We start from the raw sequence: 57,671 nt of genomic DNA on the forward strand, positions 1-57,671 counted from the left end.
TGTTACAACGAGAGATCGCTATGAAAATGTAGAAGAGCTATTAGGAAAAGATATATATGCATTTATGCAACATATTCTTTTTAAAGTAGCGGAAGAACGGAATCTTATTTTTTATTATGATGAAGAATTATTATTTGGATTTGGTATTCATTTAAAAACGTTATTAAATCGTTTGAAGTATAAGTTAAATACGAGAAATCCTCTTTTGGCAGAAGTGAAAAAGAATTATCCGTATGCTTTTGAAATTGCGATTCTCGTTGGAGATATCATTGGTGAATATACGGGTGAATCGATCCCTGAAAGTGAAATTGGTTATATTGCAATTCACTTAGGCGGAGCGATGAGCCGTTTGCAGGAGCAGAATCAAAAGAAAAGATGTTTATTAGTTTGTGCGACTGGTCAAGGAAGTGCACAACTATTAAAATATAAAATTTTATCACAGTTTCGAGATAAATTAGAGATTGTAGGTATTACAGGCTATTATCAATTGAAAGTAGAAGATCTTTATAAAGAAAAAATAGATTGTATTATTAGTACGATTCATATACCAAGTGGCTTGCCTGTTCCAGTTATAAAAGTGAATTCAATATTTGATGATAAAGAGATTAAATCGATTGGTCAGCGGTTGTTTACGCATGTGAATAATAGTGTGCAGCAATATATTAAGGAAGATTTAATCTTTTTAAATCATAGTGCTTCTACGAAAGAGGATGTTATTCAGTTTTTATGTGAGAAAGCTGCTGAGAAACGCTATGTACCAGAAAACTTTTATGCTTCTGTTATGGAAAGAGAAAATACGTCTCCGACAGCGGTTGGGAATTCAGTTGCAATCCCGCATCCGATGCAGTTATTAAGTGAGGAAACTTTTTTGATGTTTTGCACACTTGAAAAGGCTGTTGATTGGGGAGACAAAAAAGTACAAGTAATTATTTTATTTAGTGTAAAGCGCAATAATAATGAAGATTTGCAAAGGCTTTATGATTTTTTATATGATATTATGTCTAGTCAAAGTGCGATAGAGAAACTTACTCAGACCGAGGTAATTGAAGATTTTCAAGAGATTTTATTATCATTTTGAAAAAGTATATAAAAACTTCCGTTACATAACGGAAGTTTTTTATGTTTAATTGTATGCGTTTTCATAATAAGATAAAAATATAGAAAACATATAGCTTGGGGGAATTTAAAATGGCTGATATGCAAACTCCATTTGCATTAATTTTACATGGTGGCAATGCGAGAAGTGCGGCGCTTGAAGCAATCGCTTTTGCAAGACAAGGAGATTTCGAGAATGCGGGTGAAAAGATGAAACTTGCTAGTGAGGAAATTTCAGCAGCTCATCGTATTCAAACGGATCTAATTCAAGAAGAGGCAAGAGGAAATCATGCAGAAATCAGTTTACTGTTAGTGCACGCACAAGACCATTTAATGAATGCAATTACAGTGAAAGAACTAGCTGAAGAATTTATTACTCTTCATAAACGAGTGGAAGAGAAAGTGACAGTATAAGATGTATATTTTATTATGTTGTGCAGCAGGTATGTCAACGAGTATGGTCGTAAGAAAAATGCAAGAAGAGGCAAAGAAACAGGGGAAGAATTATAAAATTAAGGCGGTTGATTCAGAACTTGTGAAACTTGAAATAAAAGAAGCCGATGTCGTTTTAATCGGTCCACAAGTGAAATATTTATTTCCAGCTGTAGAGTTTCTTGCAAATTCATACAACATACCAGTTGCAATTATAGACCAACGAGATTATGGCATGTGTGATGGTTTGAAAGTGCTTAGGCAAGCAGAACAATTAGTTTTAGCATAATTATATCTTTTTAAATATAAACATTATAATGTTATAAAGTTTATTTCATTCTTTTATAGTAGAGAGAAAGAGGAGGGCTATTGATGAATGGGTTTATGAGTTTTATGGAACAAAAGATTATGCCAACAACGCAAAAGATTGCAGGACAACGACATTTATTAGCAATTCGAAACGGGGTTATTTCTACATTACCGTTAACGATCGTCGGGTCATTTTTCGTAATCTTTTTAAATTTACCAATTGATGCATATATGGAATGGATTGCACCGTTTCGCCATATTTTAGATATTCCATTCCGATTTACAGTAGGACTAATGGCATTATACGCAGCGTTTGGTGTAGGGGCTTCGCTCGCGAACTTTTATCAGCTCAATCAATTAAGTGCAGGGCTACTATCTGTACTCGCCTTTTTACTAGCATCAGTTGAACCAATTCAAATTACGAAAGCTGTACCAGGTGTTATTGATGCAGGTCGATATATTTCAGTAGGAACATTAAGTGCAACGTCTTTATTTGGTGCAATTGTTACAGCATTAATTGCAGTAGAAATTTATCACTTTATGATTAAGCATAATATCTCAATTAAATTACCAGACAGTGTACCACCAGCAGTTTCAAATTCGTTTGCAGCATTAATTCCAACATTAGTAGTTATTCTTTTATTCTGGGGCATTCGCTACGGTTTGAAATTTGATGTAAATACAACAATTACATACTTAATCGCACCATTAAAATCAGTACTAGTAGGAAATAACTTATTCGGTGGTTTATTAACAGTATTCTTAATCGTGTTCTTCTGGTCATTTGGTATACATGGACCAGCGATTTTAGGACCAATCATTCGTCCGATGTGGGATTCAGCAATTCTTGAAAATATGGAAGTGTTCACGGCTACAGGAAATGCACATCAATTACCAAACTTATTTACAGAGCAATTCATTCAATGGTTCGTATGGATTGGCGGATCAGGCTCAACGTTAGCTTTAGTAATTATGTTTATGTTCTCTAAATCTAAGTTCCTAAAAGAGTTAGGTAGATTATCATTCGTACCAGGTTTATTCAATATTAACGAGCCAATTATTTTCGGGGCTCCGATTGTAATGAACCCAATCTTAATTATTCCGTTCGTTATTACACCGTTAGTGACAACGACAGTATCATATTTCGCAGTTGTTTCAGGTATGATTCCACTCATGATGGCGAAACTGCCATTTACGATGTTAGCACCAATTGCAGCGGTGATTAGTACGGACTGGACAATTATGGCTGGTGTACTTGTACTTGTTAACTTTGTTATCTCATTCGTTATTTACTATCCATTCTTCAAGATGTATGAGAAACAACAATTAGCAGGAGAGGAGAAAACAGAATGCTCGGAGCAATTATCATCTTAATTACATTCGTGGTCGGACAGTGTATTGCCCATTATTCGAAATGGGTACAAAGTAAATCTTTATTAGTGTTACTACTAGTATCAGTTTTATTTATCGGTTGTTCAATGGGTGCATATGTAATGTTAGGTCTACACTCACCGTACGTAATTATTGTACCGACAATTTTATGTGCAACATGTTTATCTGCAAAATATAGATTTACGAGCATGGCATTAATACAACGTGTGAAGGAGATGCAAAAGCATGGAGCGTAAATTAGGAATTTCACTTTATCCAGAACATTCAACGAAAGAAAAAGATATGGCTTATATTTCCGCAGCGGCACGACACGGTTTTTCAAGAATATTTACTTGTTTGTTATCTGTGAATCGTCCGAAAGAAGAAATTGTAGCTGAATTTAAAGAGATTATTAATCACGCAAAAGATAACAATATGGAAGTTATTCTAGATGTAGCTCCAGCTGTGTTTGATCAGCTTGATATTAGTTATAGCGATCTATCATTTTTCGCAGAGTTAGGCGCAGACGGTATTCGTTTAGATGTAGGTTTTGACGGATTAACGGAAGCGAAAATGACGAATAATCCGTACGGTTTAAAAATTGAGTTAAATGTAAGTAACGATATTGCGTACTTAGAAAATATTCTTTCGCATCAAGCGAATAAATCAGCTTTAATTGGTTGTCATAATTTTTATCCGCAAAAATTCACTGGTCTTCCGTACGATTATTTCATTCGCTGTAGTGAACGCTTTAAAAAGCATGGTATTCGCAGTGCAGCATTTATTACATCACATGCCGCAAACATCGGTCCATGGGATATTAACGACGGATTATGTACGTTAGAAGAGCATCGTAATTTACCAATTGAAGTGCAAGCGAAGCATTTATGGGCGACAGGGCTAATTGATGATGTCATTATCGGAAATGCTTATGCGAGTGAGGAAGAGTTAGAGAAACTAGGAAACTTAAATCGATACATGTTACAGCTGAAAGTACAATTTGTAGACGAAGCGACTGAAGTAGAGAAGAGAGCCTCGCTGCAAGAATTACATGTAAGACGCGGCGACATAACAGAGTATATGGTACGTTCTACAGAAGTACGTAAAAAATATAAAGACTATGATTTCCCGGTGCGCGAAAGCGTACTACAGGAAAGAGGGCAAGTTGTAATTGGTAACAATTCATTTGGTAAGTATAAAGGTGAACTGCAAATCATTCTAAAAGAAATGCCGATAGATGAACGGAAAAATATTGTCGGTACAATTGCGGAAGAGGAGTTATTCTTACTAGATTACGTAGGGGCTTGGACACAGTTTACTTGTGTGGAATAGAGAAGATAGGGGGCGTTCCAAATTTTGGACCGCCTTTTTAATATTAAAGTACTTTTAACGTCAAAATTTGTCGGTAAATCGATATCTCTTGTCGAATCGTTGATATATTATAAGTTACGATAGATATATTCGAAAAATCGTTGATATATTGTAGGTTACGATAGATATATTTGAAAAATCGTTGATATAATTTCATTTTTTTCAGTAGTTTAATAGAGTAAAAAAAGAGCCAGCCTCAACGATGAGACTGACTCTTTTTTATAACTAGTTTAATACTTTAACTGTAACTGTTTTACGTCCCCAGCTACTTGATGTGCCTTTATCTGGCATTAAAACGTCGATTTTATTTCCTTTAATAGCTCCACCAGTATCACCAGCGATTGCTACTCCGTAACCTTCAACCCATACTTTTGAACCTAATGGAATGACACTTGGATCAACTGCAATTAGTTTCATGTTTGGATTAGCTGTTAAGTTGTGACCCATAGCTGATTTTACTTGGTCGCCTGCTTTATAACCATTTTCAAGTGGATCTGCTGTGTAAGCTGTTGCTACAACACGTAACTCACGAGAAGATGATGGTGCACTTGTTTCAGTTTCTTTTGCAGCAGGTTGTTGTGTAGCTGGTTTTTGAGCTTTAGCTGCTTCTTTAGCTTTAGCCGCTTCACGAGCTTCAGCTGCTTCTTGAGCCTTAGCCGCTTGAGCTTCAGCATCTGCTTGAGCTTTAGCCGCTTCACGAGCTTTAGCTGCTTCTTGAGCTTTAGCCGCTTCACGAGCTTTAGCTGCTTCTTGAGCCTTAGCCGCTGCTTGAGCTTCAGCATCTGCTTGAGCTTTAGCTGCTTCACGAGCTTTCGCCGCTTCTTGAGCTTTAGCTTCTGCTTGAGCTTCAGCATCTGCCTGAGCTTTAGCTGCTTCTTGAGCCTTAGCTGCTTCACGAGCTTTCGCCGCTTCTTGAGCTTTAACTTCTGCTTGAGCTTCAGCTGCTTCGCGAGCTTTAGTTGCTTCCACTGCTTTAGCTTTTGCTTGAGTTTCAGCTACTTCCTGAGCTTTAACTGCTTCACGAACTTTAGCTGTATCTTGAACTGTAGTTGTTTTTTCAGCTTTAACTACTGGTTGAACTTTAACTGGTGCTTTACCTGTTAAGTAAGGAACATGAACATAAGCTGTTTTTCCGTTATATTCAAATTGAATCCAATCATTTTGTACTTGGTGTGTTGTTTCGATTACATCATCTTTTTTCAACTTACCAAGAATCTCTGAATCTGTGTTTGCACTAGCACGTACGTTTAATACGTTTGCTGTTACGTAGTAAGTGTCTTTTGTATAGTCAGCGCTTATGAAAGCTTCTTTACCGCTATTCAATTGAACTTTTGACCAACCATTTTCTGTATGTAAAACATTTACTTTATATCCATCTAATAATTTTCCTACAACTTTTGATTCAGTAGTTGGGTTTTCTCGTACGTTTAGTACGTCAGTCGTTACGATAGTTTCTGCTTTAGCAGATGTTGTGAAAATCCCAAGACCAAAAACCGCTGCTGTTGCTATACCCATAAATTTTTTCATAATAGCCTCCATTGCATTTGTTTTCGTTGACCTCATTATAGCAACCATTATTTTCTTATTTGCGAAAAACATAAAATTACAAAGCTTTCGTAACGGGGCATTAATATTCTGTAACAATTCCATAAATATCCTGATAGCGCTTCCTTGTTGTTTTTTGGCGTATTAGGGCATATAAAACACAAAATGAGTAGTATTTCAATTACTATAACGTTAATAATATTACGGTAATTTTTCTTAAGTGTATCTATAGTGTTACAAAAGTAGTGTGTTTTACTGTTTAAATGAAAAAATAGTTATAGAATAATAATCTTTTTAGACGTGAAAAGATATAAATGAGGTGAAATTTAATGAAATATCGATATAATTGTTACAAAATCAGTCGAAGCATGGAAAAAATTACGCCTTGATTTTCGTCTGTTACATAGTATTTTTGCAATAATAGGATTAGATAATAGCCTTAGTAGCTATAAATAATGAAGAGTATTAGAATGATTGTTGTAACGTGAAACATATATAATAGAAGAAACTCAATTTAATAGGTAAATAAAAAACGCAGGAGTGTAAACTCCTACGTTTTTGTTTATTCATATCGTAAACATTCAATTGGATCAAGTTTTGCAGCTTTGTTAGCTGGTAGTAGTCCGAATGCAATACCGATTAGCATTGAAATACCTACTGCAAGAAGTCCAAGTTCTTTTGAGACAACGAGTGGCCATCCAGCAAAGATTGAGACGATCCAAGCGAAGAAAATACCGAGCATGAATCCGATGAAACCACCAAGTCCTGTTAAAATACAAGATTCGATTAAGAATTGTGTTAATACTTTACCACGTGTTGCACCAAGTGCTTTACGAATACCAATCTCACGTGTACGTTCTGTTACAGATACGAGCATGATGTTCATTACACCGATACCACCAACAAGTAAGGAAATAGCAGCAATACCACCGAATACCATTTTCATCATACCGATTGATTCGTCTAGTTGCTTCGTAAATTCACCCATGTCTTGCGCTTCAAATTTATGCTCAAATTTAGGGGCCTTCATGTCGTTTAAAACGGAAACGGCTTCTTTTTCTACATTTTTACGTTCCGATGGAGAAACGAGTGTTAATTTTACAGTGTCATACTCAGTTACTCCAGAAATGACAGGGGCGTTTTCAAGTGATGTATAACCTTCTGACATAGCCATTCCAAACTCATTTTTCGTTTCGTACACACCGACTACTTTATATGGTTTTCCTTTTATATCTGTGTATAAATTTGATTCCCAACCATTAAATAATTTATTAAAAGCTTCTTCATTTAATATAACAGCAGGAATTGCTTGGTTTAATTCGCTGTCGTTTAATTCACGACCGTGAACTAATTTTATTTTTGAATCTGTCATAAAGGCGCCTGTTCCACCTTTTAAATCAAGAGAGACATCTTTTGAACCAGCAGATGCTTTTACTTTCATACTTACATCTGGATAAACATCTTTAACTCCAGGAACAGATTGAAGACGTTTCAGCATATCAGATGTAATTTTAGCGTTATCTGGTCCATAATCAGGGTTTTTGTAGTAAATCGTTACTTCATTATCTTTTCCTTGGCCTAACTCTTTTTTAAACTTTGCGTTTGTACCATCACCCATTGAAATGATAGTAATAATGGCGCTAATACCGATAATAATACCTAGCATCGTTAAGATAGAACGCATTTTATGAGCAAAGATAGAGGAAAGGGCCATGCGTATATTTTCACTCGTGTTCAAAATTAACCTCTCCAATCTTGGACGATATTTCCGTCACGAATTACAATTTGACGTGCTGCAGCTTCCCCGATTTCACGGTCATGGGTAATCATAATGATTGTTGAGCCTTGTTTGTTTAATTCGTAAAAGAGGTCCATAATTTGTGTACTTGTTTTCGTATCAAGTGCTCCCGTCGGTTCATCGGCTAAAATGAATTTCGGGTTATTTACGATTGCACGTGCAACAGCGACACGCTGCTTTTGTCCACCTGACAATTCGTTCGGCAGGTGAGTAGCGCGATCAGCTAAGCCTACTTTTGTTAAAGCAGCTAATGAACGCTCACGTCTTTCTTTTTTATCAACTCCAGCGTAAATAAGAGGTAGCTCTACATTTTGAAGTGCTGTAAGTCTCGGTAATAACATGAAATTTTGGAATACGAATCCGATTTCTTTATTACGTACGTGTGCAAGTTCTGTTTCAGACATGTTTGAAATGTTTTGGCCAGCTAGCTCGTACGTGCCTGTCGTTGGTTTATCTAGGCAACCGATAATGTTCATTAATGTTGATTTACCAGAACCAGAAGGTCCCATAATTGAAGTGAATTCTCCTTGATTTAGTGTTACGTCAATTCCGTGTAATATTTGAACGGACTCTGCACCATTTTGGAAGGATTTCGTGATGCCTTTTAAGTTAATCATTCAACGACAACCTCCATACCATCTTTTAAGTCTTTTTCAGGTTTAGAGATAATTTTTTCTCCTTTTTTCACTCCAGATACTTTTGCTTCGCTATCTGTCTCGAATTCAACAGTAACCGCTTGTTCTTTCGCTTTACCGTCTTTTACAACGAAGACAACATTTTTGTCACCTTTTTTCACGATGCTGCTTTTCGGAACAATTGTACCAGTTGCTTCGCCAGATTTACTTGTTACGTAAACGTGGAATCCGTTTTGTAGTTCGTCACTATTATCTAATGTGACAGTGAATTGATAGTTGGAAACAGTTTTATTTTCGTCCATACTCTTTAATGGTGTAGAACCGATTTCTGTTACTTTTCCTGTCCAAGTCTTACCAGCGACAGTTTTTGATGAAACAGTTACTTCTTGCCCAACCTTCATACTAGCAAGCTCATATTCAGAAAGTTGACCTTTTACTTTAAATTGACCAGCGTGACGAAGAGTAATTCCACTCATACCTGTTTTTTCGTCAGCAGTTTTTACGATATCATCAATTACGCCATCAGCAGGACTTGTTACAGAAAGAGTGTTTACTTTCTCTTTTGCTGCTTTAATCATTTCATCAGCTTTTTCAACTTCAAACTTTTTCATTTCAATTTGTGATTCTAATTGCCCAACTTCAGCTTCTGATGCTTTTAATGCTTCAGCAGGAAGGCCTGCATTTTTGTCTTTTTGTAATTTTTGTTTCGCTGCATCAATTTGTTTTTGGAACAACGTTACTTCTTTTTGTGCGATTTTCTTTTGCATTTCTGCTTCTGTTACACCTTGTTTAGCAGTAGGATCATTGTATTTAAACAGAAGTTGACCTTTTTTCACTTCATCGCCTTTTTTAACAGCTAATTCATATGTTCCTTTTGTTGGATCGAATGAAATAGTTTCAATTCCGTTTGGAATAATTTCGCCACCAAATTTTTGTGCGTTTTGGATTTGTTTTTCCGTAACTTTATAACCGCTATATGCCATTGCTACTTCTGAACTGCCTCCAGCAAATGCAAAGTATGATCCAGCTGCAATTCCGATTGCTACTACACTAGTAATTAACACTTTATTTTTCTTCTTCATCTATTTATCACCTTTTCGTTCGTTTTAGTATCTACATTAAGTATAAAAGAGGAGAAGAATCTGACAAATCGTTTTAGCTTACAATAACCTTACAGTTTTGTAAGGTATGAATATGTAAATGTAAGGTAGAGCTTGTCCCAGTGTAAGCAAATGAATTGACTCGTTGTTTCTTTCTTACAATAATATTGTATGAAGGAGAGGAGGAAGGAAGATGGAAGCTTATTTTAGTGCACATCCATTAAAACCGTTTATTCCCTACTCAAGGCAACATGCCATTATATTATTTATTATGTTGGTGGGAATCGTTTTTTTATATCAATACCAAGATGTATTACGTCAAAATGAGTGGAATATAACGGTTCGATATGCGATTGCATTTCTATTTATAGGGAGTGAAATTGGACTGCATATGTGGGAGTGGAAAGCAGGGATTTTTGAGCTAGCTACTTCATTACCGTTTGAGTTATGTACAATTAGTTTGTTGTTAGCGTCGATTATGATTGTAACGAAAAGTTATCGAATATATGAGGTTGTATTTTTTACGGGAATTATTGGTGCATCACAAGCCATTTTAACGCCAAATTTGCAATATGCTTTTCCGCATTTTCGTTTCATTGAATATTTCATCGCACATGTATTGCTCATTTGGGCACCGCTCTTTATGACTTGGGTAGAAGGGTATCGTCCTACATTACAATCTATTAAACGTACGATGATATTTTTAAACATATTGATTCCGATTGTTTCGTTTGTAAATTACAAAACAGGTGGTAATTATATGTTTTTAGCCCATAAGCCAGAAACAGCTTCATTACTTGATATGTTAGGACCACATCCTTACTATATTATTTCATTAGAAATAGCTGCGCTTATTGGATGTTTTATTTTGTATATGCCATTTGTGAAAAGAGAAGGGCATGCGCATAAAGAATCACTAGGATCATAACCTAGTGATTTTTTTATATAAACATTTACAATTCAGAAAATTAAGAATAAAATTAGGGGGTAAATTATATAGAGAGAGAAGGGAAAACGTGGTCAAAAAAGTTTTTCTGAATGGGATGGAAGTGACGGTTCAATTTATTATTTCGATTTTGGGTATTATTTGTTTAGGGGCACTGCCGAAATTATTTTATGGATTTGAGCTGCATGCATCAAGGTACATACAGAGTTTAAAAGAAGTGTTTGTGAACTTAATGGATATTTCCAATTTGCAATATGTGAAAGGTAAATTTTTATTTCCGCAGCTGTTCGTCCATTATAAAGAAACAATTATTATATTTTTAGCTGCTTTTTTCATTTCATTATTTGTAGCATTTTGTATTGTTTATGTAATTATGAGTAGTTCACCGCGTATACAACATCGAATTAAATCATTTCTTATCTTCCTAGAATCCATTCCAGATATCCTTCTTATTTTAGTATCACAAATTTTAGTTGTATGGTTTTTTAAACAAACAGGTTTTTTACCTTTTCAAATTGCTTCAATTGGAGGCGAGTCGATTAGGGGGTTGCCAATATTGTGTTTGAGCATCCCGACTACGATTATGTTTGTAAAAATGGTCGTGCTTCGTTTTGAAAATGAACTAGAAAAAGATTATGTACTATTTGCTAAGGCGAAAGGGCTGGGGCGCTTTCATATTTTAAATCGTCATATTTTACGAAATGTGTTGCTTAGTACACTTTTCTTTGCGAAAACGAATATCTTTTTTATGTTATCTAATTTATATATTATAGAATGGATTTTTAATACGGGTGGTATTTTTATGTTTTTGAAATCGTATTTCGGTATTAGAGTTGAGGTTTTCATCGTTAGTGTGCTTCTTATATATATTCCGATTTTTATTTTATTTAAATTGTTTCATTATCTCATTCCGGCTGCGATGAAGGAGAGATTATAATATGTGGACGTATATAAAACGTGATAAAAGATTTTGGATAAGCATTGGGTTTCTTCTCCTATTAGTTCTTTTGAGCATCGGAAATACGTTATGGAATGATGGACATATTAGACAAGTTACATTGCAATATGATGCGGATGAAAATCCACAAGTGCCACCGTTTCCACCTTCATTACAATTTTTACTCGGGACAGACCGGAAAGGGTATGACCTGTTACATTTAGTCATTGAGGGCGCGAAGTGGACGATTGGTATATCTATTTTAATTGCGGCACTTAGAATGGTAATAGGTGTGTTTTTCGGTGTCGTACTCGGAACGTATATAAAAAGAGGATTTTCAAAAATTGAGGCTTTCTTTGATAGTTTTACAGTTATTCCGACAGTTATGATTGCGTATTTTTTTCTTCAATCTGCAAATGCATTTGGAAGCGGAGAGGAGACAACAACCTTTTTTGAAAGGGCTTCGTTTCAAGTGGTATTACTTGTACTGCTTGTAATGCCAGTTATTGCACTGTATGTGGCGAAGGAAGTTCGTAAATTGCGAACGGAAGAATTTGTTGATGCCGCGCGCATATTAGGTGGATCGAGAAGGCATATTGTTATAAAGCATATTTTCCCGCATCTCTATATGACGTTTATACTTGTATTTTTTCAGCAGTTTACGCAAACTCTTACTATTTTACTGCACTTAGGATTACTGGAAATATTCTTTGGCGGAACAGTTCAGTTTTTAGGACCGATAGAAGAAATAGACTCTTACACACATGAATGGTCAGGTTTAATTGGAGTCTATTTTAGATCATTAACAGTGAATCCATGGATCCCTCTCGTCCCAATTACATTTTTCGGGCTTACTATTTTTTCAGGAAATATGATTGTGAAAAGTATAGAAGAGGCGATGATGAAAGTAAGGTTAGGGGGAGAGATGAAGAAGGACGTTGTAGAAGAGGAACAATCTGCTGTGCAGTCAAAAGAAGAGTTATTTACTTTTAAACATACGATGTGAAGAGCCTGGGAAACTAGGTTCTTTTATTTTGTTATATTACAATATCGTAAGAGAGATGTAATAAAAATCGATAGGGGAGAAATGCAATTTCGTATACACTTCATGTATAGAGAAATGCGAGAGCGGGTGAAGGTATACGATGGATTTTTTAGAAGTATCAAAACGTAGTATAAAACGAAATGTGAAAGATTATTTTCTATACTTTATTTCATTAGTAGGCAGCATTATTATTTATTTTATATTCGTATCGATTAAACGAAATGAAAGTGTAGTAGCTCTTTTGAAAGAGTCAGATAAGGTGGAAACGACGTTTACGTTTGCACAAATTTTGTTAATTATCTTTTTAACGATATTTATTTTTTATTGTAATAGCTTCTTTTTGCGAAAGAAGAAAAAAGAAATTGCGCTATACAGTTTATTAGGTATCCGTAAAGAAGAAATTGCTAAGTTACTCTTTTATGAAACATTATTAGTTGGTGCTGCGGCAAGTGTATTAGGCATCATTTCAGGTTTGTTTATAGCCAATATATGTGCAGGACTTCTTGTGAAGTTAATGGGAAGTGCATTTACTTTTACATTTACGATTTCATTTTTATCAATAGTAGAAGTTCTTATAACGATAGGTGCCATTTTCTTTATTGCATCATGGAAAAGTAAAAAGTTAATTTATGAACATCGTTTAGTTGAATTATTGTACGGGGAAAATCAGAAAGAAGAGGCACCTACTTATTCAAGTAAGAAAGCGAAAAGTGCAATTGTATTACTTTTTATAGGGTATGTGGTGGCATTTTCAACTTTAATTTTTGGAGTAGTGATGTTACTTCTTACAGGGTTAGTCATTTTTGGATTAATTGTAAAAGGTACGTTTTTATTATTTGAGCAGTACACAGTGAAATCACTGCATAAAGTAAAAGAAGACAAGAAGAAATATTGGAATGGGACGAACATTTTATCAATTTCTTCATTGTTCTTTAGAATAAAAGGAAATGTAAAGATGCTGGCGTTATTATCTTTATTAAGTGCGGTAACACTATGCACAATTGGTATGAGTTCTAGTATGTATTATGGAGCGAAGAAAACGGCGAAACTTATGAATCCAGTTAGTTATGAGTATGTAACGACTGGGAAGGAATTAGATAAGAAAGTCAGTGAAGAGATTCAAAAACATGAGTTAGGAATTAAAAATGAAACGTCTATAACTATGCTCTCTATGCAAGGAAATATAGATGGAGAACAAATGTTAACAGGATATTTAATAGGTAATGGTAATGTACAAATTATAAAAGTGACAGATTATAATAAATTAGCTTCTATGTTAGGTCATAAACAAGTTATTCTCGGTTCTGAAAAGGAAGTTGTTTTATTAGATCCGTATAAATCATATAACATCGAAAAGAATTCTCTTGAAGGAAATCATGTGTCCTTTGAAGGAATGAAGAGTGGTTTAACAGTCGTTGATCACCGCGAAGAAACAGTTGTTAGTGCGAAACTTGCACCAGTGGGGCTTGTTGTTCAAGAGTCATTATTTAATAAGTTGCAGAAAGGAAAGGATGTTTCAACAGTTAGCGGATTTATCGTTGAAGGGAACGGCAGTAGAGAGCTAACGGAAAGAATAGGAGCTATTATTCCGAAAGAAGCGAAATTCCAATCATTTGAGAAGACGAATCAATCTGAATTGCAAGATGGTGCAGTATTATTATTTGCAAGTGTATTTTTAGGGATTGTCTTTATTCTTGCAACAGGCTGTATTTTATACTTTAAACAAATAACAGAAGCAATGGCAGAGCGACCGGCATACGGAATGTTAAAGAAAATCGGATTAACGAAGAAGGAAGCAAGGGAGTCTGTAAGAAAGCAAGTCGGTGCAATATTTTTAGCACCATTCATGCTTGCGATATGTCATACGTTCTTTGCGTTTTTAAGCTTGATGGGATTTGGAGGAATGTTTGAATATAGTCTTCCTCTGCTCGGTAGTATAGGGGTATATATCGTGATTTACTTTGGTTATTATATGTTAACGGTTCGTTCGTACACGAATACAGTATTTAATGATAGAAAATAAAAAGAAGCAAGCATGGATTTCATGCTTGCTTCTTTTCTTTATTTTGTAGAAACTTCACCTGCAGCTTCTGTTTGCGGAATAAAGTATCCAATTATACCACCGATTATTGCTGGAATGATCCAGCCAATTCCTAAGTTATAAAATGGAATGGTGTGTACGATATTAGCGATAAAACTTGGTATCATTTCCACATTATCAAGTGCATGAATACAGCTAATAATAAACGCTGCAATCATCGCTCCAATGTAGACAGAAGGTTTACGTTTCGTATATTTATCGATAAATGATACGAAAACTAAAATGATCGTAATTGGGTACAAAATAATTAATACAGGTAGTGTGATTTTAATTAATAAGCTTAATCCTAAGTTTGAAATAACGAAACTAAAGATACAAACGTATAGTACAAGCTTTTTGTATGAAACATTTGTTAGCACTGTTGTGAAGTAATTTGCAAATGCACTTACAACACCAATTGCCGTCGTTAAACAAGCGAAGATAATGGCGATACTTAATAAAATATTACCGCTTGTCCCAAAGAATTGATACATAACAGTAGCTAATAGCTGACCACCGTTTTCGAATTGCCCTAAGTTTCCGTTTGAAGCTCCGATATAACCGAGTAAGAAGTAAACGATTGTTAAGAATAGAGCAGCAATACTTCCGCAAATGATTGTATATTTTGCGATAGATTTCTTCTCTTGTATACCGTTTTGACGAATTGCATTTACAACAATTGTTGATAGTACGAGAGCGCCAATTGCATCTAACGTTAAAAATCCTTCAAGAAATCCTTTGAAAAACGGGATGTCTTTATAGTCACCGATAGGCTCTGCAAACGTTCCTGGTGAAAGAATCGCTTTTGTTGCCATAATTGCAATAATTACAAGTAAAATTGGTGTTAATATTTTACCGATATGATCTACTAGCTTGGATGGATTTAATGATAAGAAGTAAACGCCTGTAAAGAAAATCGCACTAAAAACTAACATAGAATACCATTGATCTGGGAAAAGTGGTGCAATCCCGATTTCGTAAGATACAGATCCAGTTCGTGGAATAACAAATAGTGGGCCGATTGAAAGATAAATAATGATAGCGAATACTGCTGCGAATTTTGGATGAACACGGCTCGCTAAAGTGTTAAAACTACCACCAGCAAGGGCAACAGCAACGATAGCAAGTAAAGATAAACCGACGTCTGTAATAATAAATCCTGTAATGGAAACCCACATATTTTCTCCGGAAGAAAGACCAAGAAGGGGCGGGAAAATCATATTACCAGCACCGAAGAAAACTGCGAATAGTAATAAACTAATCGAAAGTATTTGCGCTGGTTTTAAAGTTGTACGCATATAAAGAAAATCCTCCTAATGAGTGTTTTTGTCGAAAATTCAAATAATTTGTCGAGTAACTGTTATTATTTTAAAGGTCTGATGACTAGAAAGCAATAGGGAATTTTGAAAATATTAAAAAATAATGCATTAAATCGAATAAATATACTATTTATATGTTTAATAGGAAGGATTTAACTTTTAACATAAAAAAACACATATCGCTAGGATATGTGTATTAAAAATATATTTTTCTATCGCGTTCTTCTTTTAAAATTTCAACTGCTTCTCGGAAGCGTTGTGAATGGACAATTTCTCGTTCGCGTAAAAAGCGTAAGCTGTCATTTATGTCGGGATCGTCTGATAAATCAATGAGCCATTGATAAGTTGCTCGTGCTTTTTCTTCAGCGGCAATATCTTCATATAAATCTGCGATAGGATCACCTTTTGCTTGAATATAAGTAGCAGTAAAAGGAACACCACCGGCATTATGATAAAACAAGGCACTATCGTGATTAGCGTACTGTGCATCTAATCCAGCAGCTTTCATTTGTTCAGGTGTTGCATCTTTCGTTAATTTATAAATCATTGTAGCAATCATTTCTAGGTGTGCGAATTCTTCGGTGCCAATATCGGTCAGCAAGCCAACGACTTTGTCAGGAATCGTATACCGTTGATTTAAGTAGCGAAGGGCAGCTGCGAGTTCACCATCTGCACCTCCGTATTGTTCAACTAATAATTTTGCGAGTGCTGGATTACAGGTGCTTACTTTAACAGGGTATTGTAATTTTTTCTCATAAATCCACATAGTGTCTCTCCTTTATATTTGCCATGGCCAAGGCCCTTTGCTCCATTCCCATGGAGCGTTAGAATAACTATTTCCAAACTGTTGAAGTGGCCCGTATTTTCCTTCAATTTTTTGCTGTAATATTCTTCGTTTATAGGAGAAATCATTGAATTGATTTATAGCGGCGGTATCGTTAGGATGTGTATCTAAATAGAGGGTAAGTTCAACTAATACAAAGTCCAGTTCTTGTAGTTCTTCAATCCATTTGTAATATTCATCAGGCAATATTTGTGTCACGTTGTTAGTCACGTCCTTTTTTGTAAGGATTTTCATAATAATCATAAAAAGCAGGCCATAAAGTCCCTTTTCTTAAAGCTTCTTTTGGTGGGAATTGGGGTAAGTTAGGTGGCTGAAAGCCCATAAACAGGTGAGGGGGTGTTGAGTAATATTTTTTCCCAATTGGAGGGCAAGGATCGTTTGGTCCATGAAAAGGTATGTAGGATTTCATGTATTTGTCCATGTTACACGCCTCCTTTATTAATGAGATATTCATCACTACGTATTGTATTCATACATAATTGTAAATTATGACTCATATAGAAAACTAAAAGGGGCAGGAGGAGTGCGGATGGAAAGGATTACAACATGCATTGTATTAGAATCTAAAAACTTAAAGGAAACATTATATTTTTATGAAGGGATTCTAGGTTTCACACCGAGTAAGGAGAGACCACAATTACGTGTAACAGGTGTTTGGTATGATATTGGTTCAACGAGAATTTGTTTTGTTGTACACCGGGGACTGGGAGAGTATAGAGAGACTGTCACATCAACAGTAGAGGAACTATTTTTTAAAACTACAAATATCGATCAGATAAAGAAAAAATTGGAGTTTTATCATATATCATTTGTAGAGGAATGTGATGGTGAAGAAGTAAGAATAACTTTATATGATCCGGATCATGTTAAGATCCAACTTGTTTCAACAAAGAATATAGAATAGTGTCTTTTATAATGTAATAATCTGAATAGCATATGAAAAAAATATTGACAAGCTTAGGTAAATATTTTAATGTGATTGTATAAAATTGTGTATATAAAGGGGAGTAACTTATTACAGTAAAGTCGTCATTACAGGGAGAAACCCTCGGCTTTATTGGCAACGTTTCGTTGTTAGTGAGACCTTTACCAGCAATGGTAGAGGCCCCTTATTGTCTTTTTTAGGACCCTTACCACGTTTGGTAGGGTCCTTTTTGTATACAAAGAGAGGAGATATAAAAATGAAAAAACTTATTAGTAGATTAAGAGTTGTATTTCATGTTCGCCGATTTGTTCCATTCCTATTTGACTTTTTCACTTCAAAAGAGGTTTCAATAAAGAAGAAAATTTTATCTATTGCATTTTTAGTTGGTTATGTTGCGATGCCGCTCGATTTAATTCCAGACTTCTTACCGTTTATCGGTATTTTAGATGATATTGGAATTGTGTTATTTATTTTGAACCGAATTGTAAAAATGGCGCCAGTTCAATTACAAGAAAAGCATAACGTAAATGTAGGATAGGAGTTAAAAATATGGAGCAAATTATTTTAGATATAATCGAATTTTTAAAGCAGTTTTCTTATTTTGGAGTTGTGTTAGCATTAACGTTTGAATTTATTCCGGCAGAAGTAGTTTTGCCCATGGTTGGGTATTGGGTATACGAGGGTGATATGAATTTTTGGCTTGCTGTACTAGCCGGAACGCTTGGTGGAACGACAGGACCGTTAACGTTATACGCACTCGGTTATTACGGTGGCCGTCCTCTATTAATAAAATACGGGAAATACTTCTTCATTAAAGAAGAACAAATTCAAAAAGCAGATGATTTCTTCGAGAAATATGGACCGGTTGTAGCATTTGTTGGACGCTTTGTACCGGGAGTTAGAACGCTTATTTCTGTTCCATGTGGTATGGCGAAAATGAACATATGGAAATTCAGCATATATACATTTGTAGCAATGTTCCCGTTAACGACTTTGTATGTTTATTTTGGAATGAAATTAGGTCCGCATTGGGAAAAAGCAGCGGGTGTTGTTGGACAATACATGCTACCAATATTAGGAGGCGTTATTCTTATCGTGGCTAGTATCTTTGTCTATAAATATATGAAGAAAAGAAACAAAACGGAATCTATCTAGTCATTTGAATATTTTTTGAAAATAGATGAATAGTACAGGCAAAAGACTCTGAGGGACATACACATATAGGGAATATAAAAGAGAGAGGGGAAACAACTATGTCTTGTGAGTGCTCAGGGTCCGCATTAACTTGTTGTCCAGATAAAAATTATGTGCAAGATAAAGTGTGTAGTCCGTGGTCTGCTACTGTAGTTGCAACAGCAATTGATAATGTTCTCTATACAAATAATATTAACCAAAACGTAGTTGGTACTGGTTTTGTTAAATATGATGTTGGACCAGGCCCAATTACTGTAGAGGTACTTGATTCTGCTGGGGGTACAATTGATACACAAACATTGAACCCAGGAACGAGTATTGCTTTTACGTATCGCCGCTTTGACAGTATACAAGTTGTGTTACCTGCAACACCTGCTGGAACGTATCAGGGAGAATTTTGTATTACAACACGTTATCCACTTTCATAGCAGAATAGGAGAGGATCGAAATGGGAATGAGAAGTTCCAGTTTGTCTTGTTGTTCTAATAAAACACTTGTGCAAGACCAAGTATGTACAGACTGGTCTATTACAGGTGCTGGTACTCAAATTGTATATACAAATAATATCACGCAAGAAGTATATGGTTCAGGTTACGTGAAGTATGATGTAGGTGCCAACCCGATTACAGTTGATTTTTTAGTAGGTGCAACAGTAGTTGATACAATTACTGTACAACCACAAAGTAGTGGTACTTTCACTGTCCGATATTTTACTACTGTCCGAATTACTACGACAGGAACGACTGTTAATCAAGGCGAGTTTTGTATTACAGTACGTTATCCAATTTCATAAAAAAGCATACCGTAAATGGTATGCTTTTTTATGAAATTGGTATTCTATAAGCAACATGTAAATTCGCAACAGTACTTGCCTTCTAAATATAGTGAAGGATTACTTGTTATATTGATAATACTGACCGAGTGTAAATCTTTTCCTGTGTACGATATTGTATTACCAGGAAACACAGTGAAAATATTGGTTACTGTTCCAACGATTTGAATTGTAATTGCTTCGGTGCTGCTAGTACTATTGTAAACCGAGACAGTACCTGATATAAGTAATATCCCATCACTTTGCCATAGTATCATTGATTGTGATGCATCTTTGGCAGATGGGATGGTGTTATTAGTTATGAGGAAATTCCCTGCAAATTCATTTGTTACTCGCTCGCAATTTGGATTTGGAGGAGGGGGCGGTGGACAAGGGTCTGGACAAATAATAGATAAAGGAGCGAAACAACCGATATTTTTTTTATTCTTCAATACAACCCCTCCTTTTAAGTTGTCTTTTACTACTATTAAATGTAAAAGCATGGCCGATGTGTTAAAAAAAGAAGGAAATATTAAAAATTAAGATTGTCTAATAGGCTTAAACCTTAACTTATCATTAGCGTTATAGAAAAGATTATATGTGAATAGTCATAGGAAAAGAATGATCAGACTCTTTTAGACAAAAGGTGGTTGTATACAATAGTACGAGGAATGTTGGACTTAATTTCTAATTAACTGTATATTTACAAAAATCTAATAAAATTCATTTGTTATTTAAACGACATTAACATGTATTAGATAAAATAGCCCTTGTAATGAATCAATTATTATGAGGAGGATTCACGTGGACAGAACTGCTTTAAGAAAAGTAAAAGGCCTTATTGGATTATTAATGGTTTTTGTATTAGCGTTCGTATCATTTCCGTGGAGTACATCAGTCAAGGCAGAAGAGAAAAAGCAAGAAAAGGCATCAAGTGAGAAGAAGATAGTTTTTCCAGTTGTAAGTGATGTGCATATTAAAAATAGTGGAACGGATGATACGTTTCGCTGGAAAAGAGCGATTGAACAGTTTAATACATTAGCACCGAAGCAAGATGCATTTGTTATTGTAGGTGATTTCACAGATACAGGATCAGTGCAGCAATATGATCGTTTCATGCAAGTGTATAATGAAAATGCAAATAAAGATGCAGTGCGAATGAATTCACTCGGTAACCATGATTATTGGAACGGTTTATCTGTAGAGGGTGCACAGAAGCGTTTCTTAGAAAAAACAGGTATGGAATCAATTTATTATCATAAAGTGGTAAAAGGTTATCACTTCCTTGTTATGTCTCCAGAGAATGGAACAACTCATGGATATTATTCAGACAAGCAAATTAATTGGTTAAAAGAAGAAATGGCGAAAGCGCAAAAAGATGATCCAACAAAACCAATTTTCGTATTTTTACATCAACATATTAAAGATACAGTGTACGGTAGTCATGAATGGGGAACACAAGATAGCGCAAAAATTAATACAGTATTAAAGGAATATCCACAAGTTATTACATTTTCGGGTCATTCGCATTATCCGTTAGACGATCCAAGATCGATTCATCAAAAAGACTTTACATCAGTTGGTACATCTTCAGTAAGTTATATGGAAGTTGAAGGTGGTAAAGTACAAGGGAATATCCCGCCAGGAGCTAGTACGTTAAGCCAAGGTTTATTAGTAGAAGTAGATGATGAAGAAGTAACGATTAATCGTCGTGATTTCCATACGAATTCTTGGACAGGCGAGCCTTGGAAAATTAAATTACCAGCAAAGAAAGAAACATTTACACATGTAGAAGATCGTGATAAAGAAAAGCCTTACTTTGCTAAGGATGCAAAGCTTGCTGTATCAAATGTAACAGAAAATGCGGCAACAGTAACATTCCCGCAAGCATTGGACAACCTTCTTGTTCATTCTTATCGTGTACAAGCTAGAGATAAGCAGACGGGAGAAATAAAGAATAAATTGTTAGCATTCTCAGAGTTTTATCGTGATCCAGTGCCAAAAGACCTTACATTTACACTTGCAGGATTAGATGGCGGGAAAACATATACACTTGAAGTCGTTGCAATCGATTCATTTGGCAATGAAACCGCACAGCCGTTAACTGCGGAAATTACTACGAAAAAAGATAATATTGACCCGAATGTGAAAGTACCAAAAGCTGATGTTTTCGATGTAAACTTTGCAGATGGTACATTTAAAGACAATTCACCATTTGGTACAAAAGGTGATGTGAAGGGCAATGTGGTTATTGAATATGATAAAGCATTGAAAAAGAATGTGATGAAATTAAACGGACAATCTAATACATTTGGATACCTTCCATTTTCAGCGGCACAAAAAGAGAAAGTAGCAAATACATTTACGCTAGAAACGGTATTTTCAATGAATCAAATCCGTGGCCAAGGTATTTTGCAAAATACAGAGAGCGGCGGAATTGGATTTGAGTCTACAGGAAGTGGATATGTTGAATTATGGGCTCACATTGGTGGCAGCTATAAACGTGTTGGAGTTCAATTAGAAGCGAACAAAACGTATCATTTAACAGGAACGTATAACGGAAGTGAAGTGGCAATTTACGTAGATGGTAAAAAAGTAAATAGTCAGCCAGCTACTGGGAAAGTGTATCATCCAAACGTACCATTTGCATTTGGAGCGGATCCTGATAGTAACGGAAATGGTGGTATTCCGTTAAATGGACAAATCGCGCTTGCGAAATTATATAGTAAAGCGTTAAGTTCTTCAGAAGTATTAGCGGCGTACAATGAGTTCTCTAACCGTACGAAGTTAGAGCAAGTAAATGCGTTATTTGAAGAGCTTAGAAAAGTAAAAGAAGTGTTAGCTGGAACGTATGGATTTGGAGATAAGCCAGGTCAATATTCAAAGGAAGCATTTCAAGAATTAGAGAAAAGCTATAATAACGCAAAACAAGTGTTTGAAAATGTAGGGAGTACGGGAGAGCAAATCGTTCAAACATATAACGAATTAAAAACAGCTAATGTAACATTTGTACAATCTAAAGTAGTAGAACAACCGAAAACACCGAAAGAAAAATTACAAATCAATATTGAATCTGCAAAAGTAGTAGTGAAAAAAGCTCAAGATGCAAATGTAACGGACGGTTCAGTGAAAGCACTGAGTCAAAAAATTACAGTGGCCGAAGCTGTAGTGAAAGATGTAAAAGTAAAAGATGCACAGGTAGAAACGATGAATCGTACATTAGAGCATGCGATTTCACTCGTTGAAAAAAGTATGAACAAATAAGAGAGAGGAAAAGAAGCTTATCATGATAGGCTTCTTTTTTGTTATACTAAAAGTAGTATAGAATGAAGGAGCGAATAATTTGGAACAGAAAAAGCTAAAAAGAATTCTTGAATATGTATGGATCGCGGTTGTGCTCCTTGTAGGATATTATTTCTTAAAAGAGAAAAGTATTTGGGTTTTATTTTTAATGACTTTCTTATTAGCAGGACTAGGAACGTTATTTATTAACTTTTTCTTTGATAGTTTGAATGCCTGGAAGAATAAAAAGAAGGGAACGAAGTAAAGGAGGGAATATATGCAAAAGTGGAAGCTCATATATCAGGTGATTATTTTCCTATTGCTTGTAGGTATTGGAATGGTTAAATACGCAACGCCAATAGGAAATTGGGCATGGTTTACAGCTTGCATCGGCATATTTTTCATTTTACAATCGTTAACGAAAAAATATAATAGTACAGAAAAATAGCTCGCCGCTAAAACGGCGAGCTATTTTGTTATGCTTTTTTCTTTTCATCATTCGTTTTTTCGGTAGCTAAGTGACTATGCTTTCTAGAGTAGAAGAAATAGAAGCATAAGCCGACTATAAGCCAAACTGCAAAGCTAATCCATGTTGTTTTAGACAAATTGATCATTAAATATAAGCAGCAAAGAATCGCGACAACTGGTAATACAGGTACGAAAGGTGTACGGAATCCGCGTTTTAAGTCAGGATGTGTTTTTCGTAAAATAAGTACTGCGCAGCAAACGAATGTAAAGGCTGTTAACGTACCGATGTTTACTAAATTCGCTAGCAAATGTAAATCTAAAAGTCCTGCTAATAAAGCGGCAACAACGCCAGTAATCCACGTGTTTAATAAAGGGATTTTTACTCTTTTATTTACACGTGATAACGCTTTTGGAAGTAGACCGTCACGGCTCATCGCATACGAAACGCGAACTTGTCCATACATAACGACTAAAAGGACGGTTGTCATTCCAGTCATCGCTCCAACAGCGAGTAGTCCTGCAATTGTGTCCTCACCAACGAAATGCAATGCAAATGCAACTGGATCAGAAACGTCTAATTGCGTATAAGGAACCATACCTGTTAAAACGAAAGATACGATCATATATAAAACAGTACAAATAAGAAGAGAACCGATAATACCAATTGGTAAGTCACGCTGCGGTTTTTTCGTTTCTTCTGCAGCGGTTGCGATTGCATCAAAACCTAAAAAGGCGAAGAATACAGTGGCAGCTCCGGTAATAATACCGTCGTATCCGAATGGAATGAACGGTGTCCAGTTTTCAGGCTTTACATATTTTGCGCCTGCTACGATAAAGGCAATGATAACAGCTAGTTTAATAAGAACCATAATATTATTAATGCGTGCACTTTCACGTATACCAAAACTTAAAAGGCCGGTAATAAGAAGTAAAATGCAGACAGCTGGTAAATCGATGAGACCACCTTTTCCTACGCCGGGGGCTGAGGCGATTATGGCGGGCAGGTGTATATTGAATCCTTGTAGTAATGATTGCAAATAACCAGACCAACCGACAGCTACTGCCGCGACTGCAAGTAAATATTCGAGCATTAAACACCATCCGACGATGAAGGCGACGACTTCTCCGACTGTCATATATGCATAAGTATACACACTTCCTGAGACAGGAATAGAAGAAGCAAATTCAGCATAACAAAAGGCTACACAAGCACAAGTAAATGCAGCAATAAGGAATGATAGCATAATACCAGGACCAGAATGTTTTGCTGCAACAATACCTGTTAATACAAAGATCCCTGTCCCAATTACGGCGCCGATTCCTAAGAACGTTAAATCGAGTGCTGTTAATGTTCTCTCGAGTTGCTTTGGTGATTCAGTACTAAGCGCTTTTTTTCGTAATAATGACTTCACTTTGGACTCTCCCTCCATTTTTTCATTTCCATAACGGCGGCTATAGTATGAGCCCATGAGAAAAGAGTAAGTAAGGAAGTGGAGGTGCAGTTATGGTATGTAGTTTTTTAAAATTGCTGGATTAATCTTAATATAATTCAGAATATTTTGTCAAATAAAAATATGACAAATAAAATGCGGATCAATAGGGGAAACTACTTGCAGAAATGGACGGGGGTTAACGACCCACTGATTAAAGTTAAAGTAGGAGCAGATGCTATGTTATTTTATTTTGAACTTGTCGTCATTTTACTTTGTACGAAATTAGCTGGTGACATTAGTGTGAGACTTGGTCAGCCTTCTGTACTTGGTAAGTTAATTGTCGGTATTATTATCGGTCCAGCTGTACTCGGTATTATTAATAGTTCTGAACTAATTGATGAACTGAGTGAGATTGGTGTTTTGTTACTTATGTTTATGGCGGGACTTGAAACAGATTTAGAAGAGTTAAATCGGAATTTGAAATCGTCATTTGCAGTAGCGGCTGGTGGAATTATTTTTCCTTTCATCGGTGGTTATGTAACAGGATTGCTGTTTGGATTAATACAGTCCCATGCCATTTTTTTAGGATTATTACTTTGCGCAACATCGGTTAGTATTACGGTGCAGACGCTACGTGATTTAGGAAAAATGAATACGAGAGAAAGTACAACAATTTTAGGTGCTGCTGTATTTGATGATGTCATTGTCGTTATTTTATTGGCATTTGTAATGAGTTTTTTAGGAACACAAGATGTAAATATAACACTTGTCATTGCAAAGAAAATTATTTTCTTTGTAAGTATTGTTTTTATTGCTTGGAAAGTCGTTCCTTGGATTATGAAAATGCTTGTCCCGCTTCGTGTAACAGAAGCGTTAATTAGCGCGGCTCTTATTATTTGCTTCTCTTTTTCTTATTACAGTGAAATGATGGGAATTGCAGGCATTATTGGAGCATTTGCAGCAGGAATTGCTATTTCTCAAACAGAGTATAAGCATGAAGTGGAACATAAAATTGAACCGATTGCTTATGCAATATTTGTTCCAGTATTCTTCGTAAGTATCGGAATGGAAATTACATTTCAAGGCATTGGAAGCCAGCTTTGGTTCATTATTATTATGACCCTCATTGCAATTTTCACAAAGTTAATTGGATCAGGTTTAGGAGCGAGATTGACAGGTTTTAATCTCCAATCTTCTATTAGTATTGGCGCGGGGATGGTATCACGTGGTGAAGTAGCACTTATCATCGCAGCAAATGGACTTACGGCGAATTTATTAGCGAAAGAAAATTTCACAGCGATTGTTATTGTTGTTATATTGACGACGATTATTACACCGCCACTTTTGAAGAAATATTTTGTATAGAGAGGAAGGGCTTATCTGATGTAGGTAAGCTCTTTTTTTATTCCAAAAAGCAATGGTCATATAGCATGAAGGGTTTGTAATTATGGTAAAATCTATGTATGTGATATGACAAGGAGAGGGAAGTGTGAAGATTACGAAGGAGAAGGTTATCGGTGTAATCGTACTTATTGCAGTATGTATACCATTTACTGCATGGAAAGAATCAAAAGTGAAGGATTTTCCGGTTTCTATTTTTTCGGAAGAAGCAGATGGTGAGTACGGTCAGAAGCTGAAATATACTGCTTTTTTACCTGATGTTGCGATTTGGATGAACGGTTGGAAAGAGAAGTGGACAGAAGGAGAAAGAACTGTTTATCAAAAAGGGAATCGCATTGTAAATGTGTTTCATCCTCCTGGCGATGATGGTTTTTACCTTCTTGAAGCAAGAGAAAATAAGTGAACGCAACCGTAAGAAGTGGAGGTTAAATAGTGAAAGCTTCAACATTACTATTTAAAATTGAAAGTAATATGGATCAATTTTCACCAGCTGAAAAGAAGGTTGCCATGTACATAATGGAGAATGCAGAGATTGTTCCGAACTTAACGACGAAAGAAGTGTCAACGAATGCAGGCGCAAGTGAGGCGAGTGTCGTTCGTTTTTGTAAGTCGATTGGGATCGGAAGTTTTAAAGCATTTAAGATAGCACTCGTTCGTGAATTAACGATTGCTGATTATAATATTAACGATTTTTCAGTGATGAATACGGAAGATGGACCGTACGATTTGTTTAATAAAGTCACTTATGTGAATAAAGCTGCAATTGAGGCGAGCGTTACTGCGATAGATAAGAAGGAACTTGAGAAAGCTGCAGATTGTATTGTCAATGCGGGCAAAATTATATTTTACGGCGTAGGTGGATCAGCTACGCCAGCAATGGACGGGGCTTATAAATTTACACGGCTTGGATTTACAGCGATGATGCTATCTGATTTTCATATGATGTTGCCGCTTGTGACGAATTTAAAAGAAGGCGATATATTTGTTGCGATTTCAACATCTGGTCGAACGAGAGATGTGCTTGAAATGGCGCAGTATGCAAAGAGACAAGGTGCAACTGTTATTGGAATTACGAAGCTAGATCAATCATCCCCCCTATATAAAGAAGCGGACATTCGTCTTTGTATGCCAGATGTAGAACAAGATCATCGTATTGCAAGTATTGCGTCGAGAATGACGCAACTGAATATGATTGATGCTTTATATGTGATTACTTTCAACCGAATTGGTAATAAAGTATTGGATCAATTTATGGAGACGCGAGAAGAAGCGTTGCGGTTACGGAAGTTAAAGTAGAAGAAAAGATGAGGAGACTCATCTTTTTTTATCCCGCTATTTGCCGGGCGGTAAGACCCCCACTTCAAAATTCAGCGGAAGCAAAGGAAGTTAGGTGGGGGATCAACTGCCCGTAAAAGCCCGATTGGTGCGGGCTAATAATCAGTGGGGATGAATAAAACCCCCACTGATTAAAGTTTCACTTTATTATCTTTGACAAAAATATGTCATGTTGTGAAATTTTATTTCATAAAATAAGAAAGAGTTATTGATTTTTAGTTTCTTAAAGTTATAATAAAAGTGTGAAATATAATTTCAAAGAGGGTGGAAATATGTTAGAAAATTTATCGACAGAACATCGTAATGAGAAAACAATGAATCTGGATGAAATGAGCATAAAAGAAGTGTTGCAAAGTATGAATGAAGAAGATCGAACTGTTGCGTTAGCAGTTGAAAAAGAGATAGAACAAATTGAAAAGGTTGTACAGACTGTTATTAAATCTTTTGAAGAAGAGGGACGCTTAATTTACATTGGTGCTGGTACGAGTGGTCGTTTAGGTATTCTAGATGCAGTGGAATGTCCGCCGACATTTGGCACGGATGATAAAATGGTGCAAGGATTTATAGCAGGTGGATTGAAAGCGTTTACTAAGGCGGTGGAAGGTGCCGAAGATCGAGAAGAGTTAGCAGAAGAAGATTTAAAAAGTATTGGATTAAATGAGAAAGATACAGTGATTGGAATTGCTGCAAGTGGTAGAACTCCTTACGTAATTGGCGGCTTGAAATACGCACAGAGCGTAGGAGCGAGTACAGCAAGTATTTCTTGTAATAAAAATGCTGAAATAAGTAAATATGCAAAGTTAAATGTGGAAGTAGAGACAGGTGCAGAAATATTAACAGGATCAACGCGTTTAAAAGCTGGTACAGCACAAAAATTAGTGCTGAATATGATTTCAACAGCTTCGATGATTGGTGTAGGAAAAGTATATAAAAACTTAATGGTAGATGTTCAATCCACAAATGAAAAGTTAGTAGAACGGTCAAAACGAATTATTGTGGAAGCAACAGGCGCTAGTTATGAAGTAGCGGCAGAGTATTATGAAAAGGCAGAACGTAACGTAAAAGCTGCCATTGTTATGGTGTTGTTGCAGTGTGAGTATGGGGAAGCACTGGAGAAACTAAAATACGCAAAAGGGTTTGTGAAGAAAGCACTATAAAATAATAGGGAGGGGGATTCTATTATGAAGAAAGAAGAGAGAATGGCCAAGGAAATTTCGGAGCAACTTGGGGGAATAAAAAACATTCGTAGTATTGCTCATTGTATGACGAGACTACGTTTAACGCTTCATGATGAAAGTAAAGTAAACATGGACCTTTTGAAAAAAGTTGAAGGTGTTATGGGTGTTATAGAAGATGAGACGCTTCAAGTTGTCGTTGGCCCAGGAACAGTAAATAAAGTAGCAGCTAAAATGGAAGGTTTGACAGGACTACGAATTGGTGAGGTAGCAGATCATCACCTTGAAGATATTGGGCAAGAGATGAAGTCAGAGATTAAGAAGAAAAATAATACCCCAGTGAAAAACTTTTTACGAAAAATAGGAAGTATTTTTATTCCGTTAATTCCGGGGCTTGTTGCGTCAGGAATTATAAACGGGGTTGCTAACTTTGCGAAAAACGCTGGTGCTGATCCAAATGCAACATGGTTACAAATGTTACTACTCATTGGCGGCGGTATCTTTACATTCTTAGGAATTTTAGTCGGCTGGAATACAGCGAAAGAGTTTGGCGGGACACCGGTTCTTGGGGCAATTGCTGGTATTTTAATTTTTAACCCGGCGATGGCAAACGTAAAATTGTTTGGTGAAGCATTAGTGCCCGGACGGGGCGGATTGTTTGCAGTAATTTTTGCAGCATGGCTTATGGTTGTAGTGGAAAGACAAGTTCGAAAAGCAGTGCCAAATGCAGTTGATATTATCGTGACACCACTTATTACTGTATTAGTTGTAAGTATCGTAACGATGTTAGCCATTCAGCCATTAGCAGGTTTCTTATCAGATGGTATTACGAGCGGAATTAATGCTATTTTAAATATTGGCGGAGCATTTGCTGGCGCAGTACTTGCGGGAACATTTTTACCTCTCGTTATGGTTGGATTACATCACGGTTTAACACCAATTCATATGGAATTTATTAATCAAACACACGTAACACCTTTATTACCAGTGCTCGCAATGGCTGGTGCTGGCCAAGTAGGCGCAGCAATTGCGATTTATGTGAAAACAAAAAACAAACGACTTCGTAACGTAATTAAAGGTGGATTGCCAGTTGGCTTTTTAGGAATTGGTGAGCCGTTATTATACGGGGTGACATTACCACTTGGGAAACCGTTTATTACTGCTTGTTTAGGAGCGGCTGTCGGTGGTGCATTCCAAGCAGTTATGCAAACAGCTTCTCTTGGAATTGGCGTATCAGGGCTCTCTTTAATTCCTTTAATTGCTGACAATAAATATTTACTCTATTTCTTAGGTTTAGTAATTGCATATGCTTTCGGATTTATCTTTACGTACTTCTTCGGATTTAAAGAAGAAATGGCAGAAAACATATAGAGAAAGGGATTCCTTTCTCTTTTTCTATTAATAGAAAGGGAGATTTATATGATCGGAGTTTCCATTTATCTTTCAAAAGAACGAGTAGAGAAACAAGAAGAGTGGCTAAGAGTAGCGAAGGAAAATGGGTTTACATCTATTTTTACATCACTGCACATTCCAGAAGATGATCCAAATACGTATAAAGAGTTAATTCAAATATTAGGGAAACAAGCTCTTGCACATGAAATGGAGCTAATGGTTGATGTTTCTCCAAAATCGTTACACCATTTAGGGCTAACATATGAAAATGTGGAAGAGCTATTGGACTGGGGCATTACCGGTTTAAGAATGGATTACGGCATTGCGCCAAAAGAAATTGCAAGCGTATCTCATAAGATGAAAGTAGCTTTAAATGCGAGTACGATTACAAATTCATTTTGGAAAGAATTACTTGCAGAACATATAAGAGTAGAGAATGTAGAAGCATGGCATAATTTTTACCCACGTCCAGAGACAGGACTAGCAAAGTCCTTCTTACAAAAACAAAATCAATATTTACAGAAGTGCGGAATAAAGACGATGGCATTTATTCCAGGAGATGCGGAAAAACGAGGTCCGTTATATGAAGGGTTACCAACGTTAGAAAAACATCGCAATATGCGCCCGCTTGAAGCGTATTTAGAACTTGTTCAAGATTGTGGTGTTGATAAAGTATTGATTGGAGATATAAGCGCAAGTTTGGAAAGTATGCAAGAAGTAGCTAGTGCGAGTAGAGGGATTATTCCATTGCGTTACAAATCATTTATAACTGATAAAGAAGTATTAAAAGTGGTGGAGCAAGTGCATACAAATAGACTAGATCCGGCTCGTGATGTTATTCGATCTGTAGAATCAAGGGAAGGAAATAGAGTGGTGTTACAGCCGATGCATACAATTGTAAGAAAGAAGGGCAGTATTACAATTGATAATGAATTGTACGGTAGATATGCAGGGGAGATGCAAGTTGCCACACATGATTTACCTGTAGATGAGAAAGTGAATGTTGTTGGAATGGTTGTGGAAGAGGACGTTTCTTTACTGCCTTATATTGGCGCTGGAAAAATGTTTCAACTTTTTTTATGCGATAGAATAAAAGCTTGAATTAGCGCTATTTTGTAGGAAAACATTATCCGTAAAAGGGATAATGTTTTTTGTTTTCTTTAAAAAAGTATTTGACGAATGAAATAAAATACCGTATTGTTTTGACTTGTGAATAAAAGTTCACCATAACAAAACAAAAAGGAGAGTTCAAAATGAATCAATATATTGGGAATTTAATTATTCGTATCGTGTTAGGAGTTACGTTCTTTGCACATGGTTTAGCAAAGTTTCAATCAGGTATCGATAATGTAGCAGGATGGTTTACAAGCATCGGTTTACCAGGTGGCCTTGCATACGGCGTAGCAACTGTAGAATTAGTTGGTGGTATATTATTAATTATCGGTTTAGGTGTACGATATGTAGGATTGTTATTCGCTCTTATTTTAGCTGGAGCTATCGTAAAGGTAAATGGAGCAGCAGGTTTATTAGGAGATGGAAAGAATCCAGGATATGAATTAGATCTTGCATTATTATCAATGGGTGCGTATTTATTCGTAGTAAAAGCAGAAGGATATGTAGATCGTTTCTTAAAAGAGAAAGTAATGAAAACGAAGTAAATTTTATTTATAAATTGTTGACTTGAAGAATTATTGTAACTATAATGATTACAGCTAATGAATTACGAATGAAACAATTTAAATATTTTTTTACACAAGATGTAACTGCATTGGTTACGTCTTGTGTAAAAATAAATAAACGGGAGGAAGTAATATGCCTAAATCAAATTTAGAAATTATTCAAAGCACGTATGAAGGATTAGCTTCTTCGAATGCAAAGCATTTAGCAGAAGCCCTCTCTGAAAAAGTGGAATGGACAGAGGCAGAAGGTTTCACGTATGGCGGAACATATAAAGGCGTAGAAGCTATAATGGAAAATGTATTTAGCCGTTTAGGATCAGAATGGGATGATTATAAAGCAAGTGTAAATACATATCATGAAGTAAACGGAAAAGATGTAATTATTGCTGAAGGTATGTATTCTGGAGTTTATAAAGAAACAGGAAAATCATTTGAAGCAGAATTTGTTCATGTATGGCAGCTTGAAAATGGAAAAATCGTGAAGTTTAAGCAGTATGTAGATAGTCATATTGTTAGGGAAGCGATGAAGAGCTAATGCTTTTTAAATGGATTGTAGGTATATGTATTACCATTATGGTAATCATCTCTTCTATAGTTGGCGGAAAGAAATTGCTTGCATATGTGGAAAAAGAAAATACAAATATTCAAACCGAGCGAGCGGCAAACGAAAAAGAGAAAAAAGCTGCAGAAGAAGCCCCGCAAATTAGTGAAGGTGAAATTATTTCTACTATGCATAAAATGGTGCATCAAAAGGTAAAATCCTCTGAAAAATGGGGATTTGTAGAGATGACAAAAAAGGAAATTTCTAATGTAAAAAGAGATATTGAAAATAGTACAGGTTTTCAATATAAAATGAAGTTATTTTCTATTATAAATAGATGGGAAAAAGGAGATTTTTCTCAAACTGTTGAGGAGCATAACTTTTTATGGAGCCTTCAAGGTGGAGATACTGGCAAGGCGACGGAACGTTTATCGCCAGAAGAGGAAAAGCAGTATATAAAAGAAATGAAGAGAAAATAAAAACATCGCCAACCCAGATGACGATGTTTTTTCATTAAGAATGTTTTCGCATTAAAGCTCTAGTTGGCTGAACAGCGACAGTTTTGAAATGAGAAAATAAATAACATCCTGTTACAACGACAATTGTTCCTAAAATTTGTATCCACGTTAATTCTTCTCCGAGGAATATGAATGCTAAAATGGCTGTGAAAATTGGATTGAAGTTTAGAAAAATACCTGATGTAGTTGCGCCTAATTTTTGTACGCCAATATTCCAAAATACCATACAAAGAACTGTCGAAATAAGCCCAGTATATAAAAGTGATGTGATGAAAGAAGTATTTATATTTGAAACAGTGAAGCTACCTATGTTAAACGGTAGTAATAAAATAACGCCGAAAATACCAGAGTACAACGTTGCCATAAGTGGTGTAGTTGTTTTTGTTGCCCATTTACTACAAACAGAATAGATTCCCCAAATACAAACTGCTGCAATCATCCATAAATCGCCACTATTAAAATGTAGTGAAAATAAAAGCGAGAAATCACCTTTTAATAGGACGAGGATAACCCCGAAGAATGAAAGAATCATGGATAGGATTTGAAGTGTATTTACTTTTTCTTTTAGAAATAATACTGAAAATAATGCGATTGAAATTGCATTCAATGTAGAGATAAGACCTACATTCGTAGCGGATGTTTTTTCTAATGCTAAAAATTGAAAGATGTTAAAAAGAGCGACCCCTGAAATTCCCATCAATATTAACGGAAGTATTGCGGTACGTGGTGGAAGGATTTTCTTTTCTTTAAACCATACCATTGGTAATAAACAAACAATCGCAATCATCCATCTTAAATTTGTCAGTGTCATCGGCGATGCATGATCGACGAGTGATTTTCCAACGACAAAATTTCCTCCCCATAATAAGCTCGTTAGTAATAGTAAAAAGACGTAAAAATAAGGCATGCTAAAATCCCCTTTTTTGTAATCAATACGAATTGTAAATAATTTTAGCATTTTTCTTTATTGTGTAATATATTCTTTTGTATAATGGTGAAAACTCGATAAAATCTTTAGTTTAAAATGATATTTACAGAAAAATATTCAGTTTTATATAAATAATAAGTTGTTTTTTCGAATAATCATCGGTAAGAAAAAAGGGGGAATTGTAATGGAGTCGTCTGTTATTAAAGTGTTGGATGATTTGGATGTACAAATTTTAGATATATTGCAGAAGGAGTCACAAGTAAGTAATGCAGAGTTGGCACGTCGCGTTAATTTATCACCGGCTGCGATGCATGCAAGAATAAAAAGGTTAGATGGGGAAGGTTTCATCGATAAGCAAGTTGCGATTTTAAATCAAGAAAAGCTTGGATTTGATTTATTATGTTTTATTTTTATGAGTACGAATATTCATCAATTTGACAAGTTGGAAGTGTTGGAGAAAGAATTAGAATCGATGCCAGAAGTGTTAGAATGTCACTGTTTAACAGGAGAGTACGATTATTTATTAAAGGTTGCAAATCGTGATCGTAAAGAACTAGAGCAGTTTATTAGAAAGCTGAATAAGCTTGGTATTACAAGGATACAGACAAGTTTAGCACTTCGTGAAATTAAATATTCGACGGTATTGCCGATACGAAATGAGGAACCGAGCATCGATTAGATTGCTTGTTTTTTTTGTTTGTATAAATTGATTGACGGGGAGAAAAGAGAGCTGTATTATTATATAAAATTATGAATTAAAATTCATTTTAAGTTATAAATATTAATATCGAGGGCAAGGGGATGTAATATGAAAATCTGTAATGCGGTGACGAGTGATGTGAAAGAAATTTATAGTCTTATTGAGGTTTATGCAAAAGAGGGAGTTGTTTTACCACGTTCTCTTTTGTCTCTTTATCAATATTTGCAATGTTTATATGTTATGAAAGAAGACGAGAGAATTGTTGGAGTTGCTGGATTGCATGTGTTGGGGGAAGATCTTGCAGAAATACGCTCGTTAGTAGTTTCGCATACATATGCAGGGAGAGGGATAGGGCGTATGCTCGTAAATCATGTAATGGAAGAAGCTACGAAAATAAATGTAAGAAGAGTAATTTCCTTAACATATGAAACAGTATTTTTTCAAAAGTGTGGATTTGATTTTATAAATAAAGAAGCATTGCCAGAGAAAGTATGGATTGATTGTAGACATTGTCCAAAGGTGGATTATTGTGATGAAGTGGCGATGGTTCGGTATGTTGGATAAAAAATTTATAGAGAAAAAGTTCCCACTATTATTTACATATATAGTGGGAACATATATTTCCATAAGAAATGGACAGGTTATTAAGAATTTGAATTCTTTTGTCTCACGGCAAAATTATAAAGTGGATCTTTAAGTTCATAGTTATACGTTAAACCGTCGACAATTCCTACAACTTTATCATTATCATAAAGATCGAGCATAAATTGTGCCATTTGTTTTGCAGTGTGGAATTTTGGTACAACATTATCGTATTGGAATTCATCAATATCAAATGAACGTTTCGCAAATTCTGTTTCAGTTGCAGCAGGAGCTAAAACTTTTGCTTGCAGTTTTGCGCCTTGTTCTTTCAGTTCGTGAGACAACCCTTCTGTAAATGCACTTACATAGAATTTCGTAGCGCAATACGTAACAGCATCAGTAACAATTGTGTATCCGCCGCCCGATGAAACGTTAATAAGCTGTGTTCCATCAACCATTGAATAATCTCGAACGAAAAGAGAAGAGAGTATTGTTAGTGCTTCTATATTGACATGTAACATCGTTGCGATTTTATTTAAATTTTGTTCAGCAATTGAGTCGAAATTACCAAAACCTGCGTTGTTAATCCACGTTTCAATTTGAAAAGCTTGTAGGCTTTCATAAAGTTTATAAACATCTTCAGTAACAGATAAATCAGTTCTTCGAATGACAACATCCAACTCAGGATGCATTTCGTTAATTTTCAATTTTAATCTGTTTAATTCTTCTTGTCTTCGAGCTACAAGTACTAAATTTTTTCCGCGAGATGCAAATGCTAAAGCTGCTTCATAACCAATTCCGGAACTTGCGCCAGTAATAACCGTGTATTTCATATAAAATCCCCCTAAATTCAAATTCATTTATGGTTAGATTGTATTTGTTAGAGTATACTCTAAGTCAAATGTTTTTTATAAATTTGATACGGTTATAAAATATATGAGGGTAAGCATATGAAGGGAGTTTTAGTATGTACACAATTAGCGAGGTAGCAAAATTATTAGGAGTGAGCACATATACACTACGTTATTATGAAAAGGAAAATATATTAATTGCAAATCGTGATACAAATGGAAATCGACTTTACGAAGAGTCACATATAAAGTGGTTGCAGTTTGTAATGAAATTAAAACAAACGCAAATGCCAATAGCGAAAATAAGAGAATACGCTAGATTATATACAGAAGGGGAGCATACAACAGAAGCTCGTTTACAGCTCCTAGAAGATCATAGGAAATCTATTCAGATTCAAAGAGAAAACTTAGAGGTTACAGAGAAGATGCTTGAGAATAAAATTAGTGCATACAAAAACTTATTGGAAAATAAATAGATGGTTGTTATGTGATGAAAAATGGATTTGATCTATGAGTATTTCATCATAGTGTATGGACAAATAAAAAAGAGCAGCTAGCAAAAGCTAACTGCTCCATTCAAGGGATCTCTCCAAGGGGGAGTGGAGAAAATATTATGTTACTAGCAGTATTAACAGATTATTGAGAAATATACAGGTGACGATGAAATTTTTTCTAACTACATGTGGAATCAGAAATAAATTGTCTGGTAGGACAGTTTATTCGATTATTTACAGACTGATTGAATTTTCATTTTATGGTTAATTTATCTGCTTATCGTTGATAATTATCTATTTTTTTACTGAAAAATAATAGCTTTAACAATAAAATTTATAAATAAAATAAATAGATTTATATATTGTCGTAATTTTATATTATAATATTAATTGTGAAGTAAATCTATTATGGATAATAACAAAGAATGTGTAAGCAAAATAAGTTGTTTTTATCCTGATATTACTTACAAATAAACTAACAATGATAGATAATGATTTAACAATAGAACAGGGGATAAAAATAAAAGAAGCATTCAAGAATAAATTTGAAAACAAATAAGAGTTGAAAAACCCTAATTATTATTTCATTCCACATTAACGAGCAGGGAGATTTCCACTTCAAAATTAGGCTGAAGCAAAGAAGTTAGTTGGCAGTCGGGCTATCCCTTAATGTCCGATTGGTTCAATTAATAATCAGTGTGTAATGAACAAAATCCCTACAGATTAAGTTTTACTTTATATATTGTTTAAGGAGTTACGTTAAAATGGCGACATATTTTACAAGAACTTTTTCCGAGATGATTCAATTTAGTCCCCCATACGTTTCACCTATTGTTGGAACAATATTTTTAATAATAGCGGTAATACTTATATGGAAATACAAAAAAAACGAATTCTCTTTTAAATTTTTGATCTTACGATTATTGCTAGTAAGTGTATCTTTTATTTATACAATGGGAGTATTAATAATTACAAGAATCGAGGCGATACCGTGGTCTATTTATGAAAGAGTGCTTGAGAATAAATCTATTTTAAAATTTTCTACACCACAATTAATTCCTTTTGATTCGATAATTCATATATTAAATATATATGGGATCGGGACTATTATTTTAGGCAACATATTACTTTTATTACCACTAGGCTTTTTTCTGCCATTATGGTTTCGAAATCTATTCAATTCTTATGTAGTAATAATCCTAATCGTATTAACGTCAACAACAATCGAATTTTTACAATATCTTTTTGGGGTGGGAATACCTAATGTTGATGATGTGTTATTAAATACGATAGGAGGAGGAATTGGATATGGTTTGCTAAAAGTAATCGCATGTTTTAAAAGTACATACAAATAAATAATACACATGAATAATAAGGGGATGCTTGTATGTCAATTCGTATCGTATTCCCTTATTCTAAATTTCTGCACATATTTATTATGAAAATCGATTCTTGACACAGTATGATTTATTCATATACAATATGTATGAATGACATTCAGTCATTTTTATGTGACAGGATGTAGTTAGTTTAAAAATGGAACAAATACAATGGTAAATGAGGATGATAGTTGTTTTTATATAGTATTGATGAAAGAGTATATTTTTTTAAAACGAAAATGACTGATAGTCAGTCATAAGAGGTGAGAGGTATGAAAAATAGAGCTTGGTTATATGTCATATTAACATGTATCTTTGAAATTTTTTGGGTGTTTGGTTTTAATACGGCTAATACTTGGTGGCATTGGATTATTATTTTAGGAGTTATCGCTGTTGATTTTCACTTCCTTTCTAAAGCGTGTGAACATCTTGCAACAGGGACTGTATATGCTGTTTTCGCCGGAGCTGGTACGGTAGGTACTTTCTTAATGGATGTATTCCTTTTCGGCGGGAGTTTCAGTGTAGGAAAATTATTCTTTATCGTGATGGTTGTAGCTGGCGTTATCGGTTTAAAGCTAGCTGATAATAAAGAAGAAACTGTGGAAGGAGCTGCTTAAAGATGGGTTGGTTTTTCGTATTTTGTGCTGCAATTAGTGAAATAGTCGGTGTGATAGGACTTAAAATGTATAGTAAAGATAAAACATTAGCCAATGGTGCGATTTATATAGGCGGGTTTGCTACATCCTTCGCATTTTTGTATACTTCCTTCTTATTTTTACAAGTAAGTGTCGCGTATGCGGTTTGGATTGGTATCGGAACAGCAGGTGCAGTTTTGTTAAACATGTTCTTGTTTGGTGAGTCGAAAAGCAAAGCGCGTATTATTAGTGTGTTTCTTATTGTATGTGGAGTGACAGGATTAAAGGCACTTTCTTAAAGATATATTGTATTTTTATCTCCTAATTGTTTATTAGGAGATTTTATTATAAAAAAAATGACTTCCTCTTAGAGTTCACTATCATTGACAGTACAATCAATTATCTTATAAAATGAGTGACAGTCATTCAATATGCGTGTGAAAGGGTTTAGATGATGAATAAAAAAGAGAAAATTGTCTATGCAGCTATTGAAGTGTTTCAGGAAAAGGGCGTCGAAAAAACGAAGATTTCTGATATCGTGAAATTAGCTGGCATTGCGCAAGGAACTTTCTATTTATATTTTCCTTCTAAGCTATCTGTTATGCCTGCAATAGCAGAAGTGATGGTTGAAAAGATGATACTTGCAGTGAAAGAAAAAGTACAAAAAGATGTACCTTTTTCAAATAAAGTGGCACAAGTAATCGATGCGGTGTTTCACTTTATAGAGGAATACCGTGAAATACAAGCTTTAATGTATGCAGGTCTTGCATCTACAGAACATATAAAAGAGTGGGAAGCTGTGTATGAGCCTCTTTATATGTGGTTAAGCGAATTTTTAAGTGAGGCGAAAGAAGCTGGTGAAATTCGTGATTCGGTTCACGCAGAACGAACAGCGAAGTTATTTATCGCTCTTGTTGAATCAGCAGCGGAACAAGTTTATTTATATGATCATAAAGATGATGAGCAAGTGGATTTGCAAAAGGCAGAAGTACTAGATTTTTTAACACATGCACTACATATAAAGAAGTAGTAAGATGAACCTGTCTGAAAAGGTAGGTTCATTTTTGAGGAAAACTGAATGATAGTCATTCACCTAATACTTATGTATGTGTGGAAGGATAGAGTGAAATTCTAATGAGTGGAGGCATCTTCACTCATTACTAGCCCACAAAGAGCAGGATAAAGAAAAAGCTTCTTGGGCATTATTTTTTGAGAGGAACTTACGGGAAGAGGTGTTAAAAAGTGAAGAAACCGATAAAAGAACAAAAGATGGTATTGGTCATTCTTTTGAGTAATATATTTATCGCTTTTCTAGGGATTGGATTAATCATTCCGGTTATGCCGTCCTTTATGAATGATATGGGTTTAACAGGGAAGACAATGGGATATCTCGTTGCAGTATTTGCAATGGCACAGCTCATTACTTCACCTATTACAGGCCGATGGGTTGATCTTTACGGTAGGAAGAAAATGATAATCATTGGATTATTTATTTTTGGTGTTTCAGAGCTTCTTTTTGGATTAGGAAAAGATGTGTGGATGCTTTATGTAGCAAGGGTGTTAGGCGGAATTAGTGCTGCGTTTATTATGCCTGGTGTTACGGCATATGTTGCGGATATTACATCTATTCAGGAACGTCCAAAGGCGATGGGATACTTATCTGCAGCGATTAGTACTGGATTCATTATAGGGCCTGGAATCGGCGGATTTATTGCAGAATACGGTATACGTGTGCCGTTTTTCGTTGCAGCAGCGATTGCCTTTATAGCATGTGTGATTTCGATATTTATTTTAAAAGAACCGTTAACGAAAGAAGAACTTGCAGAGATTTCTTCTAATACGAAGGAATCAAGTTTTATTGGTGATTTAAAGAAATCATTACATCCAATGTATGCAATTGCATTTATTATCGTATTTGTACTCGCATTCGGATTATCAGCGTATGAAACAGTGTTTAGCTTGTTCTCTGATCATAAATTTGGTTTCTCGCCGAAAGATATTGCAGCAATTATTACAATTAGTTCAATCTTTGGGGTAGTTGTGCAAGTATTTATGTTTGGCAAATTGGTAGACATGTTCGGTGAGAAAGTGTTAATTCAAATATGTTTAATTGTAGGTGCAGTATTAGCATTCGTCTCAACTGTAGTCTTTAATTATTGGATTGTACTTCTCGTTACTTGCTTCATTTTCTTAGCATTTGATTTACTTCGTCCAGCTTTAACGACGTTTTTATCAAAAGCAGCTGGAAAAGAGCAAGGATTCGTTGCTGGGATGAACTCGACTTATACGAGTTTAGGAAATATCGCAGGACCAGCGATGGGCGGAATATTATTTGATATGAATATTCATTATCCATATGCATTTTCAGGAGTTGTTTTAATAGTTGGTCTCGGCATTACATTTATGTGGAGAGAGAAACAGTTGGCTGAAAGTTTTGCTAAGTAATAAAACCCCTTACGACGGTAAGGGGTTTTTGTTTTATCCTGATTAAAGTTTCGTTTTATAAACTTAATCCAAACCTTTTTAATTCAATAAATATCCCCTCTAATTGCTTTCCTTTATCCGTTAATGTGTACTCTACACGAGGCGGAACTTCTGGATATACTTTTCTCGTTATAATGCCTTGCGATTCTAATTCTTTTAGTCGAAGCGATAATGTTTTCGGACTAATACCATCCATTGATTTTTGTAAATCACTAAAGCGTAATGTTCCTTCGATAAGAAGATCACGAATGATTAAAAACGTCCATTTTGTACTAATTACATCAAGCGTTTTAGCGATAGGACAAGGTATGCCAGGTAAACCTTTCGTTAATTCAACTGGATCTATATTGTTCATGGAACTAGCCTCCATAAAATTTTTTTGAATGAATTTGCTTTATAGTATCACAAAACTATACTTTTGGTAACTATATGAAAAAAATATCACTACTTCCATAAAGGAAGTTAGTGCATATACAATAGCAATACGAAACACAAAGGATTTATATAAGGAGGTGGTGATTTCCATGGGGATAAAAAAGTTATTTGGATTTCTTAGTTTATTTGTTATTTGTATTGTGCTTGTAGCATGTGGTGTGGAAGGGAAAACTGAAGTCCAGTTATTAAAAGAAATGCCAAAGCCAAAAGCAATGACAATCGATTCCTCACTAAGTAAAAAAGAAGCGACAGAAATGGTTCATGCGGCGCAGCGTTTTTATGCATTTTGGGATACAGGTAAGGAGGAACTTATTCCGCAGACTGTTACTAAAGATTTCTTCGATAATACATTGCCGAAAGGGCGACCACAAGGCATTGAAGGATTAATGTTTGCAGCGCAAAATTTTCGTAAAGTTGTGCCTGATATACATTGCGAGATTGAAGACTTATTAGTTGTTGGTGATAAAGTAACAGCCCGTCTTTCTTTTACAGGAACGCATAATGGTAAGGAAATTAATTTTTTTGCAATTGATATTTTACATGTGAAAGACGGAAAGATAACGGAAGATTGGCATTTAGAAGATAATCTTACACTACAGCAGCAACTCGGCTTCATAGCTGAAGAGTAGATCATATAGGAGAGAGAAAAGCGATGAAAAATATATTTATTATAAATGGACATGAAAAATACGGTACAAAGGAAGGACGATTAAATAAAACGTTAGTAGATTATATGGTTACTGTATTAGGCGAGAATCATTATGTGAAAACAACAACGATTCAAGATGGTTACAATATTAAAGAAGAACAAAATAAATTTTTATGGGCCGATGTTGTTATTTATCAAACACCAATTTACTGGTTTAGTGTTCCAGGCTTATTTAAAACGTATATGGATGAAGTATATGAATACGGTTTGTTCTTTAAAGGTGCAGATGAATATGGAACAGGTGGTTTATTAAAAGAGAAAGAGTATATGTTCTCTACAACTTGGAATGCACCTGAAAAAGCATTTGGAGACAAGACGAAGTTCTTTGAAGGAGAAAGTTTAGAATCAGCGCTTAGTCATTTACACCGCGTGCAAAAGTTTCTCGGTATGAGTCCGTTAAAGAGTTTTGCTTGTTATGATGTGGTGAAGAATCCGGATATTGAGAAGTTTTTATTAAACTTGAAAGATCACTTAGATGGAGTAATTAAATAATAGTTTATATTTGTATGTGAAAAAGGTACTACTAAGGATGTAGTACCTTCTCCTTTTATAAAAACTCACACTTTAATACATGGATGGCTGTACCCATAACTTCGCAAAATTTGCCCAACCGAATGAATCAATTGTTACGTTTTTTAAAGAAGAAGGGTATGTTTTTCTTTTTAAAACGTGATAGTTAAATAAAATGATGTGTTCTACTTGTAAAAACTCTTCAATCTCATACATGAGTTCATAACGCTTTTCTTTATTTTCTTCTAGTAAAAATGTATCTAGTAAACAGTTAATTTGTTTTTCGTAGTGTGGGTCCATGAACCGATTTACGAAGCAACTTTTATTTTTAAATACATTTAAGAAGGCAAGTTCATGATTGGCAGCAAACACTTCTCCCATGAAAATAATATCGGCATGTTGATCGATAGAACGGTTCATATAATCTGAAACGGGAAATGGGTGAAGCTCTACTTGTATACCTAAACTTTCACATCGTTCTTTTAAGAAATATGCATCATTTGCACTATCTTTAAATGCGAAGAAGTAAATATGTATCGTTTCTCCATTGTATGTACTCTTTTTTAAATACTCTTTCGCTTTTTCTAAAGAGTAAGATCTTTTAGAAGCTTGGCGACTTCTTTCAGGGAAGAAGCTTGATGCAGCAATTGTTCGTCTACCCTCTATGTTACGAAGTATCATTTCAACATCATATAGTTCTCTCCAAGCTTTTCGAAAGTAAATGTCGTGATGAGGACCAGATTTTGTAAAGTTGAAGCTAGCATAAATACAACCTATTTCTTCTATTTGTATATCATGCCTTTCATTTTCCTCTTGGTTTGGTAGTTCATAATCAGCATCTATTTGCACATGGTCAGGAATACCCCAAAATTCAATACGGTCTAATAATGCGCGCTCTTTAAAATAATGGGTGAACGCTTCGAGTACGATATTATCTTCAGAGTAATGAGCAAGTTTGAAAGGTCCAGTACCTATATAATGATGATTTTGAATACTCGTATCACGCGGTAAAATGGCGAGCTGCATTGAACTTACATAGTGTAAGAAAAATAAATTTGGTTTCGCTAAATGGAATCGAATTTGCAGTGGTGATGGCGTTTCAATTTGAACAATTTCTTCTGTTAACCATTCAAAAGGAGATTGAACTTGCTTTAGTCTTTCAAATGAAAATTGTACATCTTTAGAAGTTAAAATTGTTTCGTTATGAAAATATATATCTTTTCGTAAATAAAAGGTCCACGTAAGTCCATCTTCACTTAATTCCCACGTATGCGCAATGTGAGGCTCCATTTTTTCAGTAACATCGTTATAGACGACTAACGTATCAAAAATTTGACTCGTAAGATGGCTCTCTGTAGTTACAGCCACAAAAGCCGGATCTAATGGGAAAATCTTTCTCGATATAGGAATCTTTAATACGTCGTACATATCATTTGAAGGTTCGTATCCAAAATGATGATGTAGTTTATTTTCTATCTTTTTTTGAAGTGCAAGGGGTAGGGGTTCTTTTAAAAGAAGAAAAACATCCTTTAATTTTTCTTGCGCTAACAGTTCATCTGTATGGGATTCAATTGCTTCTACGAAGTTATGTACAAATAGAATTTCCGTTTTATTTCCGCGGCCTCGACCTGGAGTCCAGCGAATTAATTGTTCCACGCTCATTTTCTTTAATAAAATCTTTACGTTTTTCGTACTGCAATATAAAACATCCGCTAATTCTTGTAAGCTATTTCGCATATGTTGTTGATCTTGTGCATGTAGTCTTAGTCTAATGTAATATTCCATAATTTTCATATATACACTTCCTTCTATCATAAAAGGGGAAACTCTTTAGAATATTCTAACCTTTTTCTTCCTTTTTTTCAAAGTAAAATAAGTAAGCATAAGGAGGGGGAAACAATGGGATTTTGGAGTATGCATCGAAATATAAAAATTAGAATTATAACTTCGTTTTTAACACGTACTGTGTCCACGATGATTTTTCCATTTATGGCGATTTATTTTTCAATAAAGTTAGGTAGTGCGATTGCTGGTGCGTTACTACTTATTAATGTCATAGCTTCATTAGTAATTGGTTTATACGGTGGATATGTTGGAGACCGGCTTGGGCGTAAAAAGGTTATGATTATCGGTCAAAGTATACAAGTCATTTCCATTGCTTGTATGGGAGTTGCGAATTCGGATTACGTTGACTCACCATGGCTAACATTTGTGTTTATGTTAGTGAATAGTTTAGGGTCTGGACTTATGAATCCTGCGACAGAGGCGATGTTAATTGATGTGAGTACACCTGAAAATCGAAAAGTGATGTACAGCATTAATTACTGGGCTATTAATTTATCGATTGCGATTGGAGCGATATTTGGTGGATTACTATTTGAAAACTATAGACTACAATTGTTTATCGTATTAACGCTTGTTGCCATTATGACTTTATATGTGATGGCTGTATATATGGAAGAGGTGTATGTAGCGAGAAAAACAGTAGAGAAGAAAAATGTATTAAAAGATATGGCAGATAGTTATAAAGTCGTAATGAAAGATAGAGCGTTTTTAATTTTTTGTGCAGCGAGTATATGTACATTATCGTTAGAGTTTCAAATTAATAATTATTTAGGGGTACGTTTGCAGAAGGAATTTGAAACAGTACAATTTTTCTTCGGTAATGGTGTTACGTTTGATTTAACGGGTATTCGAATGCTGAGCTGGATTTCAGCGGAGAATACAATTTTAGTTGTGTTATGTTCAGCACTTCTTATAAAAATGCTGAAAAGCTTCAACGATTTGAAAATCTTATATGTAGGTTTATTCATTTATACAATTGGATTTACAATACTCGGAACGAGCAATAGTTTATGGATTTTATTAATTGCAGGGCTTTTCCAAACAGTAGGCGAGATGATGTATGTGCCAGTGCGTCAATCTATTATGGCAGATATGGTGCCAAATGAGGCGAGAGGTTCTTATATGGCGATTAACGGGATGGTCTTTCAAGTTGCAAAAATGAACGGGGCATTAGGTGTTATGCTAGGTTCATTTATTGCATCTTGGGGCATGAGTGCTCTGTACTTTATCGTTGGTATGAGCAGTATTTTACTATTTATGAAGGCAATAGGGAAAGAGAAGTATGAGGATGAGAGAAATGTTTCTCAAATTGGATGAAACTATATAAAAGCGAACCAGTTATACTGGGACTCGCTTTTTATATAATTTTTAGAACGGATCAACTTCAGCCAAATCAGGGTTAGCATTCGGATTTGTTAATAAGGTTTTCAGCTCACCTACTTCTGAGAGAGCAACGAGGATATAACCACTAATAAGTACGATGAGTCCAATGACTCGTAATGTTTGCAGTGTAATGTCACGGCTATTATTTTCGGAGTTGTCTTGGGGCGGAGAAGGTGGATTATTGTTCATAGTTAGGCTCCCATCTTTTTTGTTTATATGTGCGAAATCATTATTTAACTTATGGATAGGAATTATATAGTCATTTTCACTATATGAAAAATGACTATGAAAAGTGATTAGAAATTTTGGGACGAGAAAAGAGTGTGTTACACAAAATCATTGAAAAAGAGGTTTTATTTGTTTTTTATACAAATAAAAAGGTTAACCAAAATAGCCATTTAGCTATTTTGGTTAACCTATAATATCTATCCTAATATACGCAACGATTCTTCAATAAACGCCGGTATATCTTCTGGTTGTCTACTTGTGACTAATTGATTTTGGCATACGACAACCTCTTTGTCATGAAAGTTCCCGCCAGCGTTTTTTAAATCGACTTCAATAGATTTATATCCAGTTACATCACGTCCTTCAAGTGTTTGTGCAGTGATGAGTAGCTGAGGTCCGTGACAAATAGCGAAAACGGGTTTGTCCGCATCCATAAATGCTTTACTAAAGCGTACAAAACGCTCATCTGCACGGAGTATATCAGGGGAAAATCCACCTGGTATGAAGAGGGCATCAAAGTTCTCTGGAGAAACATCATCAATACTTTTATCAATTACGACTTCACTTTTTCCTTGCTTACCGTGTACTGTTTTCCCTTTTTCCATTTCAATGGTTGTTAATTCATATTCCTTTTGATTAAAAGCTGCTACCGGCTCTGTGTATTCTGTGTCCTCGAAATAATCCGTTATTAAAATAGCAATTTTTTTACTCATTGCATTCAGCTCCTTACATTATATTGTCGGTTCCAGAATCATCCTTGAGCAATGCCTTTTATAAAGTGAAACTTGAATTCATATTTTTTCATTCCCTCCACTTTCTTTGCCCTGTTAATTTAATAAATACCCTTTTTATTAGGACGTAAACATGTATTATCGTTTTTGTATGTAAAAATCATAAAATATCGGTTGTTTCAGTGATTCTTGTTTGAGGAAGCAAAATAAAAAAGCCAAGGAGATAATTTATTTGCTCCTTGGCTTTTAAGATATTTCTTTTCGTTAAAACGAAGAAACACGTTGCTTCGTTTTTGGTACAATAATAACTTTGATCCAGAGTAACCCGACAATCATAATGATAAGGCTATGTAAAAATTGACCTGTAGCAATGAGTATAACACTCGAAAATACAATGAGTTGAATGCTTAGCAATATAAAGATTAAGCTAAGAAATTGCTTCATCCTTTCTTCAGTATGGATTGGATATAATGCTACAATAATATTTCCCGAAAAATATTTCCACAGTGAACGGAGCTGCATAGAAATCATATATAGAACGATGTAAGCGATAGCGCCTTTTACGTATATATTTGGTATGAAATATAAGGCGAAAGCACCGATCAATCCTAAGCGAATATATATACCGAAATAATCATTCCCACGTAAAAATGCTAATGTATGTAAATAGAAGAAAATTGCTCTTTTTTTATGTAATAAAGGTTCGATCCAATTTGTAAGCCATTTTCTTTTATTTACTTGTTTGTTCAGTTGCGGAACATCAGTGAAGATGCTAGCGAATTGATAAAAACGAACGTTCATTTTTTCTTCTTGCTCGATTATGTAATCCCACGGTATTCGTTTTGTAGGCTGTTTTTTCGTGTATACAAGCAGGAAAGCAAGTAGTAAGAGTAATCCACCCAATATGAGAACATTTGCGGAATAAAACAGCATGTAAATGATTAAGGCGTTACAAGTAATACGGATGATCAGCCATATGTTTTTGTCGTGACTATCACGCCACATCCAATGTATGTACATGTTCCAAGCTTTCGTAATCATTAACACGATAAAGATTGTACATAAAAAAGGTACAGTTAATTGCAATGATTGCAGTGCAAGTGGTACGAGAATAAGGAACGTAAATAATAATGGGAAAAGCTGAATGATATAATTATATAGAAGAGATTTTTTGAAATAGGATTTTAATTTCTCTTCTAATGCAAGCAAATAGACAGCATCAGGTTTTTGAATAAATGTACGGATAGGGCATCTAGTTATAATGAACGTAAGTACAATCGTTATAATTATTAAAGATATTCCTTTAGAAGGAGATGCTTTTAGAAACTGAGCATAATAATATGCACCAATGCATGAAATAAAGATAAAGCTATATAGTAAACCGTTAATCATACGTGCAAAGTATGTAATGATATTTTGAATATGTTGTTGGAAGCGACTGCTCCATAGCGATTCGATTGACATGTTTTTCACCTCTTTGTTCTATTATATATGTTTTACAAAAGAAAAAACGAGCAAATTGCGTTATGCAACTTGCTCGTTTTTCTTTTCGTTATTTTTTTTCTGATCACGATTCATTAATGGATAGAAGGCAAATCCGATTACGAATAAACCAATTCCGAGAAGGAACGTTTTTATATCGGATGCCCCCGTTTTAATAACCCATAGTGCGTAGCAAAGTGCGATCACTGCGACTATGCCATCTGTAATTCTTGCCCGCATTTCATTTTTATATGTTTCACCAGTTGCGACTAGTTTTAACTGGAAGATTGGTGAAACGAGATATGGAATGAGGTAGGCCAGTGTTGATACGGTAATAACGAATGTATAAGCTTCCGCAATGGTTCCTGATAATGTTGAGAATAGGAACACTTGCGACATAATGTTTGTTAATCGTAATGAGTAAATTGGACTTCCTTTTTTATTTGTTTTTGTGAAGAAGGAAGGGAAGAAACCTTCTTTTGCTGCTTGATATGGTACTTCTGAGCTTAATAAAATCCAGCCTAAGATAGAACCGAACAGGGAAGTAAGAGCAAGTAATGCCATCAGTTTCCCGCCGCCATGACCCATTGCAGCGTTTAATGCATCTGCTAATGGACGTTCAGAAGCTTGTAATTTATCAACGTGAAGTACACCCATTGTTAAAATTGTAATTCCTAAGTAAATCGCAACTGTAATAAGTAATCCCGCAACTGTTGCACGTTTTACCGTTTTTGGAGAAACAGCACGGTTTGATAAAAGAACGGCTGATTCAATTCCGATAAACGCCCAAAGCGTTGTAAGAGCAGCTAAATTTACTTGTGAAAGAAGACCATGTGATACACCTGATTTATCAATCATCGGCGTGTACCATTGTCCAAACTTAGAAGCTTCGAATGCAAATAACGTAACGACGATGAATAAAAGGAATCCAGTTACTTTCGTTGTTGTTGCTAAGAAGTTTAGTTTTCCAGCGCCGCTTACACCATTTGTTAATATAATATGAGTTCCCCAAAGTAAGATGGAACAAATCGTAAATGTAATTAGTTTTCCGACTTCTATGTTAAAAGAACCGATTGAAAATAGTAGTCGCGTATCTTTCATAATTGGGAAGAAGAGTGATAAATATCCCGCAAATGATGTAATGATGGCAACGTTACTTGCCCAGTTTGCAACCCAATATCCCCATACCATACTGAATCCAGCCATTTTTTTCTTTTTTGGTGTTGAGAATAAAGCATATGCATGACTTTGTGGTCCTGTCGTTAAATCAGGACGACGAATTGCTAAATTACCGAAAACAAGAGCTAGCATTAAAACACCAAACCCTGTTGTTAACCAAGCTAAAGTGACACCGAGTGGGCTTGCTGTTTGTGCCAACGTACTTGGCACCATGAAAATACCAGCGCCAACCATGTTACCGACAACGAAAGCTGTTAGTACCCAAAAGCCCCATTTTTTTTGTTGCATAGAAAATACCTCCAAAGTTAGTATAACCAAGTCAAGCGAGGAGATATGTATGTCTTCTTAGTAGAGAAGAGAAGTCCCAAACAAAACAAAAAAAGCACGTAATCTGCCGCTACATGCTTTCTATCTTATAAGAAACCCACGACATACCTCTCGATAGCTCTCCACAAACGAAACGTTTGTGACAGTTCTGCACTTATTAAATGCAGACCCAGCAAGCGTGCATGGTGGACACGACTTACTTCGGCAACCATTCCTTTCTCATTCCTTCATCAATGCCACTACATCTCCTGAAATGATACTCTTAATGACTGCAACCTCTACCTCACCGAGATACGAATGAGGATTTAAATATTAAATTAACGTCTTTAAGAGTAACAAATGTATTTTTATACGTCAATGGATATAGTAATAATCAGATTATAGAGAAGAATTTGTGATTAAAAACGAATAAGATTTTAGCATGAAAAGAAGCTGATCTAAAACTAGATCAGCTTCTACATATAAGATTAAACTAAGTTTAATACAGTCACTTTTTCACGTGTCATAGACTCAAGGCTCTTACGAATACCTTGTGCTCCCATACCTGAACCTTTTACACCGATGAATGGGAAGTGATCAGGGCCGCGCTCTGTGCGTCCGTTAATTTGAACAGAACCAGTTTCGATTTTGTTAGCAATTGCAAATGCTTTGTTAATGTCTTTAGTGAAGACACTTGCTTGCAGACCGAACTCTGATTTGTTAGCAATTTCAATTGCTTGCTCATCTGAAGAAACACGAATGATTGGAAGGATTGGGCCAAATGGCTCTTCCCAAGCAACTTTCATTTCTTCTGTTACGTGGTCGATTAATGTTGGGTAAATTAAGTTACGCTCACGTTTGTTACCGATAACGATTGTAGCACCTTTTTCTACAGCGTCGTCAACTAAGCCTTGAACGAAGTCAGCAGACTTGTCGTCGATTAATGGAACGATTGTGCTGTCTTGTTCTGGAGATCCAACTGATAGTTCAGCTACTTGCGCTTTTAATAAGCTAACAAGCTCGTCTGCTACGTTTTCGTGTACAAGTACACGTTTAATAGCTGTACAACGTTGACCAGAGTAAGAGAATGCACCGCTTACGATATGGTTTGCAGCATCTTGTAAGTCAGCATCTTCACGAACGATACCAGGATCTTTACCACCAAGTTCTAATACAAGTGGAATCATTGAAGCTTTTTTCGCTAAATGTTTACCTGTGTTTGTACCACCTGTGAACGATACCATATTAATGCCTTCGTGTTCTACTAAGTAGTCACCAATTACAGAACCGCGTCCTGTCGCTACGTTTACAAGACCTTTTGGAAGGCCAGCTTTGTGAAGTGCTTCAACCATTTTAATACCACTAATTGCACCTTGAGTTGCTGGTTTGAAAATAACAGCGTTACCCATAATTAATGCTGGTGCAAGTTTCGCAGCAGATAAGTTTACTGGGTAGTTAAATGGTGCGATTGCTAATACAACACCAAGTGGTGCGCGTTGGATGATCGCAAGTTTCGATTTCGTTCCGCCAGGGAAGCTATCGCCCATCATGCTTTCTCCGTGCATATGTAAAGCTTCTTCGATCGTGTAACGAATGAAGTCAGCTGTACGAACAACTTCTTTCTTCGCATCTTTATAGCCTTTACCGACTTCTTTCATAATGATATCGGCAATTTCATCCTGCATATTTACGAGCTCATCAGCCCATTTATATAAATATTTTGCGCGATCTTGTAGAGAAGCTTCAGCCCATGATTTTTGAGCTTCTTTTGCAGATGCAATTGCTTCATCTACTTCTCCGCGAGTAATTGCTTGTACTTGTCCAATTACTTCGTGTAAGTATGGAGATGGAATTTCGATTGTTTGTCCTGAAGAGCTTTCTCTCCATTCTCCGTTTAAATAAAATTTGTACGTATTGCTAGTTGTCATGATTAGTCCTCCTAAAATAGCAACTTGTAAGAGTGAGTATAAGGTGATTGTAGGGGGTTTGATAACATTTTTCAAATGAAATGTTTGTGAAAACGATTTCTTATTCTTTTTTTATTTTGTATGCCCTTTCTTACAGAAGATTCCCTTATTTCAAAATGATGTATTATATATTTTTATTCAATGTGTAAAAAAACAATTGACAGAATACTCAATAAAGTTGTAAGATTATAAATGGAAAATAAATGAAAGGGGTGTGCGTAATGATTGTAATCGTAAATGTAATGGGCTTAGCTCTGTTAAATGGCAGAAAACATTCATATCATTACGCAACCCGTACGGATATATAGGGCATCTTTGTCTTATAAAAAGCGTACGTTGCGTATATCGTAACGTACGCTTTTATGCATTCCTGTGCATATCGTCAAGCGGCGGTATGCTTTTTTTTGTTTATTTTCCCTTGTTTGGTTCCGATAAAAAACTTTGGAAGGTGGAAAAATGTGATGAGATTGTATGGGTTACGAAATGTAAATGTGATGGGTCTGGATAGTGGATAAAGAAATGAGAGGTAAACGAGAACGAGAAGGGAGAGGTTACATTGTTATCAGTATTACTAAAGTTAAAATGGTTTTTTAGGGAGCATTGGAAGAGATATAGTATCGCCATTGGAGCTCTTTTAATTGTAAATATAGTTGAAGTCATTCCCCCGAAAGTGTTAGGGGTTACGATAGATAATATCAAAACAGGAACGTTATCAAACGAAGCAATTATACAGTCTATTCTTATTTTAGTTGGGGTTACGGTAGTTGGATATGGCCTCACTTTCGTATGGCAACATCAATTGTTTGGCGGTGCATTTGTACTTGAGAAAACGATGCGCTCTAAATTTATGGGGCATTTACTTAAGATGACGCCGACTTTTTATCAAAAAAATCGTACTGGTGACTTAATGGCGAGAGCAACGAATGATTTAAAAGCAATCGCTATGACAGCTGGTTTTGGTATATTAACGCTTGTAGATTCTAGTTTATACATGCTTACGATCGTTTTTATGATGGGATTTACAATTAGTTGGGAGCTTACATTTGCAGCGCTTATCCCACTTCCAATTATGGCGTATGCGATGAATATATATGGAAAGAAATTGCATGAAAGATTTACAGTTGCGCAAGATGCATTCGGTGATATGAATGATAAAGTGCTTGAATCAATCGCTGGTGTGCGCGTTATTCGTGCATACGTACAAGAGAATGCAGACGAGGAAAGATTTCATCATTTAGGAGATGACGTCTACGAAAAAAACATGAAGGTAGCGAGAATTGATGCATTATTCCAACCAACTGTGAAAATGCTTGTTGGTCTTAGTTATTTAATCGGCTTAGTGTACGGTGCATACCTTGTATTTCAATCAAAGGTGACGCTTGGTGAACTCGTTTCTTTTAACGTGTATTTAGGGATGATGATTTGGCCGATGTTTGCAATTGGTGAACTAATTAATGTTATGCAAAGAGGAAATGCTTCGCTTGACCGTGTGAATGAAACGTTAGCGTATGAACCGGATGTAAAGGATCCGAAAAATCCAAAGCTTGTACAAGAGCCGGATTATATTCAGTTTGATGATGTGTCTTTCTCATACCCTTCATCAACTGGAGAAAATTTAAAGAAAGTTTCTTTCACATTAAAGCAAGGAGAAACACTTGGGGTTGTCGGAAAAACAGGAAGCGGGAAAACGACGCTTGTACGTCAACTTCTTCGCCAATATCCGCTGGGAGATGGAGATATTGCAGTTTCTGATGTGACATTAGATAAAATGACGAATGAAAATGTACTCGGGTGGATTGGGTATGTACCTCAGGAACATATTTTGTTCTCAAAAACAGCGCGAGAAAATATTTTATTCGGAAATAGGGAAGCGACTGAAGAAGAACTCGAGAAAGCGATTGAAATTGCTGCGTTTAAAAAAGACTTAGAGTTTTTACCAGAAGGGTTAGAAACGCTCGTTGGAGAGAAGGGTGTTTCTTTATCAGGAGGACAAAAACAAAGGATTTCAATTGCGCGAGCTGTTATTCAAAATCCAGAAATTTTAATTTTGGACGATTCTTTATCAGCTGTTGATGCTCGTACGGAAGCAGCGATTATTGAAAATATAAGAACAGAAAGAAGCGGGAAAACGACGATTATTACGACGCACCGTTTATCTGCCGTACAACATGCGGATTGGATTCTCGTTATGGATGAAGGTGAAGTAATGGAAGAGGGTACGCATGATCAGCTTATTAAAAGCGGAGGCTGGTATGCTGAGCAGTTTGAAAGACAACAAGGTGAAAGTGAAAGTGCGGATAGTGGGGTGAAAATATGAGCGTTTCAAAACGATTATTTCAATATGCGATGAAAGTGAAAGGGACGATTTTTGCAGCGATGTTAATGTTATTTATTTTCGTCATCGCAGAGCTTGCTGGTCCTTTCGTTGCTAAAACGATGATTGATGATCATATCGTCGGGATAGAGAAACCTTGGTATGAAACAGAAAAGAGTGAAGAAGCTGTTTCATACAATGGCGCTTTTTATAAGCGAAGTGATCGCTTTGAACAAGGTGAGACAAAAGGTAAAGAAGTACGTGTGATGCAAGTCGGTTTTCAATATTATTTTGTACCGAATAAAGTGAATATTGAAGGGTCACGTACTGTAAAAGGTGATATGATTACCGTTCAAAATGGTAAGGCAGTGCAAGTGTATAAAGCGAAGGCATTAACGAAAGAAGAAGTGTTTGCGTTTTATAAACCAGAAATAAACCGTCTATTATTACTTGGTGGTGGCTATTTCGCTTTATTAGTAGTCGTATCATTATTTGCATACGGAAAGCAGTTCTTCTTGCAGAAGGCAGCGAACAAAATTATTCAAATTATGAGGGAAGATGTTTTTTCTCATATTCAAACGTTGCCAATTCGGTACTTTGATCATTTACCGGCAGGGAAAATTGTTTCGCGTGTGACGAATGATACAGAGGCCATTCGTGATTTATATGTAACGGTGCTGGCAACATTCGTTTCTAGTATCATCTATATTATTGGGATATTCGCTGCGCTATTTTTATTAGATGTGAAGCTCGCTTCATTATGTTTATTAATTATCCCAATTTTAATCGTTTGGGCAATTCTTTATAGAAAGTATGCGTCTGTATACAATCATAAAATGCGTTCACGTTTATCCGATATTAACGGAACGGTGAATGAATCCATTCAAGGGATGCCAATTATTCAAGCGTTCCGTCAAGAGCGTGAAACGAAAAAAGAGTTTGAAGAATTAAATGGCGATTATTTTAAGTATCAAAATAAAATCTTGAATTTAAATGCAGCAACTTCGCACAATTTAGTATCTGTATTAAGAAATATCGCTTTCACAGGAGTAATTTGGTATTTCGGCGGTGCGTCATTAAGTGCTACAGGTATTATTTCACTTGGGGTACTGTATGCGTTCGTCGATTATTTAACACGATTATTCTCGCCAATTACGAATATGGTGAACCAGCTTGCAAACTTAGAGCAAGCGCGCGTTGCATCAGAACGTGTCTTTGAATTGTTAGAGGAAAAAGGGGAAGCGGTAGAAGAAGAACGTATGCCTCGTTTAAAAGGAAATGTGAAATTTGATAATGTATCATTTTCTTATAATGGAAAAGATGAAGTGCTAAAAAATATTTCTTTTGAAGCGAAACAAGGCGAGACGGTAGCGCTTGTTGGTCATACGGGATCAGGAAAAAGCTCCATTATGAATGTACTCTTTCAATTTTATGAGTTTGAAAAAGGAAAGCTTACGATTGACGGTCACGATGTAAGAGAAATGCCGAAACAAGCAACTCGTGAGCATATGGGAATCGTACTGCAAGATCCGTTTTTATTTAGCGGGACGGTCGCTTCCAATGTAAGCTTAGAAAACGAAAAAATTTCAAAAGAGCGTATCATAAAAGCATTGCATGATGTTGGTGCTGAAAGATTTGCGAACAATATAAATGAAGAAATTACAGAAAAGGGAAGTACGCTTTCCACTGGAGAACGTCAGCTTATTTCGTTTGCTAGGGCGCTTGCTTTTGATCCAGCTATCTTAATTCTAGATGAAGCAACGTCTAGTATTGATACAGAAACAGAGGCGATGATTCAACAAGCACTAGAAGTTGTGAAAAAAGGAAGAACGACATTTATTATTGCGCACCGTCTTTCAACAATTAAAAGCGCAGATCAAATTATTGTACTCGATAGAGGAACGATTTTAGAAAAAGGTTCTCATGATGAACTAATGAAAAAGCGTGGGCGTTATTATGATATGTATAAAACGCAAATGGAAGGCAATCAGAGTGCTTAATAGGTATGGGGGAGAACTTGTGATTTTTGCAAGTTCTTTTTTAGTGAATCAGGGCAGTTAAATAAGAAGTATTGTTTTACCTTTTTCTTTATAAATGCTATATTTAAAAATGTTACTTATTTTTTGTATGTAGGGGTATTTTTCCCTTTTGTTTGATTATGAAGAAAAAGGATAAACTAAATAAGAACATTTTCATTGAAAAATTGTTCAAGATTGCATACAATCAATATAGTTTTTAAATTCCTATCAGAATACTTGGAGGATTACTATCATGAAGAAATTATTTTCAGTGCTTGCAGTAACTACATTAGCGATCGGGATTGTAGCCGGCTGCGGTAAAGAAGAGAAAAAAGATACAGCTAGTCAAGACGCGTTACAAAAGATTAAACAAAGCGGTGAACTTGTAATTGGTACAGAAGGTACATACCCACCATTTACGTTCCACGATTCAAGCAATAAATTAACTGGATTCGATGTTGAACTATCAGAAGAAGTTGCAAAACGTTTAGGTGTAAAACCTGTATTTAAAGAAACACAATGGGATAGCTTACTTGCTGGTCTTGATGCAAAACGTTTCGATATGGTTGCAAACGAAGTTGGTATTCGTGAAGATCGTCAAAAGAAATACGATTTCTCTAAACCATACATTTCATCTTCAGCGGCATTAGTTATCGCAAAAGATAAAGATAAGCCTGCTACATTTGCTGATGTAAAAGGGTTAAAAGGAGCACAATCTTTAACGAGTAACTATGCAGATATCGCTAAGAAAAACGGTGCAGAAATCGAAGGTGTAGAAGGATTTAGCCAAGCGGCAGAATTATTAGCTTCAGGACGCGTTGATTTTACAATTAATGATAAGTTATCAGTATTAAATTATTTAGAAACGAAAAAAGATGCAAAAATTAAAATTGTAGATACAGAAAAAGAAGCTTCACAAAGTGGATTCTTATTCCGTAAAGGTAGCGATAAGCTTGTACAAGAAGTAGATAAAGCGTTAGAAGATATGAAAAAAGACGGTACGTATGACAAAATAACGAAAAAATGGTTCGGTGAAAATGTATCTAAGTAGTGCATTAGTTTCAGATCGATTGTCTACTTGGATAGATATTATGCAGTCTTCCTTCATGCCTATGCTGAAGGAAGCTGTTTTTACAACAATTCCATTAACGCTTATTACATTTATTATCGGGATTATACTGGCGACGTTAACAGCGCTCGCACGTATTTCAGGTAGTCGTATTTTACAATGGATTGCTCGTATCTATGTATCTATCATTCGCGGAACGCCACTTCTTGTACAATTATTTATTATTTTCTATGGTCTTCCAACTCTTAACATTCAAGTTGAGCCATATACAGCAGCAGTTGTTGGATTTTCATTAAATGTCGGTGCATATGCATCTGAAATTATTCGTGCTTCTATCCTTTCAATTCCGAAAGGGCAGTGGGAAGCAGCTTACACAATTGGGATGACATACCCGCAAGCGTTAAAACGTGTTATTTTACCACAAGCGACGCGTGTATCAATCCCGCCGCTTTCAAATACAT

At 35.5% G+C, this 57,671-nt stretch carries 62 protein-coding genes and 1 riboswitch (2 of these 63 cut by a window edge); of the genes, 43 read left to right on the forward strand and 19 right to left on the reverse strand.

Annotated elements, in window-relative coordinates; all coding sequences use genetic code 11:
* From RT27_RS17235 to RT27_RS17260, 6 genes are all read left to right on the forward strand, one after another.
* Positions 1–1,078 carry the 3' portion of a BglG family transcription antiterminator gene (locus RT27_RS17235; RefSeq protein WP_029441685.1) on the forward strand. It extends 863 nt beyond the left edge of the window, so only the last 1,078 of its 1,941 coding nucleotides appear in the window; its start codon lies off the left edge, out of view; its stop codon occupies positions 1,076–1,078.
* A 110-nt stretch (positions 1,079–1,188) separates the two neighbouring features.
* Entirely contained in the window at positions 1,189–1,509 is a 321-nt protein-coding gene (locus tag RT27_RS17240) for a PTS lactose/cellobiose transporter subunit IIA (protein ID WP_000774623.1), read from the forward strand.
* A 1-nt stretch (position 1,510) separates the two neighbouring features.
* Positions 1,511–1,816, forward strand: coding sequence for a PTS sugar transporter subunit IIB (locus RT27_RS17245; protein ID WP_000275645.1), 306 nt, complete (start codon positions 1,511–1,513; stop codon positions 1,814–1,816).
* Positions 1,817–1,899: 83 nt separating this feature from the next.
* Positions 1,900–3,210 (forward strand): PTS sugar transporter subunit IIC, encoded by a 1,311-nt coding sequence (locus RT27_RS17250; protein WP_001013060.1) that lies wholly within the window; start codon positions 1,900–1,902, stop codon positions 3,208–3,210.
* Positions 3,186–3,464, forward strand: coding sequence for a hypothetical protein (locus RT27_RS17255; protein ID WP_000900046.1), 279 nt, complete (start codon positions 3,186–3,188; stop codon positions 3,462–3,464). Before RT27_RS17250 ends, RT27_RS17255 begins: the two co-directional genes overlap by 25 nt.
* Positions 3,454–4,539 (forward strand): MupG family TIM beta-alpha barrel fold protein, encoded by a 1,086-nt coding sequence (locus tag RT27_RS17260; RefSeq protein WP_029441686.1) that lies wholly within the window; start codon positions 3,454–3,456, stop codon positions 4,537–4,539. Before RT27_RS17255 ends, RT27_RS17260 begins: the two co-directional genes overlap by 11 nt.
* 264 nt (positions 4,540–4,803) lie before the next feature.
* Here the strand turns inward: RT27_RS17260 and entC are convergent, their stop codons facing one another.
* From entC to RT27_RS17280, 4 genes are all read right to left on the reverse strand, one after another.
* Positions 4,804–6,228, reverse strand: a complete 1,425-nt coding sequence (gene entC, locus RT27_RS17265; RefSeq protein ID WP_043936772.1) for a cell wall-binding protein EntC — start codon at positions 6,226–6,228, stop codon at positions 4,804–4,806.
* Between the two features lie 457 nt (positions 6,229–6,685).
* Entirely contained in the window at positions 6,686–7,861 is a 1,176-nt protein-coding gene (locus RT27_RS17270) for an ABC transporter permease (protein WP_016082750.1), read from the reverse strand.
* A 2-nt stretch (positions 7,862–7,863) separates the two neighbouring features.
* The gene (locus RT27_RS17275) at positions 7,864–8,538 is read right to left on the reverse strand and encodes an ABC transporter ATP-binding protein (RefSeq protein WP_000609100.1); all 675 of its coding nucleotides are present in this window, start codon (positions 8,536–8,538) and stop codon (positions 7,864–7,866) included.
* Entirely contained in the window at positions 8,535–9,638 is a 1,104-nt protein-coding gene (locus tag RT27_RS17280; RefSeq protein WP_029441687.1) for an efflux RND transporter periplasmic adaptor subunit, read from the reverse strand. Before RT27_RS17280 ends, RT27_RS17275 begins: the two co-directional genes overlap by 4 nt.
* A 211-nt stretch (positions 9,639–9,849) precedes the next feature.
* On the opposite strand from RT27_RS17280, the gene RT27_RS17285 reads away from it, so the two are divergent.
* From RT27_RS17285 to RT27_RS17300, 4 genes are all read left to right on the forward strand, one after another.
* A complete protein-coding gene (locus RT27_RS17285) occupies positions 9,850–10,584 on the forward strand; it encodes a TIGR02206 family membrane protein (RefSeq protein WP_029441688.1) in 735 nt (244 codons plus the stop codon).
* A gap of 88 nt (positions 10,585–10,672) precedes the next feature.
* Positions 10,673–11,539 carry an ABC transporter permease subunit gene (locus RT27_RS17290; protein WP_016082747.1) on the forward strand — a complete coding sequence of 289 codons (867 nt, stop codon included), beginning with the start codon at positions 10,673–10,675 and terminating at the stop codon, positions 11,537–11,539.
* A gap of 1 nt (position 11,540) precedes the next feature.
* Positions 11,541–12,545, forward strand: coding sequence for an ABC transporter permease subunit (locus RT27_RS17295; protein ID WP_043936774.1), 1,005 nt, complete (start codon positions 11,541–11,543; stop codon positions 12,543–12,545).
* Positions 12,546–12,684: 139 nt separating this feature from the next.
* On the forward strand, positions 12,685–14,607 hold the full coding sequence (locus RT27_RS17300) for an ABC transporter permease (RefSeq protein ID WP_043936775.1): 1,923 nt from the start codon (positions 12,685–12,687) through the stop codon (positions 14,605–14,607).
* Between the two features lie 38 nt (positions 14,608–14,645).
* Here RT27_RS17300 and brnQ read toward each other — a convergent pair whose 3' ends face one another.
* From brnQ to RT27_RS17320, 4 genes are all read right to left on the reverse strand, one after another.
* Complete coding sequence (gene brnQ, locus RT27_RS17305; protein WP_043936777.1) at positions 14,646–15,962, reverse strand: branched-chain amino acid transport system II carrier protein; 1,317 nt, start codon at positions 15,960–15,962, stop codon at positions 14,646–14,648.
* 217 nt (positions 15,963–16,179) lie between these two features.
* Positions 16,180–16,749, reverse strand: a complete 570-nt coding sequence (gene cotJC, locus RT27_RS17310; RefSeq protein WP_002170510.1) for a spore coat protein CotJC — start codon at positions 16,747–16,749, stop codon at positions 16,180–16,182.
* Positions 16,750–16,761: 12 nt separating this feature from the next.
* A complete protein-coding gene (locus RT27_RS17315; protein WP_016082743.1) occupies positions 16,762–17,025 on the reverse strand; it encodes a spore coat protein CotJB in 264 nt (87 codons plus the stop codon).
* A 4-nt stretch (positions 17,026–17,029) separates the two neighbouring features.
* Entirely contained in the window at positions 17,030–17,248 is a 219-nt protein-coding gene (locus RT27_RS17320) for a spore coat associated protein CotJA (protein WP_029441692.1), read from the reverse strand.
* Positions 17,249–17,356: 108 nt separating this feature from the next.
* Here RT27_RS17320 and RT27_RS17325 point away from each other — a divergent pair, with 108 nt between their 5' ends.
* From RT27_RS17325 to RT27_RS17345, 5 genes are all read left to right on the forward strand, one after another.
* Positions 17,357–17,731, forward strand: coding sequence for a VOC family protein (locus tag RT27_RS17325; RefSeq protein WP_016082741.1), 375 nt, complete (start codon positions 17,357–17,359; stop codon positions 17,729–17,731).
* Positions 17,732–18,008: 277 nt separating this feature from the next.
* Positions 18,009–18,290 carry a DUF1232 domain-containing protein gene (locus RT27_RS17330; protein WP_000733844.1) on the forward strand — a complete coding sequence of 94 codons (282 nt, stop codon included), beginning with the start codon at positions 18,009–18,011 and terminating at the stop codon, positions 18,288–18,290.
* Between the two features lie 11 nt (positions 18,291–18,301).
* The gene (locus RT27_RS17335) at positions 18,302–18,907 is read left to right on the forward strand and encodes a DedA family protein (protein WP_016082740.1); all 606 of its coding nucleotides are present in this window, start codon (positions 18,302–18,304) and stop codon (positions 18,905–18,907) included.
* Between the two features lie 98 nt (positions 18,908–19,005).
* The gene (locus RT27_RS17340) at positions 19,006–19,374 is read left to right on the forward strand and encodes a DUF3992 domain-containing protein (protein WP_001277542.1); all 369 of its coding nucleotides are present in this window, start codon (positions 19,006–19,008) and stop codon (positions 19,372–19,374) included.
* A gap of 20 nt (positions 19,375–19,394) precedes the next feature.
* Positions 19,395–19,739 carry an S-Ena type endospore appendage gene (locus RT27_RS17345; protein WP_000525819.1) on the forward strand — a complete coding sequence of 115 codons (345 nt, stop codon included), beginning with the start codon at positions 19,395–19,397 and terminating at the stop codon, positions 19,737–19,739.
* A gap of 44 nt (positions 19,740–19,783) precedes the next feature.
* Here RT27_RS17345 and RT27_RS33620 read toward each other — a convergent pair whose 3' ends face one another.
* The gene (locus RT27_RS33620) at positions 19,784–20,167 is read right to left on the reverse strand and encodes an S-Ena type endospore appendage (RefSeq protein ID WP_224413872.1); all 384 of its coding nucleotides are present in this window, start codon (positions 20,165–20,167) and stop codon (positions 19,784–19,786) included.
* Here RT27_RS33620 and RT27_RS36255 point away from each other — a divergent pair.
* The 4 genes from RT27_RS36255 to RT27_RS35270 all read left to right on the forward strand — a co-directional run bounded on the left by RT27_RS36255 (position 20,052) and on the right by RT27_RS35270 (position 23,487).
* The gene (locus tag RT27_RS36255; RefSeq protein ID WP_003269593.1) at positions 20,052–20,300 is read left to right on the forward strand and encodes a hypothetical protein; all 249 of its coding nucleotides are present in this window, start codon (positions 20,052–20,054) and stop codon (positions 20,298–20,300) included. The genes RT27_RS33620 and RT27_RS36255 overlap by 116 nt on opposite strands.
* A gap of 261 nt (positions 20,301–20,561) precedes the next feature.
* Positions 20,562–23,021 (forward strand): FN3 and LamG domain-containing metallophosphoesterase family protein, encoded by a 2,460-nt coding sequence (locus tag RT27_RS17355; protein ID WP_043936779.1) that lies wholly within the window; start codon positions 20,562–20,564, stop codon positions 23,019–23,021.
* A 79-nt stretch (positions 23,022–23,100) separates the two neighbouring features.
* Positions 23,101–23,304: a hypothetical protein gene (locus RT27_RS17360; RefSeq protein WP_000435797.1), complete on the forward strand. Its 204-nt coding sequence runs from the start codon at positions 23,101–23,103 to the stop codon at positions 23,302–23,304.
* Positions 23,305–23,316: 12 nt separating this feature from the next.
* On the forward strand, positions 23,317–23,487 hold the full coding sequence (locus RT27_RS35270; RefSeq protein WP_016082737.1) for a hypothetical protein: 171 nt from the start codon (positions 23,317–23,319) through the stop codon (positions 23,485–23,487).
* 28 nt (positions 23,488–23,515) lie between these two features.
* Here RT27_RS35270 and RT27_RS17370 read toward each other — a convergent pair whose 3' ends face one another.
* On the reverse strand, positions 23,516–24,976 hold the full coding sequence (locus RT27_RS17370; RefSeq protein ID WP_172452147.1) for an amino acid permease: 1,461 nt from the start codon (positions 24,974–24,976) through the stop codon (positions 23,516–23,518).
* A 117-nt stretch (positions 24,977–25,093) separates the two neighbouring features.
* Between RT27_RS17370 and RT27_RS17375 the strand changes: the two genes are divergently transcribed.
* From RT27_RS17375 to RT27_RS17415, 9 genes are all read left to right on the forward strand, one after another.
* Positions 25,094–26,305 (forward strand): cation:proton antiporter, encoded by a 1,212-nt coding sequence (locus RT27_RS17375; protein WP_120460771.1) that lies wholly within the window; start codon positions 25,094–25,096, stop codon positions 26,303–26,305.
* Between the two features lie 124 nt (positions 26,306–26,429).
* Positions 26,430–26,744, forward strand: coding sequence for a hypothetical protein (locus RT27_RS17380; RefSeq protein WP_000704960.1), 315 nt, complete (start codon positions 26,430–26,432; stop codon positions 26,742–26,744).
* A 29-nt stretch (positions 26,745–26,773) separates the two neighbouring features.
* Positions 26,774–27,637 carry a MurR/RpiR family transcriptional regulator gene (locus RT27_RS17385; protein WP_043936781.1) on the forward strand — a complete coding sequence of 288 codons (864 nt, stop codon included), beginning with the start codon at positions 26,774–26,776 and terminating at the stop codon, positions 27,635–27,637.
* Positions 27,638–27,948: 311 nt separating this feature from the next.
* Entirely contained in the window at positions 27,949–28,833 is an 885-nt protein-coding gene (gene murQ / locus RT27_RS17390; RefSeq protein ID WP_000892345.1) for an N-acetylmuramic acid 6-phosphate etherase, read from the forward strand.
* A 24-nt stretch (positions 28,834–28,857) separates the two neighbouring features.
* Positions 28,858–30,222, forward strand: coding sequence for a PTS transporter subunit EIIC (locus RT27_RS17395; protein ID WP_000711299.1), 1,365 nt, complete (start codon positions 28,858–28,860; stop codon positions 30,220–30,222).
* Between the two features lie 48 nt (positions 30,223–30,270).
* Positions 30,271–31,344, forward strand: a complete 1,074-nt coding sequence (locus RT27_RS17400) for a MupG family TIM beta-alpha barrel fold protein (RefSeq protein WP_043936783.1) — start codon at positions 30,271–30,273, stop codon at positions 31,342–31,344.
* A 152-nt stretch (positions 31,345–31,496) separates the two neighbouring features.
* A complete protein-coding gene (locus RT27_RS17405) occupies positions 31,497–31,901 on the forward strand; it encodes a DoxX family protein (protein WP_001077751.1) in 405 nt (134 codons plus the stop codon).
* A 154-nt stretch (positions 31,902–32,055) separates the two neighbouring features.
* Complete coding sequence (locus RT27_RS17410) at positions 32,056–32,457, forward strand: nuclear transport factor 2 family protein (protein ID WP_043936784.1); 402 nt, start codon at positions 32,056–32,058, stop codon at positions 32,455–32,457.
* Positions 32,457–32,942, forward strand: a complete 486-nt coding sequence (locus tag RT27_RS17415) for a PRK06770 family protein (protein WP_000897995.1) — start codon at positions 32,457–32,459, stop codon at positions 32,940–32,942. The genes RT27_RS17410 and RT27_RS17415 overlap by 1 nt, the downstream gene beginning before the upstream one ends.
* Positions 32,943–32,976: 34 nt before the next feature.
* Here RT27_RS17415 and RT27_RS17420 read toward each other — a convergent pair whose 3' ends face one another.
* Entirely contained in the window at positions 32,977–33,888 is a 912-nt protein-coding gene (locus RT27_RS17420; RefSeq protein WP_001146238.1) for a DMT family transporter, read from the reverse strand.
* 205 nt (positions 33,889–34,093) lie between these two features.
* Between RT27_RS17420 and RT27_RS17425 the strand changes: the two genes are divergently transcribed.
* Both RT27_RS17425 and RT27_RS17430 read left to right on the forward strand, forming a co-directional pair.
* Positions 34,094–34,588, forward strand: a complete 495-nt coding sequence (locus RT27_RS17425) for an Lrp/AsnC family transcriptional regulator (protein WP_000446097.1) — start codon at positions 34,094–34,096, stop codon at positions 34,586–34,588.
* 129 nt (positions 34,589–34,717) lie between these two features.
* Positions 34,718–35,173 (forward strand): N-acetyltransferase, encoded by a 456-nt coding sequence (locus RT27_RS17430; protein WP_043936786.1) that lies wholly within the window; start codon positions 34,718–34,720, stop codon positions 35,171–35,173.
* 80 nt (positions 35,174–35,253) lie between these two features.
* Here RT27_RS17430 and RT27_RS17435 read toward each other — a convergent pair whose 3' ends face one another.
* Entirely contained in the window at positions 35,254–36,024 is a 771-nt protein-coding gene (locus RT27_RS17435) for an SDR family NAD(P)-dependent oxidoreductase (protein WP_043936788.1), read from the reverse strand.
* 134 nt (positions 36,025–36,158) lie between these two features.
* On the opposite strand from RT27_RS17435, the gene RT27_RS17440 reads away from it, so the two are divergent.
* From RT27_RS17440 to RT27_RS17465, 6 genes are all read left to right on the forward strand, one after another.
* Positions 36,159–36,518, forward strand: coding sequence for a MerR family transcriptional regulator (locus RT27_RS17440; RefSeq protein ID WP_043936790.1), 360 nt, complete (start codon positions 36,159–36,161; stop codon positions 36,516–36,518).
* Between the two features lie 782 nt (positions 36,519–37,300).
* Positions 37,301–37,891: a VanZ family protein gene (locus RT27_RS32450; protein WP_052497705.1), complete on the forward strand. Its 591-nt coding sequence runs from the start codon at positions 37,301–37,303 to the stop codon at positions 37,889–37,891.
* Between the two features lie 296 nt (positions 37,892–38,187).
* A complete protein-coding gene (locus RT27_RS17450) occupies positions 38,188–38,532 on the forward strand; it encodes an SMR family transporter (RefSeq protein ID WP_000796022.1) in 345 nt (114 codons plus the stop codon).
* A gap of 2 nt (positions 38,533–38,534) precedes the next feature.
* Complete coding sequence (locus RT27_RS17455) at positions 38,535–38,849, forward strand: multidrug efflux SMR transporter (protein WP_000539671.1); 315 nt, start codon at positions 38,535–38,537, stop codon at positions 38,847–38,849.
* Between the two features lie 152 nt (positions 38,850–39,001).
* Positions 39,002–39,580, forward strand: a complete 579-nt coding sequence (locus RT27_RS17460) for a TetR family transcriptional regulator (protein ID WP_002025356.1) — start codon at positions 39,002–39,004, stop codon at positions 39,578–39,580.
* A 212-nt stretch (positions 39,581–39,792) separates the two neighbouring features.
* Positions 39,793–40,995: a tetracycline resistance MFS efflux pump gene (locus RT27_RS17465; protein WP_029443247.1), complete on the forward strand. Its 1,203-nt coding sequence runs from the start codon at positions 39,793–39,795 to the stop codon at positions 40,993–40,995.
* 55 nt (positions 40,996–41,050) lie between these two features.
* Here the strand turns inward: RT27_RS17465 and RT27_RS17470 are convergent, their stop codons facing one another.
* Positions 41,051–41,389: a helix-turn-helix domain-containing protein gene (locus RT27_RS17470; RefSeq protein WP_001059470.1), complete on the reverse strand. Its 339-nt coding sequence runs from the start codon at positions 41,387–41,389 to the stop codon at positions 41,051–41,053.
* A gap of 169 nt (positions 41,390–41,558) precedes the next feature.
* Here RT27_RS17470 and RT27_RS17475 point away from each other — a divergent pair, with 169 nt between their 5' ends.
* Together RT27_RS17475 and RT27_RS17480 are read left to right on the forward strand one after the other, a co-directional pair.
* Positions 41,559–42,098, forward strand: a complete 540-nt coding sequence (locus tag RT27_RS17475) for an ester cyclase (protein WP_043936792.1) — start codon at positions 41,559–41,561, stop codon at positions 42,096–42,098.
* A gap of 23 nt (positions 42,099–42,121) precedes the next feature.
* Positions 42,122–42,670: an NAD(P)H-dependent oxidoreductase gene (locus tag RT27_RS17480; protein ID WP_016082724.1), complete on the forward strand. Its 549-nt coding sequence runs from the start codon at positions 42,122–42,124 to the stop codon at positions 42,668–42,670.
* A 72-nt stretch (positions 42,671–42,742) separates the two neighbouring features.
* Here RT27_RS17480 and RT27_RS17485 read toward each other — a convergent pair whose 3' ends face one another.
* A complete protein-coding gene (locus RT27_RS17485; RefSeq protein ID WP_043936794.1) occupies positions 42,743–44,503 on the reverse strand; it encodes an SgrR family transcriptional regulator in 1,761 nt (586 codons plus the stop codon).
* 84 nt (positions 44,504–44,587) lie between these two features.
* Here RT27_RS17485 and RT27_RS17490 point away from each other — a divergent pair, with 84 nt between their 5' ends.
* Positions 44,588–45,850, forward strand: coding sequence for an MFS transporter (locus RT27_RS17490; protein ID WP_043936796.1), 1,263 nt, complete (start codon positions 44,588–44,590; stop codon positions 45,848–45,850).
* A 51-nt stretch (positions 45,851–45,901) separates the two neighbouring features.
* Here the strand turns inward: RT27_RS17490 and RT27_RS17495 are convergent, their stop codons facing one another.
* From RT27_RS17495 to gapN, 5 genes are all read right to left on the reverse strand, one after another.
* The gene (locus tag RT27_RS17495; RefSeq protein WP_001063856.1) at positions 45,902–46,105 is read right to left on the reverse strand and encodes a hypothetical protein; all 204 of its coding nucleotides are present in this window, start codon (positions 46,103–46,105) and stop codon (positions 45,902–45,904) included.
* Between the two features lie 236 nt (positions 46,106–46,341).
* The gene (locus tag RT27_RS17500; RefSeq protein ID WP_043936798.1) at positions 46,342–46,857 is read right to left on the reverse strand and encodes a type 1 glutamine amidotransferase domain-containing protein; all 516 of its coding nucleotides are present in this window, start codon (positions 46,855–46,857) and stop codon (positions 46,342–46,344) included.
* Between the two features lie 282 nt (positions 46,858–47,139).
* Positions 47,140–48,339, reverse strand: a complete 1,200-nt coding sequence (locus RT27_RS17505) for an ABC transporter permease (protein WP_043936801.1) — start codon at positions 48,337–48,339, stop codon at positions 47,140–47,142.
* Between the two features lie 60 nt (positions 48,340–48,399).
* Positions 48,400–49,824, reverse strand: a complete 1,425-nt coding sequence (locus RT27_RS17510; RefSeq protein WP_016082719.1) for an amino acid permease — start codon at positions 49,822–49,824, stop codon at positions 48,400–48,402.
* Positions 49,825–49,970: 146 nt separating this feature from the next.
* Positions 49,971–50,152, reverse strand: a riboswitch (Lysine riboswitch).
* Between the two features lie 178 nt (positions 50,153–50,330).
* On the reverse strand, positions 50,331–51,770 hold the full coding sequence (gapN, locus tag RT27_RS17515; RefSeq protein WP_043936802.1) for an NADP-dependent glyceraldehyde-3-phosphate dehydrogenase: 1,440 nt from the start codon (positions 51,768–51,770) through the stop codon (positions 50,331–50,333).
* 595 nt (positions 51,771–52,365) lie between these two features.
* Here gapN and RT27_RS17520 point away from each other — a divergent pair.
* The 4 genes from RT27_RS17520 to RT27_RS17535 form a co-directional block, all read left to right on the forward strand.
* On the forward strand, positions 52,366–54,126 hold the full coding sequence (locus tag RT27_RS17520; RefSeq protein ID WP_029441703.1) for an ABC transporter transmembrane domain-containing protein: 1,761 nt from the start codon (positions 52,366–52,368) through the stop codon (positions 54,124–54,126).
* The gene (locus RT27_RS17525) at positions 54,123–56,123 is read left to right on the forward strand and encodes an ABC transporter ATP-binding protein (RefSeq protein WP_016082717.1); all 2,001 of its coding nucleotides are present in this window, start codon (positions 54,123–54,125) and stop codon (positions 56,121–56,123) included. Before RT27_RS17520 ends, RT27_RS17525 begins: the two co-directional genes overlap by 4 nt.
* A 271-nt stretch (positions 56,124–56,394) precedes the next feature.
* The gene (locus RT27_RS17530; protein WP_016082716.1) at positions 56,395–57,192 is read left to right on the forward strand and encodes an amino acid ABC transporter substrate-binding protein; all 798 of its coding nucleotides are present in this window, start codon (positions 56,395–56,397) and stop codon (positions 57,190–57,192) included.
* Positions 57,179–57,671 carry the 5' portion of an amino acid ABC transporter permease gene (locus RT27_RS17535; RefSeq protein WP_016082715.1) on the forward strand. The gene runs 206 nt beyond the window's last position, so the window shows 493 of its 699 coding nt (coding positions 1–493); it begins with the start codon at positions 57,179–57,181; its stop codon lies beyond the right edge, outside the window. Before RT27_RS17530 ends, RT27_RS17535 begins: the two co-directional genes overlap by 14 nt.

Source organism: Bacillus sp. L_1B0_5 (genome assembly GCF_000836715.1).
In the GTDB taxonomy this organism is placed as follows: Bacteria; Bacillota; Bacilli; order Bacillales; family Bacillaceae_G; genus Bacillus_A; species Bacillus_A thuringiensis_S.

What these genes read in the sequence shown, in the direction of transcription:
- RT27_RS17330 (WP_000733844.1), top strand. Translation starts at nt 18,009, where the DNA reads ATGAAAAAACTTATTAGTAGATTAAGAGTTGTATTTCATGTTCGCCGA.
- RT27_RS17410 (WP_043936784.1), top strand. Translation starts at nt 32,056, where the DNA reads ATGCCTAAATCAAATTTAGAAATTATTCAAAGCACGTATGAAGGATTA.
- RT27_RS17440 (WP_043936790.1), top strand. Translation starts at nt 36,159, where the DNA reads ATGTACACAATTAGCGAGGTAGCAAAATTATTAGGAGTGAGCACATAT.
- RT27_RS17430 (WP_043936786.1), top strand. Translation starts at nt 34,718, where the DNA reads ATGAAAATCTGTAATGCGGTGACGAGTGATGTGAAAGAAATTTATAGT.
- RT27_RS17255 (WP_000900046.1), top strand. Translation starts at nt 3,186, where the DNA reads ATGCTCGGAGCAATTATCATCTTAATTACATTCGTGGTCGGACAGTGT.
- RT27_RS17345 (WP_000525819.1), top strand. Translation starts at nt 19,395, where the DNA reads ATGGGAATGAGAAGTTCCAGTTTGTCTTGTTGTTCTAATAAAACACTT.
- RT27_RS17340 (WP_001277542.1), top strand. Translation starts at nt 19,006, where the DNA reads ATGTCTTGTGAGTGCTCAGGGTCCGCATTAACTTGTTGTCCAGATAAA.
- RT27_RS35270 (WP_016082737.1), top strand. Translation starts at nt 23,317, where the DNA reads ATGCAAAAGTGGAAGCTCATATATCAGGTGATTATTTTCCTATTGCTT.
- RT27_RS17480 (WP_016082724.1), top strand. Translation starts at nt 42,122, where the DNA reads ATGAAAAATATATTTATTATAAATGGACATGAAAAATACGGTACAAAG.
- RT27_RS17285 (WP_029441688.1), top strand. Translation starts at nt 9,850, where the DNA reads ATGGAAGCTTATTTTAGTGCACATCCATTAAAACCGTTTATTCCCTAC.
- RT27_RS17400 (WP_043936783.1), top strand. Translation starts at nt 30,271, where the DNA reads ATGATCGGAGTTTCCATTTATCTTTCAAAAGAACGAGTAGAGAAACAA.
- RT27_RS17370 (WP_172452147.1), bottom strand. Translation starts at nt 24,976, where the DNA reads ATGGGCTCATACTATAGCCGCCGTTATGGAAATGAAAAAATGGAGGGA.
- brnQ (WP_043936777.1), bottom strand. Translation starts at nt 15,962, where the DNA reads ATGCGTACAACTTTAAAACCAGCGCAAATACTTTCGATTAGTTTATTA.
- RT27_RS17455 (WP_000539671.1), top strand. Translation starts at nt 38,535, where the DNA reads ATGGGTTGGTTTTTCGTATTTTGTGCTGCAATTAGTGAAATAGTCGGT.
- RT27_RS17280 (WP_029441687.1), bottom strand. Translation starts at nt 9,638, where the DNA reads ATGAAGAAGAAAAATAAAGTGTTAATTACTAGTGTAGTAGCAATCGGA.
- RT27_RS17470 (WP_001059470.1), bottom strand. Translation starts at nt 41,389, where the DNA reads ATGAACAATATAGATCCAGTTGAATTAACGAAAGGTTTACCTGGCATA.
- RT27_RS17335 (WP_016082740.1), top strand. Translation starts at nt 18,302, where the DNA reads ATGGAGCAAATTATTTTAGATATAATCGAATTTTTAAAGCAGTTTTCT.
- gapN (WP_043936802.1), bottom strand. Translation starts at nt 51,770, where the DNA reads ATGACAACTAGCAATACGTACAAATTTTATTTAAACGGAGAATGGAGA.
- entC (WP_043936772.1), bottom strand. Translation starts at nt 6,228, where the DNA reads ATGGAATTGTTACAGAATATTAATGCCCCGTTACGAAAGCTTTGTAAT.
- RT27_RS17260 (WP_029441686.1), top strand. Translation starts at nt 3,454, where the DNA reads ATGGAGCGTAAATTAGGAATTTCACTTTATCCAGAACATTCAACGAAA.
- murQ (WP_000892345.1), top strand. Translation starts at nt 27,949, where the DNA reads ATGTTAGAAAATTTATCGACAGAACATCGTAATGAGAAAACAATGAAT.
- RT27_RS17245 (WP_000275645.1), top strand. Translation starts at nt 1,511, where the DNA reads ATGTATATTTTATTATGTTGTGCAGCAGGTATGTCAACGAGTATGGTC.
- RT27_RS17460 (WP_002025356.1), top strand. Translation starts at nt 39,002, where the DNA reads ATGATGAATAAAAAAGAGAAAATTGTCTATGCAGCTATTGAAGTGTTT.
- RT27_RS17420 (WP_001146238.1), bottom strand. Translation starts at nt 33,888, where the DNA reads ATGCCTTATTTTTACGTCTTTTTACTATTACTAACGAGCTTATTATGG.
- RT27_RS17405 (WP_001077751.1), top strand. Translation starts at nt 31,497, where the DNA reads ATGAATCAATATATTGGGAATTTAATTATTCGTATCGTGTTAGGAGTT.
- RT27_RS17425 (WP_000446097.1), top strand. Translation starts at nt 34,094, where the DNA reads ATGGAGTCGTCTGTTATTAAAGTGTTGGATGATTTGGATGTACAAATT.
- RT27_RS17495 (WP_001063856.1), bottom strand. Translation starts at nt 46,105, where the DNA reads ATGAACAATAATCCACCTTCTCCGCCCCAAGACAACTCCGAAAATAAT.
- RT27_RS17475 (WP_043936792.1), top strand. Translation starts at nt 41,559, where the DNA reads ATGGGGATAAAAAAGTTATTTGGATTTCTTAGTTTATTTGTTATTTGT.
- RT27_RS17450 (WP_000796022.1), top strand. Translation starts at nt 38,188, where the DNA reads ATGAAAAATAGAGCTTGGTTATATGTCATATTAACATGTATCTTTGAA.
- RT27_RS17490 (WP_043936796.1), top strand. Translation starts at nt 44,588, where the DNA reads ATGGGATTTTGGAGTATGCATCGAAATATAAAAATTAGAATTATAACT.
- RT27_RS17435 (WP_043936788.1), bottom strand. Translation starts at nt 36,024, where the DNA reads ATGAAATACACGGTTATTACTGGCGCAAGTTCCGGAATTGGTTATGAA.
- RT27_RS17525 (WP_016082717.1), top strand. Translation starts at nt 54,123, where the DNA reads ATGAGCGTTTCAAAACGATTATTTCAATATGCGATGAAAGTGAAAGGG.
- RT27_RS17395 (WP_000711299.1), top strand. Translation starts at nt 28,858, where the DNA reads ATGAAGAAAGAAGAGAGAATGGCCAAGGAAATTTCGGAGCAACTTGGG.
- RT27_RS17275 (WP_000609100.1), bottom strand. Translation starts at nt 8,538, where the DNA reads ATGATTAACTTAAAAGGCATCACGAAATCCTTCCAAAATGGTGCAGAG.
- RT27_RS17320 (WP_029441692.1), bottom strand. Translation starts at nt 17,248, where the DNA reads ATGGACAAATACATGAAATCCTACATACCTTTTCATGGACCAAACGAT.
- RT27_RS32450 (WP_052497705.1), top strand. Translation starts at nt 37,301, where the DNA reads ATGGCGACATATTTTACAAGAACTTTTTCCGAGATGATTCAATTTAGT.
- RT27_RS17375 (WP_120460771.1), top strand. Translation starts at nt 25,094, where the DNA reads ATGCGGATCAATAGGGGAAACTACTTGCAGAAATGGACGGGGGTTAAC.
- RT27_RS17500 (WP_043936798.1), bottom strand. Translation starts at nt 46,857, where the DNA reads ATGAGTAAAAAAATTGCTATTTTAATAACGGATTATTTCGAGGACACA.
- RT27_RS17240 (WP_000774623.1), top strand. Translation starts at nt 1,189, where the DNA reads ATGGCTGATATGCAAACTCCATTTGCATTAATTTTACATGGTGGCAAT.
- RT27_RS17415 (WP_000897995.1), top strand. Translation starts at nt 32,457, where the DNA reads ATGCTTTTTAAATGGATTGTAGGTATATGTATTACCATTATGGTAATC.
- RT27_RS17250 (WP_001013060.1), top strand. Translation starts at nt 1,900, where the DNA reads ATGAATGGGTTTATGAGTTTTATGGAACAAAAGATTATGCCAACAACG.
- RT27_RS17505 (WP_043936801.1), bottom strand. Translation starts at nt 48,339, where the DNA reads ATGTCAATCGAATCGCTATGGAGCAGTCGCTTCCAACAACATATTCAA.
- cotJC (WP_002170510.1), bottom strand. Translation starts at nt 16,749, where the DNA reads ATGTGGATTTATGAGAAAAAATTACAATACCCTGTTAAAGTAAGCACC.
- RT27_RS17510 (WP_016082719.1), bottom strand. Translation starts at nt 49,824, where the DNA reads ATGCAACAAAAAAAATGGGGCTTTTGGGTACTAACAGCTTTCGTTGTC.
- RT27_RS17300 (WP_043936775.1), top strand. Translation starts at nt 12,685, where the DNA reads ATGGATTTTTTAGAAGTATCAAAACGTAGTATAAAACGAAATGTGAAA.
- RT27_RS17325 (WP_016082741.1), top strand. Translation starts at nt 17,357, where the DNA reads ATGGAAAGGATTACAACATGCATTGTATTAGAATCTAAAAACTTAAAG.
- RT27_RS17485 (WP_043936794.1), bottom strand. Translation starts at nt 44,503, where the DNA reads ATGATAGAAGGAAGTGTATATATGAAAATTATGGAATATTACATTAGA.
- RT27_RS17530 (WP_016082716.1), top strand. Translation starts at nt 56,395, where the DNA reads ATGAAGAAATTATTTTCAGTGCTTGCAGTAACTACATTAGCGATCGGG.
- RT27_RS17295 (WP_043936774.1), top strand. Translation starts at nt 11,541, where the DNA reads ATGTGGACGTATATAAAACGTGATAAAAGATTTTGGATAAGCATTGGG.